Genomic DNA, 57,671 nt, shown 5'->3' on the forward strand with positions numbered 1-57,671 from the left:
AGGGGTAGCCCTACGCAAAAATAGCTCGATGCCAGGTTTAATAATCTAACCAAAGCCTCCCGATAAATCATTCGGGCAGGCTTTTGTTATTGCTGAGAATCGTCAACTTTTGACTGTGCCAGTTTCTGCCACTCAGTTATCTTTACTAATCTCAATTATGAGCAGGACTCAAAACTATTATCATGGATGTCCGGGTGAGTCATCTCTGCAACAAAAATGTATCACTCAATAATCCGATTCTCCGCTTTTGTGGCAAAAACCAATTAACTTTTTCTATGTCCAGAATCATCTATTATCAAGTTAAACCGTCTGTTAATTTTGGTCTGGCTACACTTGTTCATCGTTTCCAACCGACGTTCGTTGACAAGGCTACTAGACCAGGGTGCTTCCGTCAAAAATTTGCTCATTAACCGTGTCACTATAGAAAATAGAGCTGCAAATTGAGCAATAGGAAGACTAAAGAACGCTGTGCAGATAACATTTTTAGGGACGAGTTCCGGTGTACCTACACGATCACGCAATGTTTCCAGTGTCGCCCTGAGATTACCCCAAAGGGCAGAACTGTGGTTATTCGACTGTGGCGAAGGCACCCAACATCAAATTATGCGGAGTGAACTGAAAATCAGTCAACTCTCCCGAATTTTTATCACTCATATGCACGGCGACCACATCTTTGGCTTGATGGGACTTCTTGCCACTTGCGGCTTGGCTGGCAATGTGGAACGAATTGATATATATGGGCCACCTGGATTAAATGATTACATTCAAGCTGCCTCCCGTTACTCCTACACACACTTTTCCTACCCCATTAAAGTCCATGCCATCCGTCCAGGAGTAATTTATGAAGACGATGACTTCACCGTTAGCTGTGGTAATTTGCATCACCGCATTACGGCTTTCGGCTACCGCGTAGCCGAAAAAGACCGAGCAGGACGTTTTGATATCGAAAAAGCCAAGGCCTTGCAAATTCCTCCTGGTCGCATTTACGGTCAACTCAAGCGCGGTGAAACAGTGACCCTTGGCGACGGACGGGTGATTGATGGCACCCAATTATGCGGTTCTATAGAAATAGGTCGAAAAATTGCCTATTGTACAGACACAATTTATTGTGATGGTGCAGTGCAATTAGCTCATGATGCAGATGTATTAATTCACGAAGCAACCTTTGCCCATCAAGATGCAGACATGGCTTTTGAGCGATTGCATTCCACTACCACAATGGCAGCACAAACAGCTTTAGCTGCTGGGGCACATCGACTGATTATGAGTCATTTCAGTCCCCGCTATGCTCCTGGCAATACCTTAGACTTGAAGGATCTACTTAAGGAAGCCCGTGCTATTTTTCCCCGTACTGATATTGCTTATGATTTCATGACTCATGAAGTACCCAGGCGGCGGGAAGTAGAGTTAACCAAGCTAGGCGTTTAAATTTTGATTTTAGATTCTAGATTTCCTATTGAACCCTTCTAATCTAAAATTTAAAATTAACCAGGCTCTATCTTAGAGTTTAGTAGTCCAACTCATAACGTCCAGCAAATAAACAGCAGTTTATTTTTGCGATAAAGTAGACTATTTAACCAAAGACTTACGGTCAACTGAGTGTATCAATAATTAATAAATAGTACGGCTCAAATATTTTTCTTAATTTGGTTTTTATATTAAAAGTTATCAAAATAACTTTAACATATAGTATTGTGGTGAATTTGAAAATTTTTTACTTAAATACTTATGAAAAATAATTAATTTTTCGTCAAGATTTTTCTTCTTTAAAGAAAATGTTTATTGAAAATTTATTCTTTCAACACTGATTAAGAATTTATATGCATGAATTGATGAACATGAAAGTGCCAGTTGGCATAATATTGTGCCAAGTGAGCTTGTCATTATTGGAATAATAATTAAGTATGTTGTTGCAGCTATAGGTGTAAAAAAACCTTTCACATTTCTCATAAATCTTGCAAATAAATATAGTGTTTCGATATTAGAGGAGTTTGATAGTGGCTAAGACTAGTCTGAATCAAGAGCAACAGGTTACTACTTCAGCACCAGGCGTAGTTGACATCAGACAACTATTTAATATTTTGCTTCGTCACCGCTTTCTGATCTTGGGGGTTTCCTGTGTAGTTATGTCTGCTGCTAGCCTCTTGGCTGTCATTGCTAAACCTACTTACCAGAGCAATATGCAGATATTGGTGAGTTCCAATTTATCTGAAGGGGCACAGTCAAATAATATCCCAGTAGATGCAGATAATCAGGTTACTGATTCCAATTCTCAAGTTGTTGATTCCACTACTCAGATGAAACTCATGCTGAGTTCTAAGTTGCTTCAGAAAGCCGTAGATTTACTTCATTCTGATTATCCTAATATTACCTTAGAGGATATCAATGGTCAAACACAACGGAACAAAAAAACATCTCTAGAAGTGACTCCAGAAGAAGGGGGCATAGGAGCTAATAAAGTTTTTAGTCAAGTATTTAAAGTTTCCTTCGATGATGACGATCCAGTCAAAGCACAAAGAGTGCTTCAATCTTTACAGAAAGTCTATCAAAACTACAACAAAGAGCAACAAAAAGAACGTCTGAATCAGGGACTGGCTTTTGTAAACGCTCGCCTACCTGAGATAAAAAAAGAGGTGAGTAAAGCTGATAAAAATTTGGAACAGTTTCGCAATAAACATAAATTACTCAATCCCGAAGTCCAAAGTAAAATCCTGCTAGAATCTCTAGCCGATATTCAACAACAGTTACAAAGCACTCGTGCCAATCTTCAAGACGTAAACGCTCGTTACGATAACCTAGAGCAACAAATAGCGTCTTCATCTCAGCAGAATGAACTAATATCTTCTCGTTTAAATCACTCAAGCCGCTACCAAGCACTATTGAGTGAAGTTCAAAAGACTGAACTAGCATTGGCTAAAGAACGGCTGCGCTATACAGACGATTACCCATCGGTACAAAAACTAAAACAGCAACGCCAAAGTCAACTGTCGCTATTACGACAAGAGGTGAAAGTTATTACTACTAGCAGTAAAGGAGAACCGCTCTTAAAAGGGCAAATGGTAGGGGTTGATCCAACACTAGTAGACGAATTTATTTTGGTGCAGACAACTGTCTTAGGACTAACTGCCAATGAAAAGAATCTAGCCGAGTCAGAACAGCGACTTCGCTCTGAGCTAAATAAATACCCAAGTTTAATAGCAGAGTATAACCGTCTGTTGCCAAAGGTAGAAACTAGTCACAAAACCCTTGAGCAACTGCTTCAGGCGCAACAGTCCTTGGGACTGAAAATTGCTCAGGAAGGATATAACTGGCAAGTTTTAGCAGAACCGGCTCTAGGTATTTATATGGGGAGCAACATATTATTACTTTTGGTTGGGGGAGGGGTAGTTGGGCCGATTTTAGGTATTTTAGCAGCCCTGATTTTGGAGAAGTTTAATGACGCTATTTATTGTACGGGAGATTTAAAGAAACTGACGAACCTACGTGTACTGGGGTCAGTACCAAAACTACCGTCGCGTGGTGTCAAAAAGCGGCGGCTGAACCTGCCTTGGAATGGGCAGCAAACCTCAGATTCCTCTGTAGTGGAAGCCACTACTAAATTGCCCGTCCATGAAACCTTGGACATGATCTACCAAAATATTCAAATATTAAAATATCCCTTACCCTTCAAGTCGTTGATGTTGACTTCAGCACTACCAGGGGAAGGGAAGACAACCTTAGTATTAGGGCTTGTGGCTAGTGCTACCCGAATGCATCGACGGGTATTAGTTATTGATGCTAACCTACATAATCCTAGCCTGCACAAAATCTTGGAACTATCCAATGACTGGGGACTATCTCTATTATTAGTTGATGAGACAACTACTCATTTTCAAGATTATATCCAGCCTATTCACCCCTCTATTGATATTTTGACTGCTGGACCTGTACCAGAAGACACGGTGAAGTTGCTCAGTTCTCGAAGGATGGAAGAACTAATAGAGTTGTTTGAGCAAACATATGACTTAGTACTGATAGATGCTCCGCCTATTTTAGGCACAGTTGATGCCAGAATTGTGGCATCTCTTTGCAATGGTATCGTAATGGTAGAGCGCATGGGTAAAGTAACCCGAAGTGAACTGACTCAAGCTACAGAAATTTTGAGTAAGTTGAATTTAATTGGAATTATCGCTAATGAAGTGAGCAATTCTCAAAAGGTATTGGCATCGTAGGCAGACCGAAGAAGATGCCAAGAATGGGAGACGTACCGACGCTCCTGAAACTCTCAGTGTCCCCGCGTCCCTGTGTCCTCTTTTGTCCGGTTTTTAGATGCAACCGCATTGATATTTGTAGGATGAAGTACAGGTAATAACTTCTGGTATACGCGATCGCAATAGCAATCCTAAATCATTCGTGAACAACCAGATCCCGGACTTCTCAGAGAAAGCCGCGATCTGAGCCTTGCCAAGAGCGAGTGTCAAGATCATCTGATTTCTACTTTATAGCTAAAGCAAAATGCATAATTAGTAGGAGGTGGCAACCTCCTGCGTTGGAGAAGTGTCTCATCTCAAAGTAGTAGACGCCATAGTTGAGAGCGTCAATTAGATACTAGTGTGATTAGATGATCAGCATGAAATTCCAACTTTACTTAGGCTCTTTCTTTTCCCAGATTAAAGTACGTCATTCGTGGGTAAGTGTCCTTTTGTGGATAGCTTTGGTTGCCCCAGCCCAAGCATCTGTAATTCTGCGTGTGGCAATTGAGAGAGGGGTTAATCAGGTAAAAGTGGGCAGTTCCACCACTGGGATCGTCAAGGATAGTACTGGCCGGACTCTCGGAGAGTTGCCAGCGATGAGTGCATATTATGCCCAAACCATTCCTGGCGGAGTTGCTTTAGATAAGTGGCAGTCTGGTTTATTTTGGATTGAGCCAACTGGTAAAGGATTCGTTTATATTGGCGATCGCTGGTATCGGGGTAGAACTCTGGTTGTCCCTACAGAAAAAGGCTTAACCGCTGTTAACTGGGTTGATGACCAAGAATATCTCTACAGCGTTATCGGTGGCGAAATGGATGCTAGCTGGCCCCAAGAAGCTTTAAAAGCCCAAGCGATCGCAGCCCGCACCTATGCCCTCTACGAACGAGAAAAACAGCGGAATAATCCTATTTATGATTTAGGCAATACCCCGGATCGTTGGCAAATTTACAAAGGTGTCATTAGTGAATCTCCTGCTACTTACGCCGCAGTGGATTCCACATTAGGGCAGGTACTAACTTACAAAAACCGGATTATTCTTTCAGTTTTCCACGCTTGTTCTGGGGGACACACTGAAAATGTGGAAGATGTTTGGGGAAGCAACGAACCTTACCTACGGGCTGTTCAAGACTACGACCAAAATATCAGAGAGTGTAGTTGGGTGAAAACCTTCTCACCTACTGAAATTAGCGCTAAATTTCCTGAGGTGGGCAATGTCTTGGATATGATTCCGGAGACATACTCACCTTTCCGCAGTGTCAAAGTCTTGAAAATTGTCGGCAACAGGGGTACAAAGGTGCTACAGGGCGAGGAAGTGCGGACAGCCCTCAAGTTAAAAAGTACCCGCTTTAGCGTCACCAAGGGAGCCGATGGTAGTTTTGTACTGCAAGGGCTTGGCTTTGGTCATGGTTTGGGCATGAGTCAGTGGGGGGCGTATAATCTGGCTCGGCAGGGAGTGAACCACTTGCAAATTTTGGGGCATTATTATCAAGGTGTAGCCTTAACACCAATTCAGGCGAAGTAAGGAGAAAGTTAGGAGTTAAAAGTTAGGAGTTTTAAATAAATCTTAATTATTCACTCCTCACTCTCAACTCTTCACTCTATTCCCCACTCCCACGTTCCAAGCGCCGTTGCCATTCAGCATCAATTTGTGTAAAACGCTCAACTTCCTGATCGAGTAAGTCAGTTTCGCTAGAATACACTAAATCTTCATTGCCAATAACTTTTTCTGTTGCAAATTGTTGAGCATAGTCGATTTTTTGTTGCAAAGGTGCATCAGGACTTGCTAATAGCCTTGATCGGGAAAGGCGATCGCGATTGCGATCAACAATTTTGCGATTACGCCACCGAATCCAGAAATAACGCAATAACGGTACACCTAAGAAACCTGCTCCGTAAGCCAATAGCAGCCAATAAATTCCTTGCACAAAAGCTACCAGTCCACCTAATTGGACAGCAACTGTGCCATCTCTCAACAAACTTCCCAGTACTAAAGCACCAACAAAATTTAGTACACCCAACCCAGCACTCAGCATAATTTGCCCTGAACTTGCAGCACTAAAACGCCAAGGTAATTCCTCCAAATAAGCTGATATTGAATGACGGCGTTTTTTAATTGCACTCACCTGCAACTCTGGGAAGTAATAAACAATTTGCCCTTCCGGACTTACCGTCGGTTGCCCATTAAATCGCGTCAGAACAGGCAGCATATAATCTTCATACTCTCTTGTATATCCCTCGCCAATGTCATCCAAGTATGGGGCAATTTGTTCTGCTACCACTGCGCCACGGTTACTCCGAATCACCGTAGCAATTTCTTGCCAGCGGCGTTCTTCTAAGTTGGCGTTTGGATTCCCATCACCAAACAAAAACGAAAACACAGCTTCAAAGAAATTCAGATTGCTTTCTTCCCGGCTTCCACGTCGTCGTTCCTGGTAGTGGGTGTCATAATTTGGGCTAAGATACCAAAATAAATTTGGAAAATAGAAAAACCCCCCACCGCCGGAATTACTGCCCCGATTGTTGCTGTCACGGTCTGAATTGATAGAGGTAATGATAATGAAGATAGTAACAGTTATCAGGACGATGGAAAGAGTTAAGAAAATTCCAAAAGAAATGCGAATCAGGTAAAACAGAACACTCCAGACCTTTTTCCACCATTCCTGCAATCGTAACCGGAAATATTTATTACGCAAAATTGCTCGAAAATTTGGTGGGAAAAGGTAAACTATATCACCTGAATCAGCTACCTGCAAATGTCCCCCAGCATCAGATGCCAGGGCTAACAAGCTTTGATTAGCTTCAGCGACGTTCAATCCTGCCTGAGTTGCCACATCACCAACGGTGACACGATAACCCAGCTGTTCCACAGCTTGCATGATGGTGGGACTGGGAGCCATTGCTCTCCCCTCCTATTGAAACTTATTCCCCTTTTCTTAAGTATAAAGTTTTATTTTGAGCGACTTGGCAGGTGCAGGATTGAAGCATGAAATCATTAAAAATATAAATCACATGAATTTGGCAAACCGACACTGAAATAGATTTACCAATAAATAACCTGACACGCAAGATGTTATAATTATTTTCCTCAGCTTGGTTAACCTGCAAATTTTCTGCTCAAATCAAATATGGTTCAGTACACTCTCGCTCAAAGCCCAGAAATTATCCTCACTGTTTCTGGAAAAGATTCAGCCAAAGCCCGTGACAAAGCAATGGATCAGCTGATGGAACTGATGGATGCAGGTAAGCTACCCACGGAACTGGAAGAAGGATTTGGACCTCAACAATTAATTGAGATTAAAGAGCCAACCATTGATGCTGCTAGCGGTGAGGATACCATTACACAAGCTGTTCAGGTGCTAAGTAACTTGGCCACACTCAAGCTGAAAGTTCAGGAGTCACGAACTGAAGCGTTGGAAATTCGCAAAGCTGTTGATGTTCTGTTCTCTGACGAGTCGGTAACTGAAGAGGAAATTACTCGACTCAAGGAAGGTTTTAAAGTTCTCAAAAATTTTGCCCAAGCTAATGTGCGTTACCAGGAAGCGCGATCTAAAGCAGAACAGGCTCGGCAAACGCTGGATCAAGCTCTCAAATCGCCTGACAAATAACATTTAGAGAATTAGATGCCACTTAATGCATCTTAAAAATGTAATAAAATACAGGCTGTAATTGCCTGCCTTTAGATTAACTGGGGCGCTAGGATTCGAACCCAGGGATGGCGAGACCAAAACCCGCTGCCTTACCACTTGGCGACGCCCCAATGATTTCCCTATAGTTAATATAGCACTTAGTTCTGGTTTAATGTCAAGTACTTTAATAGTTGGTTTCAGGTAATGGGTTTTTACAGCAGAACATTGATTGGTCGGAATGCTTACACTTAGCCTCTTTGATCATTTTGGGATGAAGCTAGAATCAACGTTTGGCTGTATCGTCCAACTGACGTTTTTTTAATGATGTATAGGCGTAGCCTGCCGTAGGCATCGCTAGCCCAAAAATTGTGTTTTTTACCCTCCTTTCGACAGAATTTTAAGCACTATTACTTATTCATAAATTATTTATCACCTTAACCTCTCACGGATGGTCTTACCCTATTTCCTTTTCCTTAATCCCCAGTGTCGTGAAGGAAGACCCCTGCAATACGACTTGATGATAGTAGTTGCTTCGTAGCCAGCCATATAAATAGTGGAATGGTCTTAGCATAGCGACTGCAGAGTCGGCGCGGTTCTTGAATCCATCGATACAGCCATTCAAGTCCTAAGTCTCGAACTATGCGAGGTGCCCGCTTATGAATTCCTGCATAAACTGGGAAAACTCCACCCAGTCCAATCATTACAGCTTGTATCTTACCCTTATGTTGAGCTATCCAATTTTCTTGTTTGGGACATCCCAGAGACACTAAGATGGTGCTGGCACCACTAGAATTAATCTTTTGAACCAAAGCTTCGTCTTCAGTTTCAGTCAGGGGACGAAAGGGTAAAGGTTCCATCGCCGCAATCTTCATCTGGGGAAATTCCTGCTCTAACCTTTTTCGCATTCTAGAAAGAATTTCTGTTTGGGAACCTAGAAAGAAAATACTAAGGTTTTGTGTTTGAGTTAGCTGACACAATGCCAGGAAAATATCCATCCCTGCCACACGGTCTTGGTAAAGCGCTCCCATTTTTCGCATCATCCATACAAGAGGCATACCATCAGGAGTAACTATATCTGCATTTCGTAATACGGTAGCAAACTCTGGATTCCAATGAGCTTCAATGAGCATATGTACATTGGCTACATATACAGTTTTACTTTCACGCTTATTGGCCCACTTCAGTATTGTTTGTACCTGGTGATCAAAGCGTAAAGCAGTAATAGGAAAATCAAGCACTTTTTTAGTAGGTAGAAGCACTCTTGCCACCATCAATAACTCCTGTGTCCAAGAAAAAAATCCATAGATTACCTAGACCAATCCGAATATTGAATAATTTGGATTGGATGACTCCTGACTTTTTGTCGGCTTGTGTCATCATTGGAAGTTAACACGTGGAGGTGCAATTGCCTTCTTAGTATACTTTTGGCTTAATCGGTAATACTAGAATTATTTGCTGTTGTGTCCTAGCTTACTGTTTTAAGCTAAGGATTTCAGACGCTGTTTGCCAAAATTCATACTTCCTTTATAATTAATTTTTGATAGATTCATCCAAGCATTACAATTGCGATAAATTCCTATGGATATATATTTACTGGTGTAATATTTAGTACATTTACAAATCAGATGGCGAAGTTAAATACCAGACACTTAGTCTGATGATTTTGATACGTAAATTTATGCTCAAGAGGTTTAATTCAAATTAGTATATTTTAAAGAATGACTAATAATTTTTTCTTATTACTTTCCCAAATTATTACAAATTTGATTTATTCTATATAGTAAAATATCCCTACAATTTATTTTTTTATCAAATAAAAGCTCAAAAAATAAGGGGAAGATAAGCTTATCTTCCCCTGCTATATTGTTTCTGTTATTGTCTGGTTTTTTACTTTCCTTGAGTCTTTGCCGTAACATTTGCCTTTGCTTTCTAAGTTGCCGCTTTCTTGCAGAACCGCCTCTACCTTTGTCATTCCTGCCTTCTTTACGGGGAGATTCCCATCTTTTCAGGCGCATTACTTTATAACCTCTTTAGTACTTATTTGCTAGTGGGCAGGAGGAGAATCGAACTCCTATGACCGCAAGGCCGCCACATTTTGAGTGTGGTGCGTCTACCAGTTTCGCCACCCGCCCGTTATATGTAATCTTAACTATTATACTCTAATTAAGGGACTTTGTAACTAGTCTGAAAATTAATTCTGAAAGTTTTGCTGGAATAATAGCTTTTATAAGGCTTAAAGGCGTGGCAGGGTCAATAAACTAGGGTCAATATCCTGTAGTTTGGCACAGCCGCTAAGTGCCATTCCCAGATTGAACTCATCTTGTAGGAGTGAGATGACATGAGATACACCAACTTGTCCTGCTACTGCTAGTCCCCACAAAATGGGTCGTCCGATCAGTACCGCTTTTGCTCCTAATGCCAGAGCTTTGAGAATGTCTGTACCCCTACGAATGCCTCCATCCAACAGCACTTCTACTTTACCATCCACTGCTGTTACTACTTCCGCTAGGGCATCTAAAGAAGCGATCGCACCATCGAGTTGTCTACCACCATGATTGGAAACAACAATTGCTTTAGCTCCGGACTCTACAGCCCGAACAGCATCATCTCCCCGTAAAATTCCTTTGATCACTAAAGGTAATGGAGATAAAGATTGCAACCATTCTAAATCGTGCCAAGTTACTGCTGGGTTTAGCTGTTTGGCAAAGTAGGTAAATAATCCAGATTCACCTTTTTCTTGGGAAATATCTAGCCCTGAGATGGTGGCGAGATTAGCCAGATGTAAGTTTGGAGGTAAGGCAAACTCGTTACGTCTATCTCTCTCCCGTTGTCCGAGAACAGGTGCATCTACAGTCAGACAAAGTGCTTTGTAGCCTGCTTTATAGGCTTTTTCTACCAAAGCACGAGTTAATCCCCGATCTTTATGGCTGTAAAGCTGGAACCATCGTAGAGAATCTGGAAATTTATCACATGCAGTCACCACTTCTTCAATGCTCTTTGTTGCCAGTGTACTTAACACCATGCCTACACCAGCTGATGCCGCAGCGAGAGCCGTGGCAACTTCTCCATCTGGATGAGCTAGACATTGAAAAGCCATCGGTGCAATTAACAAAGGTAGTTGCAGGGATTGTCCTAAAATAGAGGTAGTTAGATTGCGATCGCTAACATCGACTAATATCCGAGGTCGCAGCTTGACTCGCTCAAAGGCAGCACGATTATCCCGCAATGTTATTTCATCCCAAGCACCACTGCTATAGTAATCGAGCGTCATTTGAGAAAGATACTCTTTTGCTAGCTTTTCGTACTCAAAGAGATTTATGGGTTGAAAGCGATCATCGTTGGTTATAACTGTCATGATAGCGGCTGTGGGTTAAGCAATTGGATGTTTTTAATCCGATTGTCCGATTGAACAAGCTTAAAATTTTCATTGATTTCTTAGTAAAGTGGAGAACCCAGTATCTCCGATAGAGTTCTTCTAAAGTAACCTATTTAATAATTATTCTCTGGATAGTTGCAGTAATAAAGGTGTAAATTCCTCTGGAGATAATGCCAATAAAGCTTCAGTAATTACTCTTAGTTCTGCATCTAAACCAAAGCGAACTTGCAACAAATTCTCTATAACATAGCTTGACGTTTTACTTCAGCAAAGATATCAAATAACTTATTCATGCAACTGCGGATCTCCGCAATTGTAGCAACATTTTTAAATGGTTCAACTAATGCAGGTTTAGCCGCAAATTTTCCTAACAGCCCTAATTCTATTGTGTTTTTTGTATTTTTTGTGGATTGGGGTGGAGGTACAAAATAAACATCAATATCTCGAATTTGGGCTGGAACTTTCCGACTTGTTTCCACTTGTCCCAATGGTTGTAACAATTTTTTAAGATAGTCTTTGGCGAACTGGTCGTAAGGAAACCTGGTCATTAGCTGATTTTTTGGCTATAACAGTATTTTAGATTACAGTACGATTGCCCATAGCTCGCCTGAAGAAACTTATAATGTGCAATTTAGCAAATCCTTTAGAGTATTGTAAACTAAAACACATCTAATTTGGATAACCAAATTTAATTAATAGCTCTACCAGTTTCGCCATCCGCCTTTGGGTGCAACTTCATTATTTGTAGACTTAAGTCCGTGACTTTGCAACAGAGTTTGATATTCTGTGCTGCTTGACCAACGGTCAATTTCTCGCGCCCGCAGCACTGGTACTGGATGAGTTAATTGGGCTGTACGGGCAGCTTTGACCATTTCACCCAGTTCGGTTTTGCTAATATCATCGTAAGCGCGGGCTTGGGCAACAAAGGCATCGAGATTCAGTTGTGGCGCTAAGGTGAGGGAACCACCCGCCAGCTTCATTAACACTGACATAACAACTTTGGGGTCTTGGGTTGCTAGTAATGCGGCGCGATCGCAGGTAAACTCAGCACAGCGAACCCATTCTAAAAGCTGCGCCTGTATTGCTTGAGCAACGAAGGTGCCGACATTGGGCACAATCGCCGCAGCTAATATTAATAAATTTACAGGAGTCAAATAAACGCTATGGTCACACTTGAGATGCCCCAATTCGTGGGCAATTACTGCTTGTATTTCCTCTGGTGTGAGGATATCAATCAGGGATGTGTGTAGCACAACAAAGGGCTGCTTACCCCGCACAGCAAAAGTATAGGCGTTGGGAGCCGGATGTTGCCGGACGTACAACTGGGGAGGCTCTATATCCAGGATTTTACAGGCATCTAACAATAGCTTATATAAATCGGGCAGTTGCTGTTCACCCACCAGAACGCTGGAGGCAATATTTTCCACATAGAAAACCTGTTCTGCCATTGGGCCGAGCCAATTTCGCACTAACATATCTATGCCTGGTATTTGCTTAAGCGTTTTGGTAGCTTCCAGGTCTAATGGATGACGAAATGAGTCAGCTTTTAAACCAATTAGCGGGGTTTTGAAGAAGGACATAGTGCAGCAAGCTATAAAAAACACAACTATGGAATATGGCTGGTTAAATAAACAGCCTCCCACAGTTAGTATAACGATTTAAGTAGGGTGGGCAGGGGGAGCAGGGGAGCGGGGGGAGAAAATTTTACTTTGTCTCCCTCGTTTCCCTCATTTCCCTTGTTCCAACGTCAGTCTCAACCGATCAATTTCAACTTGACAGGCTACTAATGCTGGAAGCGATTTCTGCATCTGCTGATGTTTCGCCCACGCGCAGGATTTTAGCTCCCAATTGCTGCAACTTCACATCGAGTCGATCATAGCCGCGATCTAGGTGCTGTAATCCCTGAATTGTGGTTTGTCCTTCTGCCGCCAGTCCTGCTATGACTAGCGCTGCCGATGCTCGTAAGTCTGTGCCTAATACTGGTGCGCCAGACAATTTCGGCACTCCCCGAACGAAAGCAGCGTTGCCTTTGACACGAATATCTGCCCCCAAGCGATTCAACTCTGAGGCATGACGTAAGCGATTTTCAAAGACGGATTCGTTAATCACGCTGTCGCCTTCCGCCAATGCCAGCAAAGCCATGAACGGCGCTTGCATATCTGTGGGAAAACCTGGATGGTATTGAGTTTCAATATCCGTTGCCTTGAGGGTTTCCGCTGGCAGAACGCGTAAGTATTCAGGCTTTTCCTCAATTATTGTCACCCCAATATCCCGCAACTTGGCAATCACTGGTACAAGATGTTCTGGAGCCACCGGCGAAAGGGTAAGTTCTGAGCGGGTAATTGCTGCTGCCAGCAAAAACGTCCCAGCCTCAATGCGATCGGGAATAATACTGTAGTCAACAGAATGTAACTTGGGGACTCCTTCAATAATAATCCTGCTAGTCCCTGCCCCCTGAATCTTGGCTCCCATCGCGTTACAGAAGTTAGCTAAATCAACTACTTCCGGTTCTCTGGCAGCATTTTCAATGATCGTTTCACCCTCTGCCAGGGTAGCCGCCATCATCAAGTTTTCCGTCGCTCCGACGCTAGCGATGTCTAAGTAAATCTTCGCACCTTTTAATCTCCGGCTGCTGCCAGGGACGTAGGCATTACAAATGCCATGCTCAATTTGTACCTCAGCTCCCATTGCTTGCAGTCCCCGGACATGCAAGTCAACTGGTCTGGCTCCAATAGCACAACCGCCTGGTAAGGGCATCTGCGCTACTCCCAATCTTGCCAGAATGGCTCCAATGGCGAAAAAACTCGCCCTCAATTGGGTAACTAGTTCGTAGGGAGCTTTTGATGTTTTAATTTCGCTGGCGTTGATGTCTAAAATATCACCTTGCCGTGTAAAGCGTACACCCAAAGCCGATAATACCTGACCCATCCGCTCCACGTCCGCTAATAAGGGGACATTGCGGATACGACAATCGCCCGGACACAGCAAGGCTCCAGCCATGATTACCAGTGCTGCATTTTTTGCCCCGCTAATTTTCACATGACCTCGCAAAGGATGCCCACCCCAAATTTGCAAGACTGAGGAGTCTGCTTTTGGAGCAAATTTGGCATCTGGTAAGCTGCTAGAAGGATTAATAAGCCTACCTCCAAAAGTAATACGTATTTTATATGCTTGAAGTTGGTTTTGATTCTACAGTAAAGATTCAATTTGTCCACATTTTAGAACAACATCTTGGATGAAAAAATTGTTTTTCTAGTGAAATTTTATGGCTGAAAACAAGCAATAGTAAGCTTTATGAGCTTTTGGAAAATTTAACAAAAAAGAACTAATAATTAGTAAGTTTAAGCAAAATTAAATACTCAGTAAAATAACTTAAGTGTTCTCTAAAAATAAATGCTGTACTGTTGAGTTAATATTTTGATTCCACCTATCTCCTAAAAAACTCGTTTCCAGATTGAGATTTTTAAGGAAGTGTGATATTTTAACTTGACAAAGGGGAAAAAATACGCGATAATAATAAATTGTAAATAAAGATAATTGCCAGCGGAACTGGCGGAATGGCAGACGCGCTAGATTCAGGTTCTAGTGCCGCAAGGCTTCCGGGTTCAAGTCCCGGGTTCCGCATATTAATATTAGATTTTAGATTGCCGATAGCGCAGCGTAAAGCCTGCGGCATAGCTTCTCTACAAGACGCTGCGCGAACGCTTAGAGCGAGTCCGCGAGCGTCTTTTAGATTAATCCAAAATCCAAAATCCAAAATCGTGTTGACCAGTTTACAAAATTCCTTAGTCAAGCAAATTCGCAAACTCCACTCCACCAAGGAGCGGCACAAGCAGCAGTTATTTTTACTAGAAGGGACGCACCTGTTAGAGGAAGCTTGTGCGGTTAATTACCCGCTAGAAACAGTATGTTGTACTTCAGATTGGCAAGCAGCCCACTCCTCACTGTGGTCACAAGCTTGTAGTAAAAGCGATCGCACCGAAATTGTGAGCGAGGAAGTATTAAATGCGATCGCTACTACAGTCCAACCAGATGGTGTGGTGGCAACGGCAAAACGAATCGTTGGCCAAACTCAACTACCATTGACTGGTTTAGTCCTAGCTTTAGAAACGGTTCAAGATCCGGGGAATCTGGGTACGATGATCCGCACTGCTGCTGCCGCTGGAGCATCTGGGTTGTGGATAAGTGGAGATAGCGTAGATTTAGATAGCCCTAAAGTTCTCCGTGCTTCAGCAGGGCAATGGTTTCGCCTAGCAACGGCGGTAACCGAAGATTTAAAAGCGACAGTTCAACAAAGTCAGGAGGCAGGAATGCAGGTAGTGGCAACCTTACCCAGTGCGACTTTAACTTATTGGGAGGTGGACTGGCGAAAACCCAGTCTAATTTTACTGGGAAATGAAGGTGCTGGATTGTCAGCAGACTTGGCCGCGATCGCAGACAAGCAAGTAAGAATTCCTTTGAGTCCTGGGGTGGAATCTTTGAATGTGGCGATCGCAGCCGCTTTAATGTTGTACGAAGCTCGGCGGCAAATGATTTGTCAGTAATTGAATTTTAACTTTTTACCCCTATTTCGTTTTTGTTATTTCTTCAAGATATTGTTCAATATCAGCAACTGCGTCCTCAAGAGCCGCTAAATCAATATTTATCAAGTCTTGAGCTTCGACTTCACTGAGACTACTAGTATCCAATTGTGGGAGTTGTGGGATTTCTTCTTCCTCAGTTGAACTTTCTTGTAAGATATCCTCCAACTGATCGAGGGATTGTTGAAACACTTGATCAGCGGCGCGGCGCTGTTGTGGCTGAATTGGCTCCATAATATTGACTTGAAAATCCTGATTTATTGACCTAATTTTGATTGCAGTTCCTACAGATTTAAGTTTTGCACTTGTAACATCATAATTGTATGCTGTATCAACTTTAGCAGTGGTTATCAAGAATATCGATACTTGGCTTTGGTCACTTTTGCCAAGCCGTCTGCAATTGTTGAGACTTGTATTTTTGTAAAGACTATGAGATATTTTTAACCAATTGTACGCTAATCAGACCGATTAACCGTAGTATGCTATCCTGTATGTGATAGCACTTTTTTTGCGTGCCAAGTAGGCAATGTCTAGGTATACTGCGCGTCTACGCAATATTTATAAGGAAAGTATTTTATGAGCACCGTACAACTTTACTTTGCTAAAGCCTCCACCTTTTCCCAAAGAACCCGTGTGGTTTTACTGGAAAAAGGAATTGACTTTAGCGCCACTGAAATTGACTTACAAAATAAACCAGATGGCTACACTCAGATTTCGCGCTACGGCAAAGTCCCTGCCATCAAACATGGGAATATCGAAATTTATGAGTCTGCCATCATCAACGAATATCTCGATGAAGTCTTCCCAGAACCACCTTTATTACCCCGCGATCCAGGTGCTAAAGCGATCGCTCGGATCTGGATCGACTATGCCAACACTCGCTTTGTACCTGCCTTTAACAAACTCTTGCGTGGTAAAGATGCTCAAGAACAGGGACAGGGACAAAGAGAGTTTTTGGAATCGCTATTGTACATTGAGCAAGAAGGACTAGGTAAGCTCTCTGGTGATGGTCCTTACTGGTTAGGAGATCAGCTAAGTTTAGTCGATATTAGCTTTTATCCCTGGTTTGAACGCTTGCCCCTCCTGGAACACTTCCGCAATTTCACCTTACCAACACAAACCCCTCGCTTGCAGAAATGGTGGAATACTGTGCGCGATCGCGAGTCAATTCGGGCTGTAGAAAATCCTGCAAGCTTCTATTTAGAACGATTTGCCAAGATTCTTGGTGCGCCCACTGCTGTTGCTTCTGCTCAAAAGTAAGACAAGAAATAAAGAGCAGGCTAAAGTCCCTGTCCTCTGTCATTAAAACATTGTTGAATTCACTGGGAGATTAACCAATGAGCTTAAATAGTCAATTGTTCAAGGATCTGCCACGCGTTGAGGGAGAACTTAATTACCTCACCCCGACAGCAGAAAAACCTGTCAACTACACCTACGAACCACCGCCAGGGATTCCACAGCAAAGCGGGAAGTATGAAGTATACAAACTGCCAATCTACGATGCTCGGACAATCTCACAAGATGTGTCCTTGGATCAACAGGGATTCGCCTTGGCCGAACACCACACCACTATTAAAGACTTTTATGATCAAAATGAGGTACGCCACGTTTACTACCCTGAGGCCGAGCAATTCCTCAAGGATTTGACAGGTGCCCAAAAGGTGATAGTGTTCGATCACAACCTCCGTAATGCCGAACGGGCGAAGCAGGGGGAGCAAGGCATCAAGACGCCCGTAAGGGGCGTACACAACGACTTCACTGCTAAGTCTGGCTATAGTCGCGCCCGTGCGGTGTTGGAAGCAATCGGTACTGAAGACCCCGATGAGCTTCTACAGCACAGATTCAGTGTAGTCAACCTCTGGCGACCGATCGCAGGGCCAGTGCAGGAGTCTCCATTAGCGGTGTGTGACGCCCAAAGTATGGTACCAACAGACCTTGTGGCTACTGACCTTGTATATCGCGATCGCGTCGGGGAAACCTACGCGATTACGTACAACCCGAAACATCAGTGGTTCTACTTTCCACAAATGCAACGGAACGAGGCGCTACTCATCAAGTGTTTTGACTCAGCAGAGAAAGGTTTGGCGCGGTTCACCGCCCATACTGCATTTGATGACCCAACAAGCCAACCGGATGCCCCGCCACGTGAGAGTATTGAGTTGCGGACATTGGTTTTCTATGCCGCATAAGAAATAGGCAGGGGAGCAGGGGGACTGGCGAGTGGAGTTCAAAGACTCGTCGGCGAGTATCAAAGACTCATTCACGGAGTTCAAAGACTCATTCACGGAGTTCAAAGACTCATTCACGAGTATTAAAGACTCGTCGGCGAGTGTCAAAGACTCATTCACGGAGTTCAAAGACTCGTCAGCGAGTATTAAAGACTGATTCACGAGTATCAAAGACTCATTTATGGAGTTCAAAGACTCGTTCCCTATTCCCCATGCCCAATACCCAATGCCCCCTTTACTGCAATTCAAATCTTGCTTGAAAGAAGCGCAGATACTTTGGCTCGTAAATCATTTTGAGTCCGCGTAGGCGATCGCGATTATAATAAACTTCTTCAACTGCCTCAGCAGTAAGATCCATGTGAGCTTGGGTGTAAACGCGGCGTGGAATAGTCAAACGTACTAGTTCTAACTCTGGATAATAATTATCGCCTGTTTCTTTGCTGCGCCCTGCGGAAACAATACCCCGTTCCATTGCTCGAATGCCTGCCTCTAAATATAGTTCTGCTGCTAGACGTTGTGCCGGAAATTGGTCTTGGGGAATTTGTGGTAAAAAGCGTTTGGCATCTAAATAAATGGCATGACCACCAATGGGCACAACAATTGGAATATCCCAATCTAAAAGCTTTTGTCCGAGATACTCAACTTGCCCGACACGGGCACGAATATGATCATCTTGAACTGACTCTTCTATACCCCGTGCCATAGCTTCCATATCCCGCCCAGCCATACCACCGTAAGTATGTAGACCTTCATAGATTACTATCAGGTTACGTGCTTCTTCGTAAAGGTTATAGTCATTCAGAGCCAGCCAACCACCGATGTTAACTAGTGCATCCTTTTTGCCACTCATAGTGCAACCGTTAGTATAAGAGCAAAATTCATCTAAGATAGTTGCGATCGCCTGGTTGAAATAATCCTTTTCTCTCTGCTGGATAAAGTAAGCGTTTTCCACAGCGCGGGTGGCATCAAGAATAATGCGGATACCGTAGGTTTGGGCTAACTGATATACCGTCCGCAGGTTAGCCATTGAAATCGGCTGTCCGCCAGCCATATTCACAGTTCCGGCGACGCTGATATAGGGAATACGTTCTGCCCCGACTCGCTCGATTAGGTCTGTGAGCTTTTGCAAGTCTACATTGCCCTTAAATGGATGCAGTGATTGGGCATCGTGGGCTTCATCAATAATCACATCTACAAAGGTACCGCCTGCTAATTCTTGATGCAGCCTGGTTGTAGTGAAATACATATTGCCAGGTATGTAGTCACCTGGTTTAATTAGTATTTGAGAAAGGATGTTTTCTGCACCACGCCCTTGGTGAGTGGGCACAATATGGCGATAGCCGTAATACTTCTGGATGGTTGCTTCTAAATTGTAGAAATTTTTGCTGCCGGCGTAAGCTTCATCACCCAGCATCATCCCTGCCCACTGGTAATCACTCATGGCTGAGGTGCCGCTATCAGTCAGCAAATCAATGTAAACATCTTCAGAACGTAACAGAAAAGTATTGTAACCCGCTTGAGCGATCGCCTGTTCGCGTTCAGCACGAGTAGTGATTTTTAATGGCTCAACCACCTTGATTTTATATGGCTCTGCCCAAGAGCGACGGCGGCGCGGGGAAGTTTGCTTGGCGTCAGTCATAGATTGATTCTCCTTCATGCAGGTTGGCCGAATATTTGCATACCATTTTGGTTGCTAATACTTGCTGTTGCCAAGACTGTGATAACTAGTTTTAGCGCTCTTGAGGGGCACACCACTGAGCTATTAATTCAATTCGTGCTTGCTGGATCAATTCCAAAATTTGCGATTGATTACAACCATAGGTAGATGCTAATAATTCCTCGCCTTGTTTTTTTGCCTCATCGGCAGATACACCAAAGGCAATGATTTCTTCGTCTTGGTTAGCTGTAATTCTCTCAACTGGAATAATACAGATATATTGCGGTTCATTATGTCTTATTTGTTGCACCATTATTTACCTACCAATTTCACTGTTAATTGTGTCTATTTTCAAGTTTAAAGAAATCGCAAGTGAAAGTGAAACAGACTCACTATTTACGTAGTTTGGGATTTGAAAGACACTAACTTTTATCCGTGGTTAACACAACATTAAGAATTCTCTCAAAATCACCAAATCTGGGAGTGTAAACACTTACGTATGGGAAAATCAAGTTAAGCATCAACAAATGTCTTTTTGTAAATTTTTATTTTTTAGATAAGTAATGCATTGAGACATATGCATTGGCGTAGGCGTAGCCCGTCGGAGACATCGCTGCATGGATTAATTTAAATCTCTGTTGGTTAATTTCTGGGAATCAGCAAATCAAGGCTGATACCCCAAAGATGAACTTTTTTTTACTCAATGCAGGCTTAATGCATTGAGTCAGTACAAATTTCATATAAATTGGAGGTTATAAAATGGCAATTCGGAATAATTTAGTCGCCAATTTCTGGCAAAAAGTACAAAAAGATTCAGTTAGTTGGGGATCGTTAGCCCTTTGGATCAGTGCATTAGTTGTTCTATTAGTAATGCTTACAATGTTTTCTAACGCTTAATTTCAGCAAGGTTGTTCTAGTTCCTGGGCAGCAGCCTGGGAACTAAGATAGGGTAGACTTTCATCCCTAGAAAACTCAAATTATGAACTGTAAACTTCTGGCAACAGTTGTAGTGCTAGCTACTACTAGTTTTCTTACTCCTGCTAAATCTCAAGAACCTACTACCGACACTCCAGGAAAATCGAATCAAGTTTTGAATGCTTGTATCCAAAATCAAGCAGAAACTTTACCAAATCCCTTTAGTGATGTGCCAGCAGACCATTGGGCTTTCAAAGCAGTTATGACTATGCACTACTGCGGTGCATTTCGTAAGGCAACACCACCAGCTTTATTTCAAAAACTGCAACCAACAAATAGCCAACAGCAACCGCAGAAAGAACCAGAGTTTCAAAAATAGAGCTTTGCTAAATAAAGATATGAGAATTTCACGCAGATAGAAGTTTGAATAACAAAAGCAGTCCCTGGAAATTTCGATGGACGTTGAGAAAAACAGAGGCAAACAAAAGCGCCTTCATCGTGTGGTCTAAATAAATAAAAGCTGCATTAAGCAGGCGATAAAAATGATCTGCGTCGAATTACGCTAGATGCAAAAAGTGTGCTATTCGGCATCTAATGGTATTTTTGCCTTTTGAAACACCTGCTCAACAGTAAATTCCAATCCTTCAAATAAAGAATCTGTGAGTAATTCTTCTCCCATATAAGTTTGTGGTGCTGCATCTGGATAAAAAACGGTAATACTTCTAGCTTTACTATCTACCACCCACACCCGCAGCACCTTAGCATCCAAATAGTCTTTGGCTTTAGCTGCCATTTGTCCTGGGGAAATAATCTCAATCATCAAATCAGGAGGAACAGAACATGATCCTTCTTAATCCCAGTCAGGGGGTAAACGTTCATTAGAAATGTATAAAATATCCGGTATTGGCATCCAATCTCGCCCTCGACGAGTTAATGCGAGAGCTAATTCTGGGCAAACTTCTCCTTTCCCCTCACACGATTGCTCAATCAAATTGAGAAGGACGCGGGTAAGTTTAGAGTGGAATTTTTTTGCTTGTATTTTAGGAATTGCTTGACCATCAACAAGTTCATAAGTTATACCTCCCTCACCTAGTGAAAGATTTAAGAACTCTTGCAAAGTTAATTGATTTTTGGCTTGGAGTATCATGGCTCAATAATTCGTAATTCGTAATTCGTAATTGAAGGACAGAGCAACTAATTCTTGTTCAAATTGTTTACATCTCCTGCAACACTTGCCGAATGATATCCGATGGCACTTCATCGGTAACTGTCACTACACCAATCTCTGTTGGCAAAACAAACCGCACTTTCCCTGCTTTGACTTTTTTATCTAACTGCAACGTCTGAATAATTTCTTCAATATCTAGCCCAGATGGTAACTGAGTTGGTAAACCAGTTTTTTGAATTAAAGCATTTTGACGTTCCGTGTCTTTCTTTTGCCACAGTCCCAAATCCACAGCAATTTGACCGGCTGCTACCATGCCAATGGCTACCGCTTCACCGTGATTCACTAGCCGATAACCAGTCAAGCTTTCCACTGCATGACCGATGGTATGTCCATAGTTAAGAATCGCCCGTAATCCGCCTTCTTTTTCATCTTTGCCAACAACATCAGCTTTAGCTTGACAAGAGTGCGTTAATATGTTTTTTATTAATTCAGGTTTTACGTAGCGGAGTTGGTCAAGGCGTTTACTTGCTTCCAACTGGGCAAACAATTCGGCATCCCAAATCACACCGTACTTAATAACTTCTGCCATCCCGGCCCGAAACTCGCGCATAGGAAGAGTTTTCAACACATCTGGGTCAATTAATACTAGACGTGGTTGATGGAATGCCCCAATCAAGTTTTTACCGTGGGGATGATTCACTCCAGTTTTGCCACCAATTGCCGAATCCACCATTGCTAAAAGAGTGGTAGGTACTTGGACAACATTAATGCCGCGCAGCCAAGTTGCGGCGGCAAAGCCAGTCATATCGCCAATTACACCTCCGCCCAAAGCCACCATTGTAGAAGAACGTTCTAAGCGGTTTTCCAAGGCGATATCATAAAGTTTTTGGATGGAATTGAGGGTTTTGTAGCGTTCACCAGGTGGTAGGGTGCAGCTAGCAACTTCAAATCCAGCAGATGTAAGGGATGCGATCGCTCTTTCCCCAAAATGTTTTAAAATCGTCGGATTAGAAACTAGCAATGCCTTCTTGCCTAGCTTGAGACTAGCCATCTGTTCACCCAGTTGATCTAAACTTGAAGGTGCGATCGCAATCTCATAAGACTGCTCTGGTAAATTCACATTAATTACAGAAGTCATTGCCCAACCCCTAAACAAGCGCCCGTGGGCTGTATTCTATCGCAATCTGGGAGTGGGGAGTGGGGAGTAAGAATTTTAGATTTTAGACTTTCCTGCGGAACGCTACGCGAACGGCTACGCTCAGTCGAACGATTTTGGATTAAAAAATTGAAATTTAATCTAAAATCATCAATTCCATTATCCAAAATTGAATTGACCAATGCCCAATGCCCAACAACTAATGATTCAATAGATTTAGGAAGTATTATGGAGAAAAATAAATGTTTGCAATTGCAGCTTACATCGGCTTTTTAGCTTTATTCTTTGGTTTGGCTGTAGGTCTATTCTTTGGTCTGCGGACTGCCAAAATAATTTAACTAAGACTCTTGTGGGGTAAGCATCTTGCCTGCCCTCAGTTGAATAAGGACGGGTAATACGCCCATCCCACAAGAAGATATTTATCCCACAACAGCCGGACTTGCTACCTTCTCCTGTCTTTGGGAAGGCGGACGCATTCCCAAACCAAGTAAATTCAGCATTTCTCGGTCGGTATCGTAATCTGGACAGGGAGTTGTCACCGTCAACATCTTGTTGTCGTCACTGGAAAAGATAGAATTGGCTCCCGCCATAAAGCAGAAAGCTTGTTCAACTTGAGAAAGTCTAGCTCTACCGGCACTAAGACGCACATCGGAAGCAGGCATTAAAATCCTGGCTGTGGCAATCATTCGCACAATATCCCAAATGGGAACATCAGGCTGATTTTCTAAGGGTGTGCCTGGTACTTGCGAAAGAATATTAATTGGCACTGACTCTGGATGCGGATGTAAGTTTGTCAAAGTTTGTAACATTCCAACCCGGTCATCAACAGTTTCACCCAAACCAAGGATACCGCCGGAACATACAGTAACATTTGTCTGACGCACATTCTTAATTGTGTTCAAGCGATCGCTATAAGTTCTCGTGGTAATAATTGTGCTGTAATATTCCTGCGAGGTATCTAAATTATGGTTGTAGGCGTAAAGTCCGGCTTCTTCTAATTTCCTAGCCTGATTTGCTGTCAACATACCTAACGTGCAGCACACTTCTAAACCCATTGCGGTTACATCCTTGACCATTTCCAGGACTTCCTCAAATTGTGAGTTATCCCGCACTTCGCGCCAAGCAGCACCCATGCAAATGCGACTAACACCAGTTTCTTTCGCTTTTTGAGCAATGCTAACTACCGTTTCCTTTTCTAGGAGTGCTTGCGCCTTTACCTCTGTTTTATAACGGGAAGATTGGGCACAGTAGCTACAATCTTCTGGACAACCTCCGGTTTTAATCGATATGAGTTTACAAACTTGTATTTTTGTTGGGTCATGATATTGGCGATGCACGCTAGCAGCTTGATAAATAAGCTCTAGCAATGGCGTGTTGTATATCGCCCGAATCTCTAATTCCTGCCAATCGTAGCGTATTCCCACCACATCACTATCCTTCTTGTAGACTGGGTTAAATCTTGAACTGTCTTTTGGTTGAATCTCCTGCGGTACCGCGTTTGGGCAAAGCGATTTTCTTGAAGTTATGCCACGCACTGCGCTTTATTACCCATTGGCTCTCAATCCTTCCGCTCTAGATATTAGACATCAGCTTATCAAGATTTTGGTTGAATGACAGATTACCAGCAAAAATACTCACCTGCAAGTAAAGCAAAAAGATGGCATTTTTGGCAAAATACCTATGCCTACACGACTGATAATCCAAATTGGTACATAATAATACAGCTAATCTCACTGCTAAACCGCAGGTATGAGAGAATTTATAAAATCTAGTGAATGTTCTGGAAAGAGATCCTGTCGATTAAGTAGTTTATGATATCAGAACTGCCATTAATTACAAGCGATCGCCTGTTCTTACGAGCGGCTATCCATGAAGATATACCCCTAATTCTCAAATACTTTATTCATAATAAAACTTATCTGACTCCATTCTACCCTCTTTGGGCTGATGGTTTTTTCACTGAAGAATATTGGCAATATCAGATAGAGAATAGTTTTCTAGAATTTATTAATGCTCAATCATTAAAGCTATTTATTTTTACAAAAAAAAATCCCACTGTAATTATTGGAACTATCAATTTTAGTAATTTTGTCCAAGGAGCCGCTCATTTTTGCTATGTAGGATATAGCCTTGCTGAAAGGAAACAAGGTAAAGGATACATGACAGAAGGACTAAAAGCCGCAACTCAATATCTATTTCAAGAGTTAAATTTTCACCGAGTCATGGCTAATTATATGCCTCACAATCGGCGCAGTGGCAATGTACTTAAAAGACTAGGCTTTGTGATTGAAGGATATGCTAGAGACTATTTGTTAATTAATGGGCAATGGGAAGATCATATTCTCACAAGTTTGACAAATCTTAACTGGCAAACACCTAAATTTTAACCAGCTATTTTTATAATAAAATAAGTAGTTAGGTATAAATAAATTAAAGTTTATAGTGAGTTAGCGCAGTCTTTTCCTTGGCAATTGAATTTGACCAATCGACACCCTTATAATTTTGGTTATTTAGTCTGTTTTAATTAGCTCAACTTACTGAAAGATAAAATACTAAAAAATAGATCCCCAACTTCTAAGATAAATTAGGAATCTGGGTACTATGTTTATTTATACACAGCTAATTAACAAATTCGAGACATCATTTGGCACTATTTATAAATTCATCGTAAATCCATAATAAATACACAACAACTCCATAAGGAAATGCAATAGTAATGTTTGTTCACTCTCCGGCTCAATTACCAAGGTTAGTTTTAGCCGATGTGTCCAATTTTATTAAATGATTGAGGAGTTTTTCAAAGTGTCCATTAGTTCTATAAAGCGCTTATCTGTCTTTTCTACTATCTTCGCCTTTGCTACAATCTTACATGCAGTTGTCTTGGCAGCACCAGCTCCAAGTCCCGTCAATACACCAGCCTTTAAAACTCAGACTAGTCCTGCATCACACCAAAAAATCAAACTCACAGCTCAACAGCGCCTACAAATCCAAGCGGCTCGCCAGCAAAGAGATAAGGATATTGAGGCTCTATTAAACCCGTCCCAAGATACTAAATTTAAGGCAGCACTGCAATCCCGTCAGAGAGTCAGAACAGTGTTAACATCTTTGAATCTGAATCAAGATCAACAAAAACAGGTTCAATCAATTTTGCAAACTTATAACCTGCAAGTGAAAAAAATTCTATCTTCACAGGCATCACAACCAACATCAAATCCAACAGCAGTTACTCCAACAACATCACAACCAATTACGAAATAAAAATTAGTTTTATTTAATTAAGGTTAAGTTTCGGAAGACTGGCGGATTTGATCCAAACTTCGGTTGAGCCAGTCTTCATACCAATCAGAAAAACTCAAAGGCTTATCTTCGTCGCTATTTGGATGAAAATCATCAGGGTCAGCGTTATGGAAAGCATGACAAAAACTTAAAGAAGCAGCATATATTCCATTATCATTAGTCCGGTCATCTATCCAGATATTTCCTGACTGCTCCCCGGTAATGACTAACATCCCATAAATTCCACAACCATAATTTGTAATCGGAAGAGTGCCCTGGATGAACTTATCATCGAAGTAGGCATCATTGTTGGTAATAAATTCTGTATTATTCTTGACAATCATATCTAAATCATTCCATGCTTCTGTAAAAGGAAATGGTTTAGAGAGAATTTCGTAGTTATCGTGGTATAGTTTTTCTGGGATGATATCTTCAGATTCAATTCCCGACAGTCCAGATAAACCGTATCCTGGCCCTGCACCACCATTACCAACTTCTAAGAGAAAATTTCGATATTCACTTGGTAGCGTAATATTATATCTGGATTCAAACACTTGAATATCTTTATTATTCAAGCAAGGTTTAAATTGATATTGGTGTGATTCTGAGCCAAAAACCTCAAATGTAGCGTCTAGAATAGCTAATTGAGTCAACTTTTTCTTTAATTGTAAAACTTTATCCATTATGCGCTCTAGATTTTGATGGTGGCGCTGCCATATTTTAGATATGGGTCGCTTTTTGCGTCTATGCTGATGTTTGAAGCCAGAGGTAGTATTAAGGGAAGAATGAATTAAGCTTTGCTCGTAATGACTCTGGCTGAAACTCCAAACTACAAGAATTCTAGCAATCCTTTTCTCACCCTCAACTACGAAAGCGCCTTGGAATCTCTAGGCGATGACTACTATGATGAGGTTGCAGCGGCAGAATTTCCTCAACACCTCCTGCGTTGGCGTAACGATGAACTACTACCCCGTTTGGGTTTAGACCCCCAACTAGTCAAAGACGAAGATTTCATCACAGCCTTTAGTAAATTTCAGGGGCACAAACCCTTGTTAGCACTGCGTTATCACGGCTATCAATTTGGTGAATATAACGCACAGTTGGGTGATGGCAGAGGCTTTCTCTACGGGCAAGTACGCGCCAATAATGGGGAATTGTACGATTTTGGCACGAAAGGTTCTGGGAGAACGCCTTCCTCCCGTGGTGGCGACGGTATGCTCACGCTCAAAGGTGGAGTGCGGGAAGTTCTGGCTGCGGAAGCACTGCACTACTTGGGTGTACGTACCTCGCGCTGTCTGAGCATGATTGAAACAGGTTTACCACTCTGGCGGGGTGATGAACCTTCGCCTACCCGTTCAGCTGTGATGGTCAGAATGAGCAGTTCTCATATTCGGTTTGGCACTTTTGAGCGACTGCACTATTTCCAGCGTCCAGATTTAACTAAGAAGCTGTTAGACCACGTAATCGAGCAGTATTATCCACACTTAAGTGCTGAACAAGATAAATATGCCTTGTTTTACGCCCAATTAGTGAAACGAGTTGCAGAATTAGCAGCGCAGTGGATGGCTGCTGGCTTTTGTCATGCAGTCCTGAATACTGACAATATGTCAATTACCGGGGAAAGTTTTGACTATGGTCCTTACGCGTTTATCCCTAGTTATAATCCCTACTTTATAGCTGCATATTTTGACTATTCTGGACGCTACTGTTACGGTAATCAACCAAGTATTTGCCAGCTGAATCTACAAATGCTCCAAGAACCTTTAAAGGCGATTATTGATAAAGGTGAAATGGAAACTGGATTAGTTAGGTTTGGTGAATATTATGAAGCTGAATACAGTTCTTTGATGTTGAAAAAGTTGGGTTTTGAGGATTTGCTACATCCAGAAGCTGAGAAACTCTTGAATCTAACGATTGAATTCTTGAAAGAGAGCCAAGTTGGTTATCACCAATTCTTTTATGAGATGGCTCGTACTTTTTCATCTAAATGGCGAGATGAACCAGGTTTTGTGATGAACAGTTCAGATATTGTACCAGTACCGGGTGCGTCAGGAATTTTTGATGATTGGTGCATACTGTATCATCAAATTTTGAATGATTTGGAGTATGATCGCATCAATGTAATTGCCCAAACTCTAACAGTTCATAATCCGCAAACGGCATTATTAAGACCTGTGATTGAATCGATTTGGGAAGCAATTGCTCAGGAAGATAATTGGCAACCTTTTTATGAGTTAATCAAGGTAATTCAGTCTAGGAGATAGTTTGCAAGGGGGCATTAGGCACAAGAGGCAGAGGGGCAGTTATTGCTGGAGGCAAGGGGGAGAATAAAAACTACCTCTTTCCCCTCTGCTCCCTGCTCCCTTGGTTACTAAGCGCAGTCGTAAAGCATGCGGCATAGCTACGCTTAGGGCGCAGCCTCTCCAAAAGTGCTCCCTGCCTCCTCTGCCTCTAACTAAACTGCTGGGCATAAGACCGCGCATAGCGACGCTCTAGGGCTAATAATTCTTCATGGGTTCCTGATTCGACAATTTGTCCCTGTTCGAGAACTAAAATGCGATCGCACCGTCTGACTGTCGATAAACGGTGAGCAATAATAAACACTGTCCGTTTTTCCATCAATCTTTCCAGCGCTTCTTGTACCAGTGCTTCTGACTCAGAATCTAATGCTGATGTCGCCTCATCAAGAATCAAGATTTGAGGATTGAGGAGAACAGCACGAGCGATCGCAATTCTTTGTCTTTGTCCACCAGATAAGTTTACCCCACGTTCACCTACCCAAGTTTGATAACCTTCTGGCAGCTGGCTAATAAACTGATGGGCATTAGCAATTTTCGCCGCCTCTTTAACTGCTTTCATTTCAAAAACATCTTGTCCAAAAGCGATATTTTGGGCAATTGTCCCCGAAAACATGATGGTTTCTTGAGGAACAATCCCAATTTGTCGCCGCAGACTATGCAGCTTGACATCCCGAATATCAACACCGTCAATCAATATTTGCCCCACTTCAGGGTCGTAAAAACGGGGGAGGAGATTCACAAATGTGGTTTTACCAGCACCAGAAGCACCTACAAGAGCGATCGCTTCCCCTGGCGGTACTAATAAACTGATATCTTTTAATACAGGTTCACCTGGTTTATAGGCAAAAGAAATATGACGATATTCTACTTTACCTTTGACTGGGGGTAGAGCGATCGCATTGATCTTTTCGATCACCGTTGGCTGAATCGCCATCAATTCAAAAACGCGGTCAACAGATGCTTCACCTTGCTTAAATTCGTTGTAGTTATTAGTAGTGTGGCCAATGGGATCAATTAACAGCGCCGCCGCCGCCAGATAACTGAAAAAATTCGCCACTGTCAAGTTACCTTGGGAAATTTGCCACGCTCCCACAATCAGTAACGATAACGCACTTAAGGCTTCCAGAAATCCCACGATCGGAATCTGAATCGCTTTCAGGCGTTCGGCTGAGTATTTTGCTTTGAGACTGCGTTCTGCTTCATGGCCAAAGCGGGCAATTTCGTAATTTTCGGCAGCAAAAGCCTGTACCAAACGAATACCGTTGAAAACTTCCGCCAGGATGGCTGATAAACCTGACACGCGATTTTGACTTTTTAAGGAATACTTGCGTAACTGTTCACCAAACCAGCCGACTAAAATACCCATCAGCGGTGCAACTAACACTGTCGCTAGTGTCAATTGCCAATTCAGGTAAACCATGTAAATTGGAATTGCTAGCAACTGCAAAATACAGGGGATAAAGTCGTGAAATACTTTATTTACCACTTCGCCAACCCGGTCAACATCTTCCGTGAGGCGGTAAGATAAATCACCTGCTTTTGCCGTTTCAAAATAGCTGAGATTTAGCTTTTGAAGATGGGCATAGACTTGCTGGCGGAGATGAAAAGCAACTCTCAAAGCAGCTTTCGCCATGTACATATCTTGTATAGACTGAAACAAGCCTCTGACAAGAAAGACTAAGGCACAGCTACCAGTTATTTGAGCGATCGCTACTACATTACCTTGTGCAAAGGGAATTGCCAATTTACCGGCGAGATTGATCAACACTAATGTCGCCAGTACGTATCCTAAGATGCCAATAAGTCCCTTGGTGATGGTTTGACACTGGAGTCGGATATAAGGCAGAAGTTGCCAGTAATTAGAACGCGTTTTCAAGCTCGAAGGTCCACAACGATATCTTTCCTTTGTTTGACGCTATCAGCTTTTGGGGAGTTTCTGAATAGTTAAGTAATTAGTTCCAAAAAGTGACGTTGCCGAATCAGAATATATCGATGATTCTTTAATCCTGTCGCTTCTCTATGAGACGTGTGCGTAGCTTGCTTAAGAGTAGGGTATGTAGACTCGCTTTACTAGAAGCTCCCTTAACCTGTCATAATCGCTGTGGTGGAGTACTAGTTTAGACGGTGCGTTTTGTTTTGCTTTTGTTCATAAAAAAAGCCCCCTCCTCGCTTGCGAGGAGGGGGCTGGGGGTGCGGCTAGCCTAATATCCGCCTTCTTCTTCGTATTCTGGCTGTCTTTCTTTGACTTTCTTAGGAATATTCACAGGCTTCGGCGCATCTTCCCAAGCATCGCCCTCTACGTCGTCATAATCATCGTATTCGTCAACATAAGGCTTGCTATAGGGCTGGGCTTCATACTTTAGCGGCTGCGGTTGTTGATACCTGTCGTTGCCCGTTGCCTCACTCCAGTTATCTTCTTCCTCGTCTTCTTCGTATTGAATAGATTCATACTGCCGCGCCTTCATTACCTGACGCTGTGGCCTTTGCTCTTCCACATAGTCTTCTGTCCATTCCTCTTCCCGCGCTACGGGTTCAGGGGCACGAACTCTCTGCTTGGGTGGCTGCAATGGCACTCCACTGGGCAACTGATTGGGTGCTGCAATTGTGCGTGGTGGAGTATAACCATATTCTTCTTCTGCATCCCTCTCCCACGGCGCTTTGCCGATACCCAGGCGCTCTAGCAAACCAGTTGTCAACTGGTTTACCCGTTCTTCAGCTCCCTCAAACACAATCAATCGATTGGGACCGGTGCTGACAATTTCATCGACTGAGAACTCGTAAGTACTCAAAAATTGTTCGGGAATTTGGGGCAATCCTAAAGAAGCGATGACTATGGAGTTAAGCTTCCCGGTTTCGGCGTTGAACTTAAAGCCCCGAACTTTGCCTAATACTTCACCTGTTTCTGTAATTACTTCCCAGTTAATCAGATTACTGAGAGATTCAACTTCGATATCTTCAATTGCATCTTCGTTATCAACCAGGATGACATCACCAATCTGGTTGATGTTGTTGAGGTACATGTAGCGCGGTATGCCCGAAATAGAGATCAGGCTGTCTCGCAAACCAAGAGCCACAACCTCTCGTTGATCAATATCAACCCAGACTTGACTGACGATGCCTAGCCGCTTGCCGTTGTCGCGGGTAATCACCTGGGTATTTAATATGTCGGAACGCCTAATTATCTGTTCAGAGGTCATTCTATACCGAGTCCTGATCTCGAATCCGGTTTATCTATACACTATTATTAACAAAAACTCAAGCAGATGTATTGGATGATTGTAACTTAATCCCCAAAACTTGAGTGTAAGCTCCTCGTGCTTGAGTAACGCCGATTGTGCGTTCGGCTGATTCTATCATCGGACGACGCAAACTCACAACTATGAATTGCGCTTGTTGTGACTGTTGCTTAATCATTCTAGCTAATCGTTCTACGTTTGCCCCATCTAAGAACATATCCACTTCGTCAAAGGCGTAAAAGGGCGATGGGCGGTAACGTTGGAGGGCAAAGATAAAACTCAAGGCTGTGAGTGATTTTTCTCCCCCAGACATAGAAGCTAGGCGCTGTACTGGTTTCCCTTTGGGATGCGCGACTAAATTTAGCCCACTGCTAAAGGGATCTTCGGGATTTTCCAGTTGCAGGAAGCCGTCGCCGTCTGAAAGGATGGCAAAAATCGATTGAAAGTTTTCGTTGACAGCATCGAAAGCTTCTTTAAAGGCAAGTTGGCGTAATGTTGTAAAGTTTTCAATCCGCAAAAGTAATTCGGTGCGTTCCCCTTCTAAGGTTTGCAACCTTTGCGTCAGTTCCTGAAGGCGGTTTTGGGTGCGTTCGTACTCTTCCAACGCCAGCATATTTACGGGTTCCATCGCTTGCAAGCGTTTGGTAAGCGATCGCAATTCTTTCTGCAATTCTTCCAAATCTACCTGATCTGGAACTTCTGGCAGCGGATTTGGTAATTCTGCTCCCACATCCCGCAACTGGCTTTGCAGTGCAATTAATTCCTCCCGCCGCTTCTCTTGGGTTTCTCTGAGTTTTTCTATTTCCCATTGCAATTGTTGTTGACGCAAAAGGTGCGATCGCACTTCCTGTTCTGTAGCGTCGCGTTTTTGTTTCTCTTCTCCCAAATTCTGTTCCATTTGACTCAACGATAGACGGGTTTGGCTGATTTGCTCGTCTATCGTTGTGATTTGTGTAAAGACGCGATTCATCGCGTCTCTAGATGAGATTTTTTGGGTTTCGTATTCGGTAATTCGTGTCTCTGCTTCTTGGATTTTCTCTTGCAAACGCTGTTGCTGATTTTCCAAATTTTTTAATCTTTGTTCAGCTTCGCGTAATGCCGTCTCCCGTTGTTGCAATTGTTGCTCTTGAATTTTAATCGTTGCCTGGATTTGCTGCCATTCACTGGGAGTTTGAGATGCTTCCAACTCTGCTAAAGCGTGTCGCAATTGTTGCAATTGAGTTTCTTGTCCCGGTAATTCCCGCTCTAAAACTTCCAATCGGGATTGAGCAGTGGCTAGCTTTTCGCTATTTTGTGCAAGTTGCGATCGCGTCCCCTCTAATTGCGCGCTCAAACTCTTAATGTCTTTCTGCAACTGTTCCAATTGCAACTGCTGTTCGCGCCGCGCCTGGCGTGCTTCTGTGAGTTCCGGCGTCAGTTTTTTTGTTCGGGTTGACAAAGTAGCGATCGCTTCAGTACAACGCTCTAAAACCCGCTCAATATCCAGCAAGCGACTTCTTAAACCGATCGCTTCATCAGATTCCGCCGCTTCCACATTGCCAAAACGTAAGGCTGAACGCTGAGTGTTACTACCACCAGTCATTGCACCGCTAGTTTCTAACAATTCCCCATCTAAGGTGACGATGCGATATAACCCTAAATTTTTCCGCGCCGCCTCAAGGTTGGCAAATACTACCGTATTACCGAAAACATAGCTAAATACATCTTTATAACGGCGATCGCAATCGACTAAGTTAACAGCATAATTAACGAAGCCACTGGCAAAACGCAGCGTTGCATCTTGAGTGAATTTGGCAGCGTGAATTTTATTCAGCGGTAAAAAAGTCGCCCTCCCTGCACGTTTTTGTTTGAGCAATTCAATACCCGCTGCGGCGATACTGTCATCTTCCACCACAATATGTCCCAAGCGTCCACCGCCTGCCATTTCCAAAGCTAGCTGATGGCGGGGTTCCACCTTTCCTAACTGCACAATTAAGCCACAAAGTCCGGGCATTCCCGATTGTAAAATGACTTTACTAGCTTGGGTTCCTTGGACTTCTTGCTGTGCTTGCGTTTGCGCTTCTATTTTATCCAACTGACGTTGTTTTTCTCGTTGTTCAAAAAGTAACCGCTTTTGGGTTTCCTGTTGGATTTGCAATTCTTGTTCTGTGGCTGAGAGATTTTCGGCTAAATTTTGGATAGGTTCACTAGAGGCGTTAAATTCTGTTTCAACTCGACTGCATTCAGCTTGTTTTTGGGCTAATTGGGGTTCGTCGCGTTCAATTAACTGGGTTTGTTCGGAAATTAGTTGCTGTAACTGATTATTGCGTTCCCTAAGTTGTGCTTGTTCCGTGCGTTGCGGTTCTAGAGTTTGCAGCAAAGTTTCAATTTGACGGTTGAATGCAGTTTGTTGCTGCACCCACGCTTCCGAAGCCGAGGCGATTTCTGCTGCGGCTTCGCGGGAAGTTTCTAAAGCTTGTTGCGCTTCATTCCTTTGTTGTTGTGAAGACGCGATAAATCGCGTCTCTACAACCTGTGTTTCGGCAATTTCTTCTAGGGAAAGACGGTGTTTTTGAATCTCTTGCTGAGTTTGAGCCAGACGTTTGGCAGTTTCCTGCGTTGCTGTTTCTAATTCCGTTAGCTGACGCTGGAGTTGTTTTCGTTCAGCTTCTTGGGTGGCGAGGGTAGATTGTATCGCCAAAAGTTCATCTTCTCCCAATGCTTTCACATGGGCATTGAGTTGTTCAAGTTGATCTGTTTTTTGAACGATTTCGGAATTTAGGTTGGTGAGTTGGGTAGTGAGTTCACCAGAATTGCGATCGCCTGTTTGAATTTCGTTAACTAACTTTTCTTGTTGTGCTTGTAGTGATCGCCATGATAAAACTGCTTCCCAGGATTGTTTAGCCAGAAATTCCGTGCGGAGTTTTTGATATTTCTCAGCTTTAGCCCGATCTTGGGAAAGGCGATCGCGCTGTGCAGTTAATTCCGTCTCAATAATCCGACAACTATCTTCTTTTTCCTTCACCTCATCTAAAGTTGATTTTGCTTGGATAATTTTGCGATCGAACGCCGCCACCCCCGCCAATTCATCAATAATTTCCCGCCGTTCCCGCGCATTCATCGAGATAATGCTAGTGACATCCCCTTGCAGCACCACGTTGTAGCCTTCGGGATAAACCCGCAGGTTACTTAGTTCCTCATGTAATTCCGTCAGCGTGCAAGCTACACCATTGATATAGTAATTTGACGTATAAGACCCTTGGTGAGTAACCCGCAGCCTTCTAGTGACACTCCACTCTTCCAATTTTGGATTTTGGACTTCGGCTTCGCTTAGTCGAACGATTTTGGATTTTGGATTTTCTTCCTCAACTTCCTCAACTGTCTCTAAGTCTTCCTCATTTTGCGCTTTTGTTGCTTTGGGTGAGATATCCTCCCCTGACAAATCAAACGTCACAGTGACGCTAGCTTCAATAGAAGCCCGTCCTTTAGACGTTTGGGTGTTATTTACCAAATCTGGCAAACGCTCGGCTCGCATTCCTTTAGAACTGGAGAGTCCCAGGCAAAATAGCAGGGCATCTAAAATATTAGATTTACCCGAACCATTTGGCCCAGATATGACAGTACACCCCGGTAGCAAAGGGACTGAGGTAGTGCCACCGAAGGATTTGAAGTTCGTAAGTTCCACGCGCTTGATGTGCACCATAGGCGCTGGTTCACTGGGCTAATGAAGAACAAGTGTATCAACTAATTAAAAATTCGCAAGAGGGTAGAGAGGAGAGTTGGGGATCATTGTAGACGCGTAGCGGTGAGCCACCACTGCGGCAACAGGGGGTTTCCACGCCACTTGCTTACCTGAAGGGCTTACCACAAGGCGATCGCATCTTTATTTCAGGATATAACGAGTTTGAAAACACGCTCTAGGCGTTTTCACACACTAACATGACCTGTTAAGGAACAGAGGGGAACGAGGGAAAAAGCAACTTAAGCAAATGCCAGAGGATATTAAAAGCACCAAAGGAACTTATAATATAGTAATCTTTACGATTGTCAAAGCGTAGAAAGAAAGCCCTCTTTACTACCTCAATCTGCTTTCTGTAATTTGGCTCTTAACCCGCAAATATTTGTAGAACTTAGTAATGAAGAGATTAATTAAAGGTCTGCGCGAATTTAAATCTAGCTATTTTTCGACACATCAACAATTGTTTGAGCAACTTTCACATGGCCAAAAGCCCAGGGTATTGTTTATTACCTGTTCTGATTCGCGTCTCGATCCAAATCTAATTACACAAGCCCAAGTTGGTGAATTATTTGTCATTCGCAATGCAGGTAACATCATTCCACCGTATGGGGCAAGTAATGGCGGTGAAGGTGCGACAATTGAATATGCTGTTCAAGCTTTAGATATTCGCCAAATTATTATTTGCGGTCACTCTCATTGCGGTGCAATGAAAGGACTAATGAAGTTACACAATCTCAGCGATGAAATGCCGCTTGTACATGATTGGCTTAAATATGCAGAGGCAACTCGAAGGTTAGTTATAGACCACTACAGTGACTACGACGGAGAAGAACTCCTAGAGATTATGATTGCGGAAAATGTTCTTACTCAAATTGAGAATTTGCGGACGTATCCAGTGGTTCACTCTAAGCTCTATCAGGGAGAACTCAGCATTTATGCTTGGATTTATCACATTGAAACAGGAGAAGTTTTCGCATACGATCCCCAGAAGCACGCTTATGTTTTGCCTCAAACTCAGGTTCCAGAATTAGAAATAGATGAGTCACTCAGGGGTCGGTTTATAAATACCAATGGAGTAACTCATTCCCCTGAAAATCAGCTGGATGATGCTCAATCTTATGAGAAACGGTCTGTTTCTCCATTTGAGTGGTTTCCAATGAAGCGTCTTTCTCCAGAGCAGATGGAGCGAATTTATCGAGGTTCAAATAATGGAAGTTGAAAGATGAAAATATAGAAATTTAACTCTATATATCACCATGAATGAAACCTATTTGATAGGATTGGATTATTAGTTAGATAAGCTTTTCAGGGATTGATAAAGAGAAGTCATAGCTAAACTGAAGTCTATTCAAATAAACTAAAACCATTTTTTAGTCTTTTTGATAAGACTTTAACTATTAGCTATAGGTTTCTAAAGTCATTCAAGTGGTATCAATTATCTACTGCTTATTTTTATTTAAGCAAGTAAACAACAGAGACTTACACAAATGTAAATCTCTGTTTAACTTTCATGCTGATGCTAACTGAAAGCTTCAGTTATTCTTTTATGACTTTTTTACAGCATCAACTTTTGCTTCTATCTTCACCGTTTTTACACCTTGAACTTTTTTAGCCAAGGTTTCAGCTTTTTTTAGTTCTTCAACAGAACCCGCTGTGCCTTTGAGAATAATTTCACCCTGTTTGTTTTCAACTTGTAACTTATTACCTGGTAAGCCTTTATTCAACTTTTCGCTAACTTCAGTTTTTAAGTCGCCCTTAACTTTTGTTGCTGCCGTTTTTTCAGAATCGGTTTTAACTTTAGTATCTGTACTAGCTGCTAAAGGAGTCGTTTCTGTTCCGGGAATTTTGGCAGTTTGAGTTGTCTGAGAAGCTGGTTTGGCTGGTGCTTGAGCGGCTTCATTAGTAGTGCTAGGAGTTTCCGAACCAGTTTTAGGAGCCTCTTGGCAACCAAAAGTACCAACTACCAAAATGCTACTAACTAATAATGGAATTAGCTTTTTCATTATCTATCTCCGAATTGAGTACTTGAAGCGATTAATTGAGGTGTGTGTCATGGTGAGGAGCAGATGTTAAAAAGCAATTAAAGGTGAAGAAGCAAAAGTGCCCAAGCACTCAGGTTACTGAAAATTGAGACTTGGACGATTTCTTCAGGCTAAGATTTTGCAGCCATTTATGATCAGCGCCTAATTCAATTTTTCTGACGGCTGGTAACCAGTATAGTGCATAGAGTCTGTGACTCTCTGTGAATTTAACGTAGATGCTAAGGAGCTTTTTTTGAGTGTAGACTATGCAGCCTTACAGTGGTGACTCGATGTTATCAGATTTGAGGCAAGTTTGGCTATGTCTACGCTTAAGCAACTCAAAACTTCAGCGTTTTTGCAATACTGTGCCAGCAAAGTTACCAACAAAATGTTACTTTATAAAACTATGGCTTGCTTACAATGCCCCAAATATTAGGAAAAATTAGCCAATGCCGTACCTTACTTCCGGTCGCGAAATTAGTGCCATTCTTGCTGAATATACCAACGCTAAAACGCTGTGGATAGATACAGAAGTAGCTGACTATAAAAGTCGTAATCCCCGACTATCGCTGATTCAGGTATTAGATAATCCTCAAGATATGAGTGGCGATCGCGTCTATCTTTTAGATGTCCTAGATCAGCCTAATATTATAGCTGAATTTATTAAAGAAATTATGATAAATTCTGCCATTGAAAAAGTTTTTCACAATGCCAGTTATGATCTAAAGCTTCTCGGTAACAAGAAAGCCAAAAATATTACTTGCACTTTGGAAATGGCAAAAAAAATTCCCTACTATCTTTTGCCATTACCTAACTACCAACTCAAAACCATAGCTACAGCACTTTGTAGCTTTAACAATATCGACAAACAAGAACAAGAAAGCTATTGGGGAAAACGTCCCCTGACTGAAGAACAGATTGAGTATGCTTACTTAGATTGTATTTATCTTGCTCAAATCCACTTAAGTTTGTTAGGATTACAAGCCAAAGCCAGCCCCGAACCCACAACGGAAGACTTAATATCACTAAGTACTAGATACTCGCAACTTGAGCAGCAATGGAAGTTGTTAAATTCAGAATTTGAGCATTTGCAAGAACGTATAAAAAAAGCCATGCAGGCTCAAAATATATTGGAAACTTCTGATTATAAGCTGACTAGTTATGAGCGGACTACAGTCAAAGCTGCATTTACAGAATTAGCAAGACTAGCACAAACTCAAGGTATTAATTTAGATTTTCCAATCACACTAACTCAGAAACTCCAAAAAGATTTAGGGCAAAATCTGGAACAACTGTCTGTAGATATTGACAAAACTACCTCTTGGAGGTTAAAGCACAAAACTCAAGCGAGTGAAACTGAGGATGAGTAAATTGTTCATTAGGCTACAAATGCCAAAATTTATAGAGTTATTGTGAAGGATAAATTTTGAAGTTTTATAATTATTTCGTCCAGCAACAACTACCTTCTCTTATAAATCGGTAAAATATCAGGGAAATTTGTCAATTGACTTTAAATGTATATCAAAAGTTAGAATAATTATTGAGTTAAAGAATTAAAATCTAGATTTCAGTACTAATTTTGTTCAGGTGTTATGGCAGTTTATATTAACTTATGAGACGGCGTTTATTTAGACAAAAGCGAACAAGGGTAAATCAAGTATTTACCATAGCTATTTTTACTACATTGACCGCAATTAGTAGTGTTTCTTGTAGTAAGAATGACAATGTATTGGTGACAGAAATAGGAGTCAGTCAACCTAGCCGTGGTTCAGCTACAACATCTAGAGGTGGGGAATTTTATATTCAGGGAAAGAATCAGCATTTAAATGGCGACTTACAAGCTGCGATCGCTTCCTATGACAAGGCAATTAATCAAAATTCTCAATATGGTGCTGCCTACAACGGCCGGGGATTAGTCTACTTTGATTTAGGAGACAAGGAGAAAGCGATCGCAGATTACAATCAAGCACTTAGCATCAACCCTAACGACGCCGAAGCCTACAATAATTTAGGAAATGCCCGCGCCTCACTAGGAAACAACAGAGAAGCAGTTAAAGATTACAGTGAAGCGATTCGCCTTAATCCCAACTATGCCGAAGCCTACAATAACCGGGGGAATGCCCACGCCACCATTGGAGATAAAAAAGGGGCGCTAGATGATTTTGACCAAGCTATTCTCCTCGATCCAAAATATGCGATCGCCTACAATAACCGGGGAAATGCCCGTGCTGCTGGAGATCCACAGGGAGCGATCGAAGATTACAATCAAGCCATTCGCCTCAATCCTAACTTTGCCCCTGCCTACAATAACCGAGGAAATGCTCGCGCCACCAATGGAGACAAGCAGGGGGCACTCAAAGACTTAGAACAAGCAGCAAGCATTTTTCAAAGTCAGGGTAACAACGACTTATACCAACAAGTGACGAAAAACATCAAAGAACTTGGACGGTAGGCAAAAGCAGCGTTTTAGTTAAAAGCAGACAGATCGCCTTATGTTCTTGGATAACAATTTATTTGTCGTGCTATCAAATTAATGTCGTTAAACTTTTAAATTGATGGTGTATTAAGCGAGCGACACTAATGTGTTAAAGACGACAAATAATTTTTTATTTTACAACTGCGCCTAGTGCAGATGAGAGTGCGAGCACTGCCAAAAGTATAATTACTTATAGAAATCCTACTTGAATCTTGCTCAGTATAGTGAAAAAGAAACGGCGTTTCATAATGGTGGTATGAATTGAGGTGAAACTGGATGGAATGTCCGCATTGTGGGTTGTCACATATCCGTAAAAATAGAATAAAAATAGGTAAATATAGTAACATTACAAAATAATTTTGGACAACTTTTGTATCATTACCGCATCTATTACGTAGTGCCTGCAATGGAGAGCGATGGCGATTCCACGTCTACCAAGAATGCGATCGCCTGACCCATCCAACCACTGCTCAATGTCCTTGAAAGGCTGCAATCCTTTCTTTCACAGCTTTTAGCTTTTCAAGCGTGCCATTTGCCTTTGACCTAGCTACTATTAATATTCGAGTAAAAATAAATTAATTATGTCCCTTTTACATAATATAATAATTGCCAAACTGTACACGAATAATGCTATGTTGTAAAATTATAGTGAATCTTCAAGATAAATTTAAGCTACGAATTCTTTGAAAAGCGTTGTTTAAGTTCTTGAACTCATAAATCAGCTTGTGTATTTAGAGATTCTTGCCGGTTGATACTAATTAAATTGAGGTTGAACAGATGGAAAATCCAAAACTAGAGAATCTAGATAACGAACTAATTAGTTTTGATTTAAGTCCAGAAGACATGGAGGCAATCAAAGGTGGTATAAGCGCGCCAAAACCTATCTTAACTAGTAGTAACTGTCCATCCCCTCCGAAGCACCCTTATGGAATTCTAATCGTTGCAAAACCACCCAAGCACCCTTTTGGAATTCTAATCGTTGCAGTACCACCCAAGCCCCCTTTTACAATTACAATCGTTGCAGTACCACCCAAATCCAAGGATGATTAATCATTAAATTAAAAGATTAAGTTTAAGAGGATGTTTGAAAAGTCTAATTTATCACTAGCCCTAGCGACTATAAATCGCGGCTACACGAGACTTTACCCACCTCTTTGGGTTTAAACACCCTGAATTTTTTATTAGTCCGCATAGAGAGAAGCCTGGGCGCCGACTTCCGGCGTTCAGAACTTCAAAGTGGACTTCTCTGCGAGACGCTACGCCAACGTTTGTATAATAGCGAATTATATTCGCCCAAGACTTTTCAAATATCCTCTCAGGTTTGTATCTACACCTGTGCTTTAAGAGCTATGTGCTACTAATAATTATCCAATCAACCGTAGTAATTATACTAAATCTAATTTTTTTTAGATAAAATATATGAACAATGTTAGTGAGTTGGCGCTCAATTATCTACAACGTTATAGCTGCCAGATTCTTGAAGATTATCAAAGTGTTTTGAGACAGGCTTGCGAAATTCATCCACCACCACACGGGATGGCATGGTACGGTAATTCCTATCGTCAGTTTGCTCGTAATGCTGAATGGTTCTCTAATTCCCTGATTACTAACGTCGTTGAAGAAGGAACTGGTTCTAAACAAGTTTGGCAATTCTCCGAGCAGATCCAAAATCAGGAGTTTGCCCAGTTGGTGAGAAATCACTCTATTGATGAGTCACGCCACTCGCTAATGTTTGTAGCACTGTTGAATATTGTTTTTCCGACGAAAATAGAAGCAGATTTCCGCACACAGTTGAAAGCCTTCTCTCCGCAATACTATCACCATAAGCATCCGCCCCTAACACCCATTTCTTCGGCTAAAATAATGGATGAAAAGTTAGTGATGGATGAGATTATCCAAATAAATCTCTTAGAAATTCGGGCATTGATCCTACAATTATTGTTGCGTCCAGTACTGCAAGCATATGCTACACCTAATAATTTAGCAAAAGTAACTCGAATGTCTGATTTGTTGATTTTCGACGAAACTAAGCATATTGAGTACTCTGGTTACTGTATTGGTAAGTACATCGAGCAAGGTCATGACTCTTGGGTGCGCGAAATGATGATTTACCGTCAAAAGACTATTAATGAAATGTTTTTAGAAGATGTGGAATTAGCGAGTTCTGTTGGCACTACTATTTTACGGACACAAGATCGCTCGTAACTGTTTAGGTTTACCTAGCCTAACAAATCAAACCATCGATTCTACCCAATCGGGCGCAGATGCGATCAATTGACCAAACTTCTCTGGTTCAACACCCTCAAACTTCAAGATCACCCCCAACCCTCATCACTCGTTATTCTACGCATTTCTACGAAAGTTATGAGCGGCTTTCGCCGCTTAGACTTGTTTGTGCATTGACAAAATCACATCCCAGAACCAATGTGGATGCGAACCTCAACTTCGGCAAATTTTTCCTGTGCCTGCTGTTCAGTAGTCAATAGCGAAACCACAATCGCCACTAGAAACGATAGGGGAATAGTAACTAATCCAGGATTTTTTAGCCCAAAGGGTGCAGAAGCGTGCTTGAGAATTGTTACTTGAATAGTAGGTGACAAATAAATCAGCAGTAACGAGGAGAAGGTACCCACTAACATACTCGCAACCGCCCCGTTAGTGGTAAAGCGTCGCCAAAGCATTGATAAGAGCAACGCTGGGAAGTTTGCACTAGCAGCGATCACAAATGCTAAACCTACCATATAAGCGACGTTTTGTCCTTTAAATAAAATACCTAAGATCAAAAACATCACAATCGGCCAGCCTACCAGGAAGCCAATAGAATAAATTAAGCCGTCAAAGCCGTTGAGTGCCACCAGCCCAGCGATACCTAAAAAGCTAGCTGCACTCATGAAGTCTCCTGCTAAGGCTAGCCCATTTTGGAAACCGCTGATTTTGCCGCCAGCTGTATAGAAGTGGGCAGTATTTTTGGTCAGCTTTGCCGCCCAATAGGTAATGCCTAAAGAACTTGCAACAAACACAAAGAAGAAAGCGATCGCCAACGGGTTAAACTTACCAAGACTGGTAATATCCGCCGCTAGTGGCAGATCGAACCACACACTATTCATGCTTTTTTGGTTTAGGATTTTGGATTTTGGATTAGAAATTGCTCATAGCTAATTCACTTGCGTGTCAGTCTTGCGATTTGGTCGTCGTAACTACTATTTGCCCAACGCACATAGATAAAAATTAATACCCATGCTGAGACAATTACCAGCGCCCCTAGTAAAATTCCTAGACTGAGGCCAGGAACTATTAATGACCCCAGCAGGGGTTTATTGAACGCGATTAGCAAGATAAAGCCAAAGTAAATAAACATCATGGCTCCACTGAGAATCAGGGATACTCGCCAACGTTCAGCTGCGAGAGCCTGAAGAGCCTTTGTGCGATCGTTCATGTCTTCCTTTGGGTTGAGAAGATTAGGTCAGATTGTCTCATTGAAGTTGATTTATGCGTAATTTTCTTAAAGATTATTAGTAAATATATTGCTATTTCAGGTAATAAAATTAACTTTGCTAAATAATATACAACTGATTTTTTATCATAATAATTATAATTTTCATTTAGTCAGACATTTGTTTGTCTCAAAATCCTATCTGGTTGTGCGGTTGACAAATTCCGTCTTGATCAAACTATAGCGCTACAGGGTATGAAGCCAATACTGCGTAGGTTTTGCCTAAAAAACAAAAGTGTCTAGGTTGGGTTGAGAAACGAAACCCAACCTATGAATATTCTTAAACCGAGCAATATTAGGTATGAAGCGATCGCAATTACTCATGAAAAAGAACAATTTATTGCTTGCTGATATGAGCGCTCGAAAACCTTACTCATAGAGCATTTTAAACGATTGCGTCGATTAATTTACAATACCTATCTTATTTGGTTCGGGATTCAATATTTAGATGCGTTTGCCTTGGCCGCCATCCTATTTGATTTATCTTTATATCTTCGGTTTTTGCGCTGAGTTATCCTGCTAGATAATCTAATCTGATGATGTATCAATTAAAAATTTTGCTAATCCCAAGAATTTTTTGTGAATTGTGAGAAATCCGGGGTAGGTCTTTTGCGATACTGCCACATTACGAAGCCAGTGATAAATAAAATTAACGGTGTAAGCCCGACAAATACATAGAGAATGCGAGTAGGCAAGCCACCAAAAGTACCATAGTGTAGGGGAGTAAAGGAGTTGAGGATGCGATCGCCCAATAACGGTTTTAAAGCATTGTCTACTCGCAAAACCTTGCCGCTATACTGGTCGAGGTAGACATAGCTGTTTCCACCGTCTTCTATTTCTTGAGGAAACTTGTAGCGAATCATCAAAGCGCTGTCTGGTTTTTCTGGAAAATAAACGCCTCTGAGTTCTGCACCGGGTAATTGAGGTTGAGCGGTTTGAAGTTGCAGGGTAAGCTTCAGGGGAGACTTACCAGGGATAAGTTGAGAAACAGCTTCCTGCTTGGAACTAAAGGTGATTGCCCGAATCAGAGGCTCACTAAATTCATTAAAATTCCAGCAAAAACCTGTGAAAAATGTGAACAAAAGAAACACACCTGTCATTACACCAGCAACTTTGTGAATATCAAAGTTCACTCGCTTGGGATGAGCATCAAGCTTAATTTTGAAGCCTGTCAATAACTTCCTCCACCCAGGCCAGAGAAATATTCCTGTAATCGTTAAAATGCACACTAATAAACCAATAGTGCCAACAATTTTGTATCCAATGTCACCTGCTAGCAAACTGTAATGGACTTCATAAATAACCTTGTAAAAGCTGTCTATAGAACTGGGATTGAGACTATTACCGAGAACTGCTCCTGTATAAGGATGAACGTAATTATCAATCCAATCATTTTTCTTAGTTGCATAAACAATGTCAAAGGGTTCATCTGGTTTTGTCGGCAGATAAACTCGCTTGAGCTTGGCATCGGGTTGGTTGGTATAGCTTTTTTTGACTGTATTCAGAACCACCTCAATCGGCAGCATTTCCCCTTTAGGCGTAATCGTTCCAATCTGGTTATGCCGTTGAAAATCACTAATTTCGGATTGGAAGACCAGCAAGCTACCAGTTAAACCAATGATAATCGCAATCAGTCCCACCGCTAACCCAATGTAGCGGTGTAAACCAAAGATCACTTTACGTACTGCTCTAGATGTCATAGTCAATACTTATACCGTACCAGTCAAAATGAATATGAAATCGTACCTTGCACGGTAAACGGTGCGCCTGGAATAACCTCAGATCGACCATTTGACCCTTCAAAATACCTAATGTCAGAGAGGTTCTTGAAATTGAGTCCAACTCGGAAATTATCTTTTTGGTAATACAGCGCTGCATCCAAGCGAGTATAGCCGGGAACCACAAAGGAATTAGCTAAATCTCCTGCTCGTTCACCGACAAAAAATGCCCCAAACCCGAATCCTAATCCTTTCAAACTGCCTGTTTGCAGGGTGTAGGTTGTCCATAGGCTGCCACCATTGCGCGGCACATTATTGAGCCGATTGCCGATCGCAAATGTGTTGTCTTTGGTAATTTCTGCATCGGTGTTAGCGTAGGATGCGATTACCTTCCAGCCTGAAAGAATTTCACCTGCAACATCAAACTCAACACCTCGGCTGCGCTGTTCACCGACTTGAAGCGAATAGCCAGGATTATCTAAATCGTCAGTGAGGACGTTTTTAAGCTTTGTATCATAGTATGCAAGTGTTGAAGATAATCGACTATTAAGTAACTCTGTTTTGACTCCAACTTCATAGCCTGTGCCTCTTTGGGGATCAAAGGGTTGATCGCTCCGACTTCTACCGCTATTAGGGGTAAAAGACTGGCTGTAACTGGTGTAAAGCGACACTTCTTTAATTGGTTGATATACAATGCCTACACGCGGGGTAAATGCATCTGCGTTATCGGGTGTAACTGGAACACCGTCGGAAGTGGATTCATAGTGATAGGTATCAAATCTTCCACCTACCAGCAGTTTGAGGTTATTCAGCAAGGTAATTTGATCTTGCAGGTAGATACCAAAAGTCTCGGTAACATCATTACCAGTTCTCATGGGTTCAAACTCACCAAAAGTAAAGTTGTAGCTGGGGTTAAAAATATCAATGAATCCTGCCGAGCGATCTCTGTCATAAAAGAAACTCTTCTCTCGTACGAGTTCTAAACCCAACAATACTGTATGCTGAATTGATCCCGTTTTGACTTTGGCAGTCAGGTCATTTTGCCAAGAGTAGGTTTCATAGTATTGATTGCCAATAGAATCGCCCAGGGCAAAGGTGCGATCATCTTCTGTATCACCGAAGATTTGTAGAGTAGCACCGGGACCACTTTCAGTACTTGCGGTATAGCGAAACAAAGACCGGAGCGAGATATTGGAATTAAAGCGATGGTCGAGGTATAGGGCTGCCAGGGTTTGGGTGAATTGTTCCTGCTTGGTCGGGTCGCCCAGATAGCGACCTATTGGAATATTGGGAACTTTATTGTCACTCAGTACTACTAGTCCCCGATCAACCGGTCGTGCGTCCCGCAGATACGACACATCTAAGTTTAAGCTCGTATTTTTGCCTAACTGATAGGTAAAGGATGGCGCAAAGAAGAATCGCTCAGTCTGCACGCGATCGCGAAAACTCCCTGCGTCCTCGTAGGCAATGTTCAAACGATATGCTAATGTTTTCTCGTCGTTGAGTGGACCTGCAAAGTCTAAGGTTGGACGGTAGAAACCATAGCTTCCGGCTGTAAAATTCAATTCGTAGAAAGGATCAAATAGCGGTTTCTTGGTAACCCGATTGATGATTCCTGATGGGTCTACCCGTCCATAGAGAATGGATGCAGGTCCCTTCAAGATTTCGATGTGATCGATGTTTGCACTCTCCTCTTGAGTTCGCGAGAAATCTTCACCACGAAATCCATTCAGGAAGGTCTCAGCATTAAAGCCCCGAACAGTAAAACCCTCTGTACGATTGCCATATGAAGCGGCATAGGTGACACCGCTGACATTACGCACTGCTTCTCTGACGTTGGTCGCACCCTGATCGCGGATCACCTCTTGGGGAATTACCTGAATTGAAGCGGGAATGTCCCGGAGGGGCGTATCTGTTTTGGTAGCAGTTGAGGCATCTGGTGCATTATATCCTGTGTCCTGCTCACCTGTGACTACCAATTCAATCGGCTGATTATCCAGGGCTGTTGGTTGCTCTGGCTGGGGTTTTTGTGTCCCAGGCGCAGGCGGGGTGGGGTTTTGCGTAGATGCAGCACTGGCAACAGAGAAGATTAAACCCTCGTCTGGACTGTCAGATAACTTAACTGTTGGTACACTTCGCTCACCGATAACTGTTACCCGAATCGTATTGGCATCAAAATTACTAACTGTTATTTCAGTAATACCTGCAATTGGTTTAGTGGAGCGGAATATAAAGGCTTCACCCGATGGTAAACGCAGTTGAGTATTAGGAACATCAGCGATAAAGCTATTACCAACACTGCGATTTATAACTTGCAACTGTTGCCCCTTAGTTGTCTGTAAAATTACCTCTACACCTTTTTCGGTGGGGTTTGCCTTAACTTGTGTAACTTGCACAATTTCTGATGTGGGTGTCGGCGACTGCACTAATAAGGTTTGAGCGCTAGTCGAAACCGATTCTAGCTCACTTAACTGCTTAATTTTCCTAGTTGTATTAGTTGCTGGTATTGTCTGAGGTGAGCTTGGAATTTCTCGGTTTGTCAAATTCTGGCTACGGCTAATTGACTGTGCTGATACAGTCTGTGCAAAAAACACCGACACTAAAGTAGCCGCCAACAATGGCAGTTGCAAATTCCACATATTTTCCTCACACCAAGGTAATTAAGCAGGCTTTAGCAAAAGAGCGAGTATTTTTGCTCGTTAGTCGAGAACTTTTATCAAATTGCTCTTGATATTACAATACAGGATTTCAATCAAAAAAATTGCTCCCAAACGGAATTTTTTTAGTTAGCAGCAGTAGTTGAGCAATTTCAGTTGTTAATCTCCACTTGCAAGTCAGAAGATTAGAAACAGTGCGATCGCCTATTTGCCTTATAACAAGACAACTTTTAAATATTTTGACACAGCTTCTTGCTTGAAACTTTCAAGCGATCGCTCTAATCTTTGGTACAGTAAAAACTTAGGACTGACGCTTTGACATTGAGCCGTCATTGAAAGGGTGCATAGCGGGAGCATCCTTTTAATGTATGGTGTCTAGGCATAAGTCATGAACTCAAAACTCCCAAGAAATCCTCCCCTCGACCGTGGTCGGACTACCCGGAATAACTTTTGTGATTTCACCGGCAGTTGTTTCAAAATAATCGATATTAAACAGATTTCTAAAATTCAGCTGTGCCCGGAGTTGCCCATACTTATAGAAAAGAGATGCATCTGTTCGCAGATAATCAGGCAGTTGAAAATCATTCTCTAAATCTCCTTCTCGCTCTCCCACGTAGAACAATCCCAACCCCACTCCAAAGCCTTTTAAGCCACCCCTTTGAAATTCATAAGTTGTCCAGAGACTGACGGCGTTTTTCGGTGTTGCAAATAGCCGGCTCCCGACCCGATAGGTGTTGTCTTTCGTAATTTTGGCATCAGTGTAGGCATAGCCTCCATAGATATTCCATCCCGGCAAAATCTCGCCAGTGAAATTCAATTCAATGCCTCGACTGCGTTGCTCACCCGTTAGAATCGAAAAGCTGTCATCGTTGGGATCGGCGGTCAACACATTGGAGCGTTCCAGATCATAAAAAGCCAGGGTAGTCGAGAAAGTTGGACTCAAATCGGCTTTTACACCGACTTCATACTGCCTGCCGCGCTCTGGATCAAATAGACGGTTATCGCGTGACCTGCCAAAGTTCGGCGTGAATGAGCGAGTATAGCTGCCATATAGTGAAATGGCTGGAATCGGTTGGTAGACAATCCCCACACGCGGACTGAACGCATCGCCGCCTTGGGATATTGCGTCGAATGGTTGACCGTCATCCGCGCTTTTATTCGTCTGTGTAAACAGATCGAACCGCCCGCCTAGCAGCAACTTTAAATTGTCGGCAATGTTAACCTGGTCTTGAAGGTAGACACCAAGCGAATCGGTCAAGGAAGACAGCCTATTTCCTGCGCCAAGAGGCTCCCGTGGTGGCTGACCATAGATAGGATTGTAGATGTCAAGCAGTGCCTGTGTTCCGAAAGAAGTTTTATATATTGGGTATCCACTTCGATTGAGATCGACTCCAAACAATAACTGATGTTGGATGGAACCTGTTGAGACTTTGCCAATTAAATTAGTTGTCAGGGCGTAGCTATACTGATCGTACTTTTCAGTAAAGTAATTGCGATCAAGGGTACGGTTATCGTCGAGAAGATCGTTGCTTGAGCCTCGAAGACTATCGACACTTGAAAATGATGCTTGAAAGGCGTTACGGAGCGACCAGTTGTCACTAAATTGATGCTCTAGATCGTAATTGATGCTGCCGACTGTAAAATCACGGTAGTAATTCGGCTCATTGGTGTTCCGGTTGATGGGAATTTTGCCATTGGGATTGGGCAACACCGTGCCAATCGCCGGTATACCCAGGTAAAAGCTTTTGATATGCTTTGGGATTTATGCCGTATTTTTTCCTAAACGCACTTGCAAACCGACTGCGGTTTGCATAACCAACTATTTGAGCAACTTGTTCAATTTTCATTTGCCCTGACAGCAGTAATTGCCTGGCTTGTTCCATGCGATAGTCGTGTAAGTAACCAAACACTGTAGTCCCAAAAATTTGACGAAACCCGCGTTTGAGAGTGTATTCGTTAATACCCACTTGTCGAGCTAGCTCGATTAATGAAGGTGGATTACCGATATTCCTTAGTAAAATATCTCTGGCGTGATGGATGCGATCAATTTCTTGAAGCCCTAACAGTTTTTTTGTTGGCGCTGCTACTTGATCTGCTAGCTTGAGGGAAACTAATTCTAGCACTTTGCTCTCCAGATACATTTTGCGTGTTAGTCCCTGATAAGGACAATGAAGAATCTGCTGGAGCGCGACCTGTTTGGCTGGGGTAATCAAACTAGGACGTAGATTAAAATGTTCTGGCACACCTATGATCGCTTTTTCTAAATCTTGCGGTAGTTGTTCTCCGTAACTTTCTATCAAGGCCCTCAACGTTTCTGGCTCAATTATCAAACTCACCCATCTGAGATTACCTGCTCCATTAACGTTGTGATTCGACTGTGGATACACACCACCAAAAATATAGTCTTCTCCTGACTTAGTTGGTTGTTCATCATAATCTTGCCCTGACCCAGCTAAGATAAATCCAAATTCTAAACTGTCTTGGTGATGGGCATGAGTGATCCACCGGATTGACTGCGGTAAATAGGTTTCTAGAATTTCAATGGTAATGCCTTCACGAAGCCGAATCCAGCGATAATAACCTTCGCCCATTTCTTTAGGATATCGACAAAGATAATCTTGTGGATGGGTTGGATCGATCAGGGATTTTTGATTTGCTGCTTTTCTCAAATCCCAAAAATCATAAAACGTGAAATTAATTGTCATTGTCTGTTGTACTGTACGATGGCGATCGCTGTTTATTAAATATATTACATGTGTGCGATCGCACCACGAACAGTAGGTTTATTACCTTTGGTTGCTGTTGCGTGAGTCCGAAATCACTGATTCATAAAAATGTTAATTCGGCAAATTTGAATTTGATGTTGTATAAATATGTGGTTGTGTGCGGTGACGATACCGCCACATCACAAAGCCTGTGATAAATAGAATTAACGGTGCAAGTCCAACGAAGACATAGAGAATGCGCGTAGGTATTCCGCCAAAGGTGCCGTAGTGGAGTGGTTCAAAAGAATTGAGGACGCGATCGCCCAACGGCATTTCCAATATGTTATCCACTCGCAACACTTTACCACTGTATTGGTCGAGGTATACATAACTTTGCCCGTTCTCATCATCATCCTGGGGCAATTTAAAGCGAATGCTCAAAGCATCTTCTGGTTTACCAGGAAAGTAAATTGTCCCCAGCATTGCATTTGGAAACGTAGCACGAGCAGTTTTTAATTGGTCTGTCAGTTCCAGTGGAGTTTTACCGGGAACAGGTATAGAGATAGGTTCCGATGCTGGCTTGCGGGTAAATGTCACTGCATAGATGATGGGTTTAGTGAAATCAGTGAAATTCCAGCAGAAACCAGTGAAGCCTGTGAGGGCAATAAATATAGCTGTAACAATACCTGCAACTTTGTGAATATCAAAGTTAACCCGTTTTGGATGAGCATCAAGTTTGATTTTAAAGCCGTTGAGCAGCTTTCTCCAACCAGGCCAGAGGAGGATACCTGTAATACTGAGGATACACATCAATAAGGCAGCAATCCCAGCGATCGCATATCCAGTTTTGCCTGCCAATAAACTGTAGTGGAGTTCGTAAACAACGGAGAAAAAGCGCTCGGAAAAAATTTCTTGACTGTTTCCAAGAACCACTCCAGTGTAAGGGTTGACATAGAGTTCAGCCAAATCGCTTTCCTGTTTTCTGGGAACAACGATCGCGGGAGCATTTGGCTTTGCAGATATATAAATCCGATCGATTGTTACGCCTGATTGATTTGCATAGGTTGTTTTCACCCGATTGAGGATAACTTCCACAGGTAAGCGTTCCCGCTTCGGGTTGCCGTAGGCATCGCCACTAGGAGTAATCGTTCCAATCTGACGATGCAATAAAAACTCACTAATTTCATCGTGAAAGACTAACATACTACCCGTTAGACCGATAATAATTGCAATCAGACCTACAATTAACCCGATATAACGGTGTAGTCTAAATACAAAGTCTCGGAGTTTTTTTGAGTGCATAAACAATACTCCTTTGTATTTTATTAGGGTCAAAACTGCCACGAAATTGTTCCCTGCACCGTCACAGGCTCCCCTGGAAAGACTCTTAGAATGTCAGAAGATGATTCGTAGTAATCAACGTTGAAGAGATTTTTGATGCTGACAGCAGCTCGCAAGCGATCGCGTTTGTAGAAAATAGAAGCATCGGTGCGAAAATAGCTGGGCAGCTGAAAACTATTATTCAGATCCCCTTCTCGTTCTCCAACATAGAACAAACCCAAGCCTAACCCCCATCCTTCTAAACTACCGGATTGAAATTTGTAGGATGTGAACAAACCGAAGGAATTTTTTGGTGCATTAACTAAGCGGTTGCCTACGGCATAATCTGTATCCTCGCTGATGCGAGCATCAATGTAGGCATAACCAGCTGCAATGCTCCATCCTGGCAGAATTTCACCACTAAGGTCTAACTCAATGCCGCGACTGCGTTGTTTGCCAGTTTGGATAGAAAAATTAGAATTATTGGGATCGGTCGTCAGCACATTAGAGCGAGTCAAGTCAAATAATGCCAAAGTTGCAGACAGTTTGTTACTCAAATCTCCCTTAATGCCCACTTCATACTGAGTTCCACTTTCTGGATCGAATAGATTGCCATTGGCATTTGTACCACTGTTAGGATTGAATGATCGACTGTAGCTAGCGTAGAGAGAAATCGGCTGAATGGGTTGATAGACAATTCCCACCCGTGGGCTAAATGCTTGATCTGATTGGCTTGTATTAGTGTCTGCGATCAAATCTTTCGACTCCTGATTAGCCCAGTCATACCGTCCGCCTAACACTAGTTTCAAGTTATCTGCTAAAGCAATTTGATCTTGAAGATAAACTCCAACAAACCCGCTTGATTGAGTACTATTACCTCTATCTTCAACAGCACCTCTGGGAGAGCCATACACCGGGTTGAACAGGTCAAGCGGTGCAACTTCGCCACTAATATACTCAAAACCTGTTCGTTTGCTGTTGTATACTTCAGTTCCAAACAGAAGTGTGTGCTTAATCGACCCAGTTTGGAATTTACCAGTCAAGTCAGTCGCTAAAATAAAGCCGTTTACAGTATCATCTGTTTTTGGGTTTGGATCGTCGAAGTAAGAGCGGCTGAGAGTTCGACCATCAGGGTCAAGGCTGCTACCAGCAGTAAATCCACTCCCTCCTCTTTTTGAAACTTCGTACCGAAAAACATTTCTTACTGACCAATCTTTGCTGAACTGATGCTGCAAATCGTACCCAATTCTGGCATAGGAGAAAGTCTCGAAGTCACCTGGTTCACCTATAAAGCGATTGATGGGAATCTTGCCATTGGGATTGGGTAGCACCGTACCTACAGCAGGTAAGCCCGCAGAAGTTTGACTGACTGTTTTCGACACATCTCCTTCAATGGTAAGTTTCGTATTAGGGCTAATCTGCCAGCTAACAACCGGATTAACTAACCAACGATTATTACGACTAAAGTCAATGAAGGTATTTGAGTCTTGGTAAAAAGCATTTAAGCGATATAGCACAGTTCGGCTATCGTTGAGTGGGCCAGAAAAATCCACTGCACCTCGGTAGAGGTCGTAACTCCCAGTGAGAAACTCAAGGTTATAGAAAGGGTCGCGTAATGGCTGTTTGGTGACAATGTTCACTGCACCACCTAAAGATCCCTGACCATATAGCACAGAAGCCGGACCTTTCAAGATTTCAACGCGCTCTATATTTGTGAGATCATTTCTTGATGTTGAGCCGAAATCGATTTCTCTAACACCATTTCTGAGGACATTCGAGCCACTGTCAAAGCCGCGAATAGAAAAAGCACTTAACGCTCCTTCATATGAGGGATTGGACGGAATCACACCGCTCACCGTTCTGACTGCATCATCCGGGTCAGTGATCACCCGATCTTCAATCACCTGTCGGGGAATTACCTGAATGGATTGAGGAATATCGCGGATGGGTGTATCAGTTCTAGTTGCAGATGAAGCATCAGTTGCGCCATATCCATCTTGCTCACCCGTTACCACCAATTCAATCGGTTCATCATTTTGTGCTGATGGTTGACTTGGTTCAGGAGTTGGTGACGTTTGAGGTTGAGGTTGTTGTGCTGAGGATGCAGTACTCACCACAGAAAATATCAGACCTTCATCTGGACTATCATACAACTCAACAGCAGGCAAACTCGCTTCACCTGTCACCGTCACCCGGATAGTACTGGCATCAAAGTTTGTTACTGTGATTTCAGTAACCCCTTGAATTGGTTTTTGGGATCGGAATGTATATCCTTCACCACTAAGTAAACGCAGTTGAGCATTAGGAATATCAGCGATAAAATTATTGCCAGCACTGCGGTTTGTGATTTGCAACTGTTCCCCTTTGCTAGTCTGTAAAATCACCTCCACACCCTTAGAGGTAGGATTTGCTTTAACTTGCGTCACTTGCACTAATTCAGGAGTTGGCACTGTTTGTGGTGTTGGCGACTGCACCAGTAACATTTGGGCACTGCTGATCGGACGCTTTATCTGCTTAAGTTGCTGAATCTTTTTAATCGGTTCAACAACCTGTCCTTTGGTAATTAGTTGAGTAGAGTCTGCATTAGCCTCAGTGGATGCTGTAATCGGAGCAGTTCTTGTACTTTGCGCCCAAACAGGTTGAGCAACAAGTGACATCAAAACACTGGTGATGCATCCAGATAAACTGACAACAAAAGATAATAAATTAGGCGATCGCTGAACCTTCATAGCTCCTCACACATCAAAAAAGCCAATACCCTCCTTGGCAACTCATCCAGGAAAACTTCCTTTTTGACTCACAAAGTTGTTGGAATTAATTGGCAATTAATTAAGTTATACGGAGCATACAGGATTTCAATGACTATTTCCGCTCAAAGAAGACCGCTTGCAACTCTAATAAGACCCAATACAGTTCAGTTAAACCTAAAACTCAACTTCTACGTAGGTTGGGTTAAGGAACGAAACTTAACACTTCCGTGACTTTGTTGGGTTTTATTTCGTTTTACCCAACCTACAATTTTCTTAAGTGAACCGTATTGTAATAAGACCAAATCCTTGATAATAATTCTCAAAAAATAGGCTTTTCTCCTAAGCGACAGGCGCTGGGACTAATGCTAAACTTGCGTTTGAAAGCGACAGCAAAATGTCCAGTATTAGCGTAGCCCACTATATTTGCCACTGTCGCTACGCTCAACTTGCCTTCACAAAGCAACTGCCGCGCTTTCTCCATACGATAATCGTGCAGGTAGCCAAATACAGTTGTGCCAAAAATCTCACGAAAGCCTCGCTTGAGCTTGTTGTGATTAATTCCAGCTTGCTTTGCCAAGTCGAGTATTGATGGCGGATTATCGAAATGCCGCAGTAAAATTTCTTTAGCATCATAGATGCGGTCAATGTCAGTAGACTTGAGGGTTATGACCAAATTTAAACCCTGTTCCCGCTTGACGGTTTGCTCTAGGTGCAAAACTAATAATTCTAGGGCTTTGCTTTCCAGATATCGCTGTTTCATCCATCCCCGATAAGGGCAAGTTAGAATCTGCCCAATTGCTAGCTGCATCGCTGGAGTCGTTATTCCCAGCAGATTGAAATCTTCCTGCTTGTTTCCTTCAATCAAATTTTTTAACTGCAATGGCAAAGAGTCAAGCTGGGCGCTACCATAGGATTTGAGGAAAGAAGGCTCCATGCAAATCTGAACTCTAAAGATTCGTTGGTTTGCGGGCCACTCTTCTGTCTCCATCGCAGAGCCAAATCCGAAACAATTCTGTCCGCTAATTTCATGGAAATAGTCGTCTGTCTTGTGAATCACTACTCCAGCATCGCCGCAAATAAAAAATGTCAGGACTGATGCCGTCCATCCTTCTTCATAATCATCACAACGAATAAATTCTCGGCATTCAAATTCCCGAACGCGAAGCCAGAACCCATTCTGAAGCCAAATTAATCGCCTGTATCCTGTCCCTAACTCCTTAGGGTAATCAAAGATATCGTCGAAGTCGTCTGATTGGTATAGACGATGGGTATTCTGCCAGCTTTGCTCCCATAGCTCATCATAGTCTGAGGATGAAAGAGTAATTGTCATTGTTGCAGTTAATTAAATTTTTCTCAAGTTTATTGAAAAATAATCTCATATTTTTTATGACTATCAGAGCGAAACGTAAACGGATCGCCATTCTTGTAATGTAGTTGGGCATTAGAAATATCAGTGATAGTAATTGCCTAGCTTGTTCTATGCGATAATCGTGTAAGTAACCAAACACTGTATTCCCAAAAATTTGACGAAATCCACGTTTGAGAGTGCATTCGTTAATACCCACCTGTCGAGCTAGTTCGATTAATGAAGGTGGATTACTGATATTCTGTAACAGAATCTCTCTGGCGTGATGGATGCGATCAATTTCCTGAAGCCTTAGCAGTTTTTCTGTTGGCGCTGCTGCTACTTGATCTGCTAGCTTGAGGGCAATTAATTCTAGCACCTTGGCCAGGCACTTACTATTTGAATTGCGCCTTAGTGGCTACCTTTGTCATAAAAACTGCACAATGTTTTACCATCGAGCGCCACAACTTCACTTGATATTATTTTATCGATTGATTTCATCAGTAATCTTAACATTGAAGTTAGTGGATAAGCCTAGTTACCTTGTAGGCAGAACTTGAGTGGCAAAATTACTGTGTTTGATTTGGAAGATTTTTTTAACCTTTCATCTGATCTATTCTGTATAATCGGACAAGATGGTTTTTACCAGCAAGTGAATCCAGCATGGGAACAAGTGTTGGGATGGAAAGCGGAAAACTTAATCGGGCATCCGTGGCTGGGATTAGTGCATCCAGAGGATATCACAATCAGTCACTTGCCAACGGAACCACAGCAACAGTTGCACTGGGACAGTCGTTATCTTCATAAAGATGGTAGTTATCGGTGGTTGTGTTGGAGTTTATCAACTTCTCAAAAGGGACTCATTTATGCAGTAGGCAAAGACATCAGCCAACAACTGCGGCGAATAGAAGCGTTACAAACTGAACGGGAAAGCCTTTATAACCTACTCAATCAGTTACCAGCCTTTCTCTATCTGCAACCCAAGGATTACGGGGTGGGATTTTATAACCAACGCTTCCGTGAGGTATTTGGAGATCCCTCAGAGAAACGTTGTTATGAGGCGATCGCCGGATTAAAGCAACCTTGTCCTGAATGTCCCACCTTTCGCGTTTTTCACAGTAACGCTCCGCAACTCTGGGAATAGGTGGATAGTAAAACAGGCCGGGTATATCAGATTTATGATTATCCGTTCAAGGATATGAATGGTGAACCGATGGTTGTAGAAATGGGTTTAGATATTACTGCTGTCAAAAAAGCAGAGGCTGCTTTACGACAGCGAGAGCAGGAATTAAGTCTAAAAAATCAACAACTTCAAGAAACCCTTGAACAATTACAAAAGACCCAAGCACAACTAATTCAAACAGAGAAGATGTCTTCTCTGGGACAATTAGTGGCGGGTGTAGCTCACGAAATTAATAATCCGATTAACTTTATCAATGGCAATATCACTTATGCTAAAAAATACATCCAACAATTGCTAGAAATACTGCAACTTTACCAAAAAGAATATCCTCATCCAACACCAGTGATTCAGGAAGGAATAGAAGCGATCGAGTTAGATTTTGTGATTCAAGACCTACAAAAATTACTAGATACCATGCAAATGGGAAGTGATCGCATTCGCAACATTGTACTGTCGTTGCGGAATTTCTCACGACTGGATGAAGCAAAAATGAAAGCAGTAGATGTCCATAGCGGTATTGATAGTACGCTAATG

The 57,671-nt window shown here is 42.3% G+C and carries 47 protein-coding genes, 3 tRNA genes and 3 pseudogenes (1 of these 53 running past the window's edge); 20 read left to right on the forward strand and 33 right to left on the reverse strand.

The annotated features are described in order from the left end of the window. Positions 1–266 precede the first annotated feature (266 nt). Positions 267–398, reverse strand: a pseudogene (locus V7K21_RS10565) (IS701 family transposase); the annotation flags it as partial. 70 nt (positions 399–468) lie between these two features. Here V7K21_RS10565 and V7K21_RS10570 point away from each other — a divergent pair. Together V7K21_RS10570 and V7K21_RS10575 are read left to right on the forward strand one after the other, a co-directional pair. Further along, entirely contained in the window at positions 469–1,428 is a 960-nt protein-coding gene (locus V7K21_RS10570) for a ribonuclease Z (protein ID WP_335173951.1), read from the forward strand. Positions 1,429–1,997: 569 nt separating this feature from the next. After that, the gene (locus V7K21_RS10575; RefSeq protein WP_335173952.1) at positions 1,998–4,211 is read left to right on the forward strand and encodes a GumC family protein; all 2,214 of its coding nucleotides are present in this window, start codon (positions 1,998–2,000) and stop codon (positions 4,209–4,211) included. A 93-nt stretch (positions 4,212–4,304) separates the two neighbouring features. Here the strand turns inward: V7K21_RS10575 and V7K21_RS10580 are convergent, their stop codons facing one another. Then, positions 4,305–4,466, reverse strand: a complete 162-nt coding sequence (locus V7K21_RS10580) for a hypothetical protein (RefSeq protein WP_335173954.1) — start codon at positions 4,464–4,466, stop codon at positions 4,305–4,307. Between the two features lie 143 nt (positions 4,467–4,609). Here V7K21_RS10580 and V7K21_RS10585 point away from each other — a divergent pair, with 143 nt between their 5' ends. Next, the gene (locus V7K21_RS10585; RefSeq protein WP_335173956.1) at positions 4,610–5,755 is read left to right on the forward strand and encodes a SpoIID/LytB domain-containing protein; all 1,146 of its coding nucleotides are present in this window, start codon (positions 4,610–4,612) and stop codon (positions 5,753–5,755) included. 76 nt (positions 5,756–5,831) lie between these two features. Here the strand turns inward: V7K21_RS10585 and V7K21_RS10590 are convergent, their stop codons facing one another. Further along, positions 5,832–7,130, reverse strand: coding sequence for a hypothetical protein (locus V7K21_RS10590; protein ID WP_335173958.1), 1,299 nt, complete (start codon positions 7,128–7,130; stop codon positions 5,832–5,834). 228 nt (positions 7,131–7,358) lie between these two features. Between V7K21_RS10590 and V7K21_RS10595 the strand changes: the two genes are divergently transcribed. After that, complete coding sequence (locus V7K21_RS10595) at positions 7,359–7,838, forward strand: hypothetical protein (protein WP_335173960.1); 480 nt, start codon at positions 7,359–7,361, stop codon at positions 7,836–7,838. 80 nt (positions 7,839–7,918) lie between these two features. On the opposite strand, the gene V7K21_RS10600 is transcribed toward V7K21_RS10595, so the two are convergent. The 9 genes from V7K21_RS10600 to murA form a co-directional block, all read right to left on the reverse strand. Next, positions 7,919–7,990 (reverse strand) — tRNA-Gln (locus V7K21_RS10600). 342 nt (positions 7,991–8,332) lie between these two features. Next, positions 8,333–9,130, reverse strand: coding sequence for a WecB/TagA/CpsF family glycosyltransferase (locus V7K21_RS10605; protein WP_335173962.1), 798 nt, complete (start codon positions 9,128–9,130; stop codon positions 8,333–8,335). Then, entirely contained in the window at positions 9,102–9,239 is a 138-nt protein-coding gene (locus V7K21_RS10610; protein ID WP_335173964.1) for a hypothetical protein, read from the reverse strand. The genes V7K21_RS10605 and V7K21_RS10610 overlap by 29 nt, the downstream gene beginning before the upstream one ends. 359 nt (positions 9,240–9,598) lie before the next feature. Then, positions 9,599–9,874 (reverse strand): hypothetical protein, encoded by a 276-nt coding sequence (locus V7K21_RS10615; RefSeq protein ID WP_335173965.1) that lies wholly within the window; start codon positions 9,872–9,874, stop codon positions 9,599–9,601. A gap of 33 nt (positions 9,875–9,907) precedes the next feature. Then, positions 9,908–9,991: transfer RNA gene (locus V7K21_RS10620), tRNA-Leu, on the reverse strand. 101 nt (positions 9,992–10,092) lie between these two features. Continuing rightward, on the reverse strand, positions 10,093–11,214 hold the full coding sequence (locus tag V7K21_RS10625) for an alpha-hydroxy acid oxidase (protein WP_335173967.1): 1,122 nt from the start codon (positions 11,212–11,214) through the stop codon (positions 10,093–10,095). A gap of 260 nt (positions 11,215–11,474) precedes the next feature. Further along, positions 11,475–11,783 carry a hypothetical protein gene (locus tag V7K21_RS10630; RefSeq protein ID WP_335173969.1) on the reverse strand — a complete coding sequence of 103 codons (309 nt, stop codon included), beginning with the start codon at positions 11,781–11,783 and terminating at the stop codon, positions 11,475–11,477. 153 nt (positions 11,784–11,936) lie between these two features. After that, positions 11,937–12,815 carry a M48 family metallopeptidase gene (locus tag V7K21_RS10635; RefSeq protein WP_335173971.1) on the reverse strand — a complete coding sequence of 293 codons (879 nt, stop codon included), beginning with the start codon at positions 12,813–12,815 and terminating at the stop codon, positions 11,937–11,939. 187 nt (positions 12,816–13,002) lie between these two features. After that, entirely contained in the window at positions 13,003–14,370 is a 1,368-nt protein-coding gene (murA, locus tag V7K21_RS10640; protein ID WP_335174052.1) for a UDP-N-acetylglucosamine 1-carboxyvinyltransferase, read from the reverse strand. Positions 14,371–14,778: 408 nt separating this feature from the next. Here murA and V7K21_RS10645 point away from each other — a divergent pair. Both V7K21_RS10645 and V7K21_RS10650 read left to right on the forward strand, forming a co-directional pair. Further along, positions 14,779–14,859, forward strand: a tRNA-Leu gene (locus V7K21_RS10645). Between the two features lie 137 nt (positions 14,860–14,996). Beyond that, a complete protein-coding gene (locus tag V7K21_RS10650; RefSeq protein WP_335173973.1) occupies positions 14,997–15,779 on the forward strand; it encodes a TrmH family RNA methyltransferase in 783 nt (260 codons plus the stop codon). A gap of 21 nt (positions 15,780–15,800) precedes the next feature. Here V7K21_RS10650 and V7K21_RS10655 read toward each other — a convergent pair whose 3' ends face one another. Continuing rightward, on the reverse strand, positions 15,801–16,169 hold the full coding sequence (locus tag V7K21_RS10655) for a hypothetical protein (protein WP_335173975.1): 369 nt from the start codon (positions 16,167–16,169) through the stop codon (positions 15,801–15,803). A gap of 222 nt (positions 16,170–16,391) precedes the next feature. Between V7K21_RS10655 and V7K21_RS10660 the strand changes: the two genes are divergently transcribed. Then, positions 16,392–17,075, forward strand: coding sequence for a glutathione S-transferase family protein (locus V7K21_RS10660; protein WP_335173977.1), 684 nt, complete (start codon positions 16,392–16,394; stop codon positions 17,073–17,075). A 77-nt stretch (positions 17,076–17,152) separates the two neighbouring features. After that, the gene (locus V7K21_RS10665) at positions 17,153–18,004 is read left to right on the forward strand and encodes a CmcJ/NvfI family oxidoreductase (protein WP_335173979.1); all 852 of its coding nucleotides are present in this window, start codon (positions 17,153–17,155) and stop codon (positions 18,002–18,004) included. Positions 18,005–18,278: 274 nt separating this feature from the next. Here V7K21_RS10665 and V7K21_RS10670 read toward each other — a convergent pair whose 3' ends face one another. Both V7K21_RS10670 and V7K21_RS10675 read right to left on the reverse strand, forming a co-directional pair. Continuing rightward, positions 18,279–19,682, reverse strand: coding sequence for a tyrosine phenol-lyase (locus tag V7K21_RS10670; protein WP_335173981.1), 1,404 nt, complete (start codon positions 19,680–19,682; stop codon positions 18,279–18,281). Positions 19,683–19,773: 91 nt separating this feature from the next. Next, a complete protein-coding gene (locus tag V7K21_RS10675) occupies positions 19,774–20,013 on the reverse strand; it encodes a hypothetical protein (protein WP_335173983.1) in 240 nt (79 codons plus the stop codon). A gap of 666 nt (positions 20,014–20,679) precedes the next feature. Here V7K21_RS10675 and V7K21_RS10680 point away from each other — a divergent pair. After that, a complete protein-coding gene (locus V7K21_RS10680) occupies positions 20,680–20,994 on the forward strand; it encodes an S-layer protein (RefSeq protein ID WP_335173985.1) in 315 nt (104 codons plus the stop codon). Positions 20,995–21,195: 201 nt separating this feature from the next. Here the strand turns inward: V7K21_RS10680 and V7K21_RS10685 are convergent. Then, positions 21,196–21,762, reverse strand: a pseudogene (locus tag V7K21_RS10685) (Uma2 family endonuclease). Between the two features lie 67 nt (positions 21,763–21,829). Continuing rightward, positions 21,830–22,921, reverse strand: a complete 1,092-nt coding sequence (aroB, locus tag V7K21_RS10690; protein WP_335173987.1) for a 3-dehydroquinate synthase — start codon at positions 22,919–22,921, stop codon at positions 21,830–21,832. 260 nt (positions 22,922–23,181) lie between these two features. Here aroB and petL point away from each other — a divergent pair, with 260 nt between their 5' ends. Next, on the forward strand, positions 23,182–23,277 hold the full coding sequence (petL, locus tag V7K21_RS10695; RefSeq protein WP_334776884.1) for a cytochrome b6-f complex subunit PetL: 96 nt from the start codon (positions 23,182–23,184) through the stop codon (positions 23,275–23,277). Between the two features lie 81 nt (positions 23,278–23,358). Here the strand turns inward: petL and bioB are convergent, their stop codons facing one another. Further along, positions 23,359–24,366 (reverse strand): biotin synthase BioB, encoded by a 1,008-nt coding sequence (bioB, locus tag V7K21_RS10700; RefSeq protein WP_335174054.1) that lies wholly within the window; start codon positions 24,364–24,366, stop codon positions 23,359–23,361. 384 nt (positions 24,367–24,750) lie between these two features. On the opposite strand from bioB, the gene V7K21_RS10705 reads away from it, so the two are divergent. Next, positions 24,751–25,326 (forward strand): GNAT family N-acetyltransferase, encoded by a 576-nt coding sequence (locus tag V7K21_RS10705; protein ID WP_335173989.1) that lies wholly within the window; start codon positions 24,751–24,753, stop codon positions 25,324–25,326. Positions 25,327–25,741: 415 nt separating this feature from the next. Further along, positions 25,742–26,197 (forward strand): hypothetical protein, encoded by a 456-nt coding sequence (locus V7K21_RS10710; protein WP_335173991.1) that lies wholly within the window; start codon positions 25,742–25,744, stop codon positions 26,195–26,197. A gap of 23 nt (positions 26,198–26,220) precedes the next feature. Here V7K21_RS10710 and V7K21_RS10715 read toward each other — a convergent pair whose 3' ends face one another. Continuing rightward, positions 26,221–26,898, reverse strand: a complete 678-nt coding sequence (locus V7K21_RS10715; protein ID WP_335173993.1) for an SMI1/KNR4 family protein — start codon at positions 26,896–26,898, stop codon at positions 26,221–26,223. A gap of 123 nt (positions 26,899–27,021) precedes the next feature. Between V7K21_RS10715 and V7K21_RS10720 the strand changes: the two genes are divergently transcribed. Further along, complete coding sequence (locus tag V7K21_RS10720) at positions 27,022–28,479, forward strand: protein adenylyltransferase SelO (RefSeq protein WP_335173995.1); 1,458 nt, start codon at positions 27,022–27,024, stop codon at positions 28,477–28,479. 187 nt (positions 28,480–28,666) lie between these two features. Here V7K21_RS10720 and V7K21_RS10725 read toward each other — a convergent pair whose 3' ends face one another. From V7K21_RS10725 to smc, 3 genes are all read right to left on the reverse strand, one after another. After that, a complete protein-coding gene (locus V7K21_RS10725; RefSeq protein WP_335173997.1) occupies positions 28,667–30,391 on the reverse strand; it encodes an ABC transporter ATP-binding protein in 1,725 nt (574 codons plus the stop codon). A 325-nt stretch (positions 30,392–30,716) separates the two neighbouring features. Further along, entirely contained in the window at positions 30,717–31,712 is a 996-nt protein-coding gene (locus V7K21_RS10730) for a PRC-barrel domain-containing protein (protein WP_335173999.1), read from the reverse strand. A 58-nt stretch (positions 31,713–31,770) separates the two neighbouring features. After that, entirely contained in the window at positions 31,771–35,433 is a 3,663-nt protein-coding gene (smc, locus tag V7K21_RS10735) for a chromosome segregation protein SMC (RefSeq protein ID WP_335174001.1), read from the reverse strand. A gap of 433 nt (positions 35,434–35,866) precedes the next feature. On the opposite strand from smc, the gene V7K21_RS10740 reads away from it, so the two are divergent. Beyond that, positions 35,867–36,688 carry a carbonic anhydrase gene (locus V7K21_RS10740; RefSeq protein WP_335174003.1) on the forward strand — a complete coding sequence of 274 codons (822 nt, stop codon included), beginning with the start codon at positions 35,867–35,869 and terminating at the stop codon, positions 36,686–36,688. Positions 36,689–37,013: 325 nt separating this feature from the next. Here the strand turns inward: V7K21_RS10740 and V7K21_RS10745 are convergent, their stop codons facing one another. Then, positions 37,014–37,472 carry a BON domain-containing protein gene (locus V7K21_RS10745; protein ID WP_335174005.1) on the reverse strand — a complete coding sequence of 153 codons (459 nt, stop codon included), beginning with the start codon at positions 37,470–37,472 and terminating at the stop codon, positions 37,014–37,016. Positions 37,473–37,939: 467 nt separating this feature from the next. Here V7K21_RS10745 and V7K21_RS10750 point away from each other — a divergent pair, with 467 nt between their 5' ends. The 4 genes from V7K21_RS10750 to V7K21_RS10765 all read left to right on the forward strand — a co-directional run bounded on the left by V7K21_RS10750 (position 37,940) and on the right by V7K21_RS10765 (position 42,171). Continuing rightward, the gene (locus tag V7K21_RS10750) at positions 37,940–38,860 is read left to right on the forward strand and encodes a ribonuclease D (RefSeq protein ID WP_335174007.1); all 921 of its coding nucleotides are present in this window, start codon (positions 37,940–37,942) and stop codon (positions 38,858–38,860) included. Between the two features lie 242 nt (positions 38,861–39,102). Beyond that, positions 39,103–39,942: a tetratricopeptide repeat protein gene (locus V7K21_RS10755; protein WP_335174009.1), complete on the forward strand. Its 840-nt coding sequence runs from the start codon at positions 39,103–39,105 to the stop codon at positions 39,940–39,942. 801 nt (positions 39,943–40,743) lie between these two features. Beyond that, positions 40,744–41,016, forward strand: a complete 273-nt coding sequence (locus V7K21_RS10760) for a hypothetical protein (RefSeq protein ID WP_335174011.1) — start codon at positions 40,744–40,746, stop codon at positions 41,014–41,016. 369 nt (positions 41,017–41,385) lie between these two features. Then, positions 41,386–42,171, forward strand: coding sequence for a hypothetical protein (locus tag V7K21_RS10765; RefSeq protein ID WP_335174013.1), 786 nt, complete (start codon positions 41,386–41,388; stop codon positions 42,169–42,171). Between the two features lie 203 nt (positions 42,172–42,374). Here V7K21_RS10765 and V7K21_RS10770 read toward each other — a convergent pair whose 3' ends face one another. The 10 genes and pseudogenes from V7K21_RS10770 to V7K21_RS30660 form a co-directional block, all read right to left on the reverse strand. Continuing rightward, positions 42,375–43,073, reverse strand: a complete 699-nt coding sequence (locus tag V7K21_RS10770) for a sodium:solute symporter family transporter (RefSeq protein WP_335174015.1) — start codon at positions 43,071–43,073, stop codon at positions 42,375–42,377. Between the two features lie 53 nt (positions 43,074–43,126). Then, positions 43,127–43,402 carry a DUF485 domain-containing protein gene (locus V7K21_RS10775; RefSeq protein WP_335174017.1) on the reverse strand — a complete coding sequence of 92 codons (276 nt, stop codon included), beginning with the start codon at positions 43,400–43,402 and terminating at the stop codon, positions 43,127–43,129. Between the two features lie 617 nt (positions 43,403–44,019). After that, entirely contained in the window at positions 44,020–45,159 is a 1,140-nt protein-coding gene (locus tag V7K21_RS10780) for a PepSY-associated TM helix domain-containing protein (RefSeq protein WP_335174019.1), read from the reverse strand. 23 nt (positions 45,160–45,182) lie between these two features. Continuing rightward, positions 45,183–47,816, reverse strand: coding sequence for a TonB-dependent siderophore receptor (locus V7K21_RS10785; RefSeq protein ID WP_335174021.1), 2,634 nt, complete (start codon positions 47,814–47,816; stop codon positions 45,183–45,185). Between the two features lie 412 nt (positions 47,817–48,228). Further along, a complete protein-coding gene (locus tag V7K21_RS10790; RefSeq protein WP_335174023.1) occupies positions 48,229–49,545 on the reverse strand; it encodes a TonB-dependent siderophore receptor in 1,317 nt (438 codons plus the stop codon). Then, entirely contained in the window at positions 49,496–50,539 is a 1,044-nt protein-coding gene (locus V7K21_RS10795; RefSeq protein ID WP_335174025.1) for a helix-turn-helix transcriptional regulator, read from the reverse strand. Before V7K21_RS10795 ends, V7K21_RS10790 begins: the two co-directional genes overlap by 50 nt. 132 nt (positions 50,540–50,671) lie before the next feature. Then, positions 50,672–51,841: a PepSY-associated TM helix domain-containing protein gene (locus V7K21_RS10800; RefSeq protein WP_335174027.1), complete on the reverse strand. Its 1,170-nt coding sequence runs from the start codon at positions 51,839–51,841 to the stop codon at positions 50,672–50,674. A 29-nt stretch (positions 51,842–51,870) separates the two neighbouring features. After that, complete coding sequence (locus tag V7K21_RS10805; protein ID WP_335174029.1) at positions 51,871–54,588, reverse strand: TonB-dependent siderophore receptor; 2,718 nt, start codon at positions 54,586–54,588, stop codon at positions 51,871–51,873. A 340-nt stretch (positions 54,589–54,928) separates the two neighbouring features. Then, a complete protein-coding gene (locus V7K21_RS10810) occupies positions 54,929–55,939 on the reverse strand; it encodes an AraC family transcriptional regulator (protein ID WP_335174030.1) in 1,011 nt (336 codons plus the stop codon). A 127-nt stretch (positions 55,940–56,066) separates the two neighbouring features. Beyond that, a pseudogene (locus tag V7K21_RS30660) lies at positions 56,067–56,252 on the reverse strand (AraC family transcriptional regulator); the annotation flags it as partial. A 258-nt stretch (positions 56,253–56,510) separates the two neighbouring features. Here V7K21_RS30660 and V7K21_RS10820 point away from each other — a divergent pair. Next, positions 56,511–57,098 (forward strand): PAS domain-containing protein, encoded by a 588-nt coding sequence (locus tag V7K21_RS10820; RefSeq protein ID WP_335174035.1) that lies wholly within the window; start codon positions 56,511–56,513, stop codon positions 57,096–57,098. Next, a protein-coding gene (locus V7K21_RS10825; RefSeq protein WP_442948867.1) for a sensor histidine kinase crosses the window boundary here: on the forward strand, positions 57,099–57,671 show its 5' portion. The gene runs 66 nt beyond the window's last position; 573 of the gene's 639 nt are visible here — the first part of the coding sequence; it begins with the start codon at positions 57,099–57,101; the stop codon falls past the right edge of the window. It begins immediately after the preceding gene.

This window comes from Nostoc sp., assembly GCF_036919595.1.
In the GTDB taxonomy this organism is placed as follows: domain Bacteria; phylum Cyanobacteriota; class Cyanobacteriia; order Cyanobacteriales; family Nostocaceae; genus Nostoc.

What these genes read in the sequence shown, in the direction of transcription:
- V7K21_RS10745 (WP_335174005.1), bottom strand. Translation starts at nt 37,472, where the DNA reads ATGAAAAAGCTAATTCCATTATTAGTTAGTAGCATTTTGGTAGTTGGT.
- V7K21_RS10670 (WP_335173981.1), bottom strand. Translation starts at nt 19,682, where the DNA reads ATGACTGACGCCAAGCAAACTTCCCCGCGCCGCCGTCGCTCTTGGGCA.
- V7K21_RS10660 (WP_335173977.1), top strand. Translation starts at nt 16,392, where the DNA reads ATGAGCACCGTACAACTTTACTTTGCTAAAGCCTCCACCTTTTCCCAA.
- V7K21_RS10770 (WP_335174015.1), bottom strand. Translation starts at nt 43,073, where the DNA reads ATGAATAGTGTGTGGTTCGATCTGCCACTAGCGGCGGATATTACCAGT.
- V7K21_RS10610 (WP_335173964.1), bottom strand. Translation starts at nt 9,239, where the DNA reads ATGATGACACAAGCCGACAAAAAGTCAGGAGTCATCCAATCCAAATTA.
- V7K21_RS10775 (WP_335174017.1), bottom strand. Translation starts at nt 43,402, where the DNA reads ATGAACGATCGCACAAAGGCTCTTCAGGCTCTCGCAGCTGAACGTTGG.
- V7K21_RS10705 (WP_335173989.1), top strand. Translation starts at nt 24,751, where the DNA reads ATGATATCAGAACTGCCATTAATTACAAGCGATCGCCTGTTCTTACGA.
- V7K21_RS10605 (WP_335173962.1), bottom strand. Translation starts at nt 9,130, where the DNA reads ATGGTGGCAAGAGTGCTTCTACCTACTAAAAAAGTGCTTGATTTTCCT.
- V7K21_RS10740 (WP_335174003.1), top strand. Translation starts at nt 35,867, where the DNA reads ATGAAGAGATTAATTAAAGGTCTGCGCGAATTTAAATCTAGCTATTTT.
- V7K21_RS10585 (WP_335173956.1), top strand. Translation starts at nt 4,610, where the DNA reads ATGAAATTCCAACTTTACTTAGGCTCTTTCTTTTCCCAGATTAAAGTA.
- smc (WP_335174001.1), bottom strand. Translation starts at nt 35,433, where the DNA reads ATGGTGCACATCAAGCGCGTGGAACTTACGAACTTCAAATCCTTCGGT.
- V7K21_RS10800 (WP_335174027.1), bottom strand. Translation starts at nt 51,841, where the DNA reads ATGCACTCAAAAAAACTCCGAGACTTTGTATTTAGACTACACCGTTAT.
- V7K21_RS10805 (WP_335174029.1), bottom strand. Translation starts at nt 54,588, where the DNA reads ATGAAGGTTCAGCGATCGCCTAATTTATTATCTTTTGTTGTCAGTTTA.
- petL (WP_334776884.1), top strand. Translation starts at nt 23,182, where the DNA reads ATGTTTGCAATTGCAGCTTACATCGGCTTTTTAGCTTTATTCTTTGGT.
- V7K21_RS10635 (WP_335173971.1), bottom strand. Translation starts at nt 12,815, where the DNA reads ATGTCCTTCTTCAAAACCCCGCTAATTGGTTTAAAAGCTGACTCATTT.
- V7K21_RS10680 (WP_335173985.1), top strand. Translation starts at nt 20,680, where the DNA reads ATGAACTGTAAACTTCTGGCAACAGTTGTAGTGCTAGCTACTACTAGT.
- aroB (WP_335173987.1), bottom strand. Translation starts at nt 22,921, where the DNA reads ATGACTTCTGTAATTAATGTGAATTTACCAGAGCAGTCTTATGAGATT.
- V7K21_RS10580 (WP_335173954.1), bottom strand. Translation starts at nt 4,466, where the DNA reads ATGATCTTGACACTCGCTCTTGGCAAGGCTCAGATCGCGGCTTTCTCT.
- V7K21_RS10590 (WP_335173958.1), bottom strand. Translation starts at nt 7,130, where the DNA reads ATGGCTCCCAGTCCCACCATCATGCAAGCTGTGGAACAGCTGGGTTAT.
- V7K21_RS10715 (WP_335173993.1), bottom strand. Translation starts at nt 26,898, where the DNA reads ATGGATAAAGTTTTACAATTAAAGAAAAAGTTGACTCAATTAGCTATT.
- V7K21_RS10730 (WP_335173999.1), bottom strand. Translation starts at nt 31,712, where the DNA reads ATGACCTCTGAACAGATAATTAGGCGTTCCGACATATTAAATACCCAG.
- V7K21_RS10795 (WP_335174025.1), bottom strand. Translation starts at nt 50,539, where the DNA reads ATGACAATTAATTTCACGTTTTATGATTTTTGGGATTTGAGAAAAGCA.
- V7K21_RS10625 (WP_335173967.1), bottom strand. Translation starts at nt 11,214, where the DNA reads ATGACAGTTATAACCAACGATGATCGCTTTCAACCCATAAATCTCTTT.
- V7K21_RS10765 (WP_335174013.1), top strand. Translation starts at nt 41,386, where the DNA reads ATGAACAATGTTAGTGAGTTGGCGCTCAATTATCTACAACGTTATAGC.
- V7K21_RS10595 (WP_335173960.1), top strand. Translation starts at nt 7,359, where the DNA reads ATGGTTCAGTACACTCTCGCTCAAAGCCCAGAAATTATCCTCACTGTT.
- V7K21_RS10665 (WP_335173979.1), top strand. Translation starts at nt 17,153, where the DNA reads ATGAGCTTAAATAGTCAATTGTTCAAGGATCTGCCACGCGTTGAGGGA.
- V7K21_RS10810 (WP_335174030.1), bottom strand. Translation starts at nt 55,939, where the DNA reads ATGACAATTACTCTTTCATCCTCAGACTATGATGAGCTATGGGAGCAA.
- V7K21_RS10755 (WP_335174009.1), top strand. Translation starts at nt 39,103, where the DNA reads ATGAGACGGCGTTTATTTAGACAAAAGCGAACAAGGGTAAATCAAGTA.
- V7K21_RS10615 (WP_335173965.1), bottom strand. Translation starts at nt 9,874, where the DNA reads ATGCGCCTGAAAAGATGGGAATCTCCCCGTAAAGAAGGCAGGAATGAC.
- V7K21_RS10785 (WP_335174021.1), bottom strand. Translation starts at nt 47,816, where the DNA reads ATGTGGAATTTGCAACTGCCATTGTTGGCGGCTACTTTAGTGTCGGTG.
- V7K21_RS10780 (WP_335174019.1), bottom strand. Translation starts at nt 45,159, where the DNA reads ATGACATCTAGAGCAGTACGTAAAGTGATCTTTGGTTTACACCGCTAC.
- V7K21_RS10750 (WP_335174007.1), top strand. Translation starts at nt 37,940, where the DNA reads ATGCCGTACCTTACTTCCGGTCGCGAAATTAGTGCCATTCTTGCTGAA.
- V7K21_RS10760 (WP_335174011.1), top strand. Translation starts at nt 40,744, where the DNA reads ATGGAAAATCCAAAACTAGAGAATCTAGATAACGAACTAATTAGTTTT.
- V7K21_RS10630 (WP_335173969.1), bottom strand. Translation starts at nt 11,783, where the DNA reads ATGACCAGGTTTCCTTACGACCAGTTCGCCAAAGACTATCTTAAAAAA.
- V7K21_RS10720 (WP_335173995.1), top strand. Translation starts at nt 27,022, where the DNA reads ATGACTCTGGCTGAAACTCCAAACTACAAGAATTCTAGCAATCCTTTT.
- V7K21_RS10675 (WP_335173983.1), bottom strand. Translation starts at nt 20,013, where the DNA reads ATGGTGCAACAAATAAGACATAATGAACCGCAATATATCTGTATTATT.